Genomic DNA, 55,565 nt, shown 5'->3' with positions numbered 1-55,565 from the left:
CCGACGACGGCCAGGTCGACGTTGTCCACCCGACCACGCTGTCACACCCCCCGGCCCCCGCCGGGCGGAGCCCCCACGGCGCGCCGCCCGCCCGGTACGGTGCCACGGCATGAGCAGCACGCCCGCCAACGCCCTCACCGCCAACTGGGCCGCCCTGATCGACGACCGGCAGACCGTCCTGTCCGGCGCCGGCGCGTACCCGCTGCTGGCCCTGCTCGCCCGGCACGCGGCCGGTCCGGCCCGCGACGAGCTGTCCGCCGTCGCCCCCGACGCCACCCCCTACGACCTGGCCGCCTCCCCCACCACCCGGTTGGCGCTGGGCTTCTGGGCCCGACGCGAGCTGCGACTGAACCCGGCCTGGCTGCGCGCGGTCCCCGCGTCGATGCGGGGTGAGCTGACCGGCGACCGGGCCGTGGACCAGCCCGTGCTGGACCGCTGGGCGTCCACCCACACCGACGGGCAGATCCCGAAGATGCCGATCACGGTCACCCCGGACACGGCGCTGGTGCTGGCCAGCGCCCTGTCGGTGCTGACCGGCTGGGCGGCGCCCTTCCAGGAGGGCTGGTGCGAGCCCCGGCAGGGTCCCTGGCAGGGTCGGCGGCTGGTCGGTCTGCACCGGTACGGCGGCGACCCCCGGGCGCTGCGGGTGGCCGACACCCCGGCCGGACCGGTGAGTCTGCTGACCGTCGCCGGTGCGGCAGACGTCGACGTGGTGCTGGCCCTCGGCGCCCCCGGGCGCCCGGCCGGCGCCGTGCTGCCGGCCGCGATCCGCGCCCTCGCCGGCGGGCCGACGCTGCCCGACACCGCCGGGCCCGGCGTCACCGAGGAGACCGTCGAGGCGTTCGACGACCGGCCGCAACTGGCCGTGCACACCGTCGCGTTCCGCGTCGACGCCGACCACGACCTGCTCGACCGCGCCGAGCTGTACGGACTCGCCGCCGCCACCCGCCGCGACGCGGACAACTTCCCCGGCATCGCCCCGCTGCTCTACGTCTCCCAGGCCCGGCAGACCGTCACGGCCGAGTTCAGCGCCACCGGCTTCCGCGCCGCCGCGGTCACCGCCGTCGCCATCGCACCCGGCTCCGCGCCACCCCGGCACCGCGCACGGGCGCGACGGGTCAGCTTCGACGTCGACCGCCCGTTCGGCTTCCTGGCCGTGCACCGCCCCACCGGTCTGGTCCTCGTCGCCGGCTGGGTGACCGAGCCGACTCCCCGCTGACCGGGCGGCACACCGGTCCGGGCCGGCGCGTAGGTTCGTACCGGCACCACCTGGAACGACCAGGGCACGGACGGGAAACCGAGGGGACACCATGGCCAACACGCCGGCACCACTGCGGGTCGGACTGCTCGGATACGGGCTGGCGGGCCAGGTGTTCCACGCCCCGCTGGTCGCCGCGACCCCCGGGCTGCGGCTGGACGCCGTCGTCACCGGCAACCCGCAGCGGCAGGAGCAGGCCCGCAAGGACCACCCGGACGCCCGCGTCCTCGACGACGCGGACCGGCTGTGGGAGTCCGCGGACAGCCTCGACCTGGTCGTGGTGGCGACGCCGAACCGCACGCACGTGCCGATGGCCCGGGCCGCCGTCACGGCCGGGCTGGCCGTCGTGGTGGACAAGCCGCTGGCCGCCACCGCGGCGGAGGGTCGCGCCCTCATCGACGAGGCCGACCGGCGCGGCGTGCCGCTGACGGTGTTCCAGAACCGCCGCTGGGACGGCGACTTCCTGACCGCCCGCCGGCTGATCGCCGAGGGTGAGCTGGGCCAGGTCCTCCGCTTCGAGTCCCGCTTCGAGCGGTGGCGGCCGGCCATCAAGGAGGGCTGGCGGGAGAGCGCGGCCCCCGGCGAGGCCGGCGGCGCCCTCTACGACCTCGGCGCCCACCTCGTCGACCAGGCGGTGCAGCTGTTCGGGCCGGTGCGCAGCGTGTACGCCGAGGTGGACCGGCGGCGGCCCGAGGCGCAGGTCGACGACGACGCCTTCGTGGCGCTCACCCACGCCGGCGGCGTCCACTCCCACCTCTGGATGAGCGCCGTGACCGCGCAGCTCGGGCCGCGAATGCGCGTCCTCGGCGACCGCGCCGGCTGGACCAGTTACGGCCTGGACGTGCAGGAGGAGGCGCTGCGCGCCGGGGCCCGCCCGGACGCGCCGGGCTGGGGCGAGGTCCCCGCCGAGCGGTACGGCCGGCTCGGTGTCGACGGCGACCTCCGCCCGGTGCCCACCGACCCGGGCCGCTACCAGGACTTCTACGCCCAGGTGGCGGCGGCGCTGCGGGCCGGCACCCCGATGCCGGTCGACCCGCGCGACGCCGTCGCCACGGTGGAGCTGATCGAGCTGGCGCACCGCTCCGCGCAGCGGGGCGAGGTGCTGCCCGTCCCGGCCCGCTGACCGCTCAACCGATCCGGACGACCGGCTGCCGGTCGTCCGGGTCGGCGTACGCGGCGGCGACCGTGGCCCGGTCGAACACCCGCCAGGTGGCCGCGGACACCGGCACCGCCACCACGAACCCCACCCAGTACGGCGCGGTCAGTCCGAACGTCGTGGCGATCACGCCGCCCAGCAGGGCACCCGCGCAGTTGCCGCCGGCGGCGATGAACAGCGTCGTGCCGCCGACCCGCCCCTGCAACGCCGCCGGGGTCAGCCGCTGGCGCAGCGAGTTCGAGACCATGTTCCACAGCGCGCCGTGCACCCCGAAGGCGAACAGCGCCCCGCCGATCAGCCAGGCGCTCGTCGACGCCGCCAGGGCCAGGTGCAGGCCCGCCTCGACCAGCAGCCCGACCCGGATGGTCCAGGTGGCGCCGATCGCCGCGACCAGCCGGTCGCCGACCACCGCGCCGAGCAGCCCGCCCACCGCTATGCAGGTGAACAGCAGCCCTTGACGTTCTCCCCGTCCTAAGGGACGGGGGTTCCCTCCGCGTTGCGCGTGGAACAGCGCGCAACGCGCGGGCGGATTCCTGCTTCTCGGCGCGGTGCCGGCATGGGTGCCGGTCTTACCTGCGCTCCACAGGCGTTTAGGCTCTCGGCGCGTCCCGCCGCGAGCACGTTGATGGCCGCGTTGACGTCCCGGTCGTGGACCGCACCGCATGGGCAGGTCCACGATCGGATGTTCAGCGGTTTGGGTCCGTCGAGCCGGCTGCACACCGAGCACGTCTGCGAGGTGGGCGCGAACCGGTGGATCTTTGCGAAGGTGCGCCCGTACCGGGCGGCCTTGTACTGCAGCATCGCGGTGAAGCCGGCCCAGCCGGCGTCGTGCACCGACTTCGCCAGGCGGGTCCGGGCAAGGCCGGTAACACACAGGTCCTCGACGTACACCGCTTGGTTGTCGCGGATGATCTGCATCGAGAGCTTGTGCTGCCAGTCTCGCCGGGTGTCAGCCACCCGGGCGTGCGCCTTCGCCACCTTGACGACGGCCTTCTTGCGGTTGTTGCTGCCCCGCTGCTTGCGGGACAGGTCCTGCTGGAGTCGACGCAGCTTGCGGGCGACTCGGCGCAGGAATCGCGGCGCCGCCACCTTCGTGCCGTCGGACAGGACCGCGAAGTGGGTCAGACCCAGGTCGATGCCCACCTCGGCGTCGGCCGGCGGCAGCGCCTCGTCGGCCGCCTGGACGACGAACGAGGCGAAGTACCGGCCCGCTGCGTCCATGACGACCGTCACCGAACTCGGCGCAGCGGGCAACGCCCGCGACCACCGCACCGCCAGATCACCGATCTTCGGCAGCCGCAGCCGACCGTTGTCCAGCACCTTGAATCGGGCGTTGGCGGTGAACCGGATGGCCTGCCGGTTGTCCTTGCGCGACCGGAACCGCGGCGGGGCCACCTTGCGACCCTTCCGCTTCCCGGACAGGGATGCGAAGAAGTTGCGGTACGCGAGGTGCAGATCGGCGAGGGCCTGCTGCAACACCACCGCCGACACCTCGCCCAACCACGCCCGCTGCGGCGTCGTCTTCGCCTCGGTAATCACCCGCTTGGACAGGTCCCCGTCGGAGATGTAGGGCAGGCCCTGCTCCCGGGCTTCCTGTCGTGCGCGCAGCGCGTCGTTGAACACCACCCGCGCGCACCCGAACGCCCGCGCCAACGCTTCCCGCTGACCCGACGTCGGATAGACGCGATAGTTGTACCGAAGCTGCACACCGGACAGTCTCGCAGCGGCCTATGACAGAGAATGCAACGTCCGCACCGGCACGCACTGCCTTTCCGCCTGCACGCCCACTTGGACTTCGCGACAAAGTTCCGGCACCGCGTATGTGGCGACCGGCACCTGGCGCGGCTGGAGGAAATCATGCAGTCGCTCCGCCATCACGGCGAGGCAGACCAGCCCCGCGGGCGGCGACGAATCCCCGTTGAGCGGCGCCGGTGGGATGTGCGACGGTTCGCCGGTGACCGACTACCGCACCCTCAACCGGGCCAACTGGGACGAGCGCGCCCCCGCCCACGCCGCGTCGCCGGACTACGCGGTGGAGCGCTTCGCCACCGACCCGGCGTACCTGAGCGAGGTGGTCCGCTTCGACCTGCCCCGCCTCGGCGACGTGACCGGCCTGCGCGGCGTGCACCTGCAGTGCCACATCGGCACCGACACCGTCTCGCTGCACCGGCTCGGGGCGCGGATGACCGGGCTGGACTTCTCCGGCGCCTCGCTGGCCCAGGCCCGGGCCCTGGCCGAGCGGGCCGGCGCCGCCGTCGACTTCGTCGAGGCCGACGTCTACGACGCCCCCGAGGTGCTCGGCGTGGGCGGCTTCGACCTGGTCTACACCGGCGTCGGCGCGCTGTGCTGGCTGCCCGACATCCGCCGCTGGGCGGGCGTGGTCGCCGCGCTGCTACGCCCCGGCGGCCGGCTCTTCCTGCGCGAGGGCCACCCGATGCTGTGGGCGCTGGACGAGACCCACCCGGACGGGCTGCTGGTGGTGGAGCACCCGTACTTCGAGCGGCCGGAACCGCTGGTCTGGGAGGAGCCCGGCACCTACGTCAGCACCGACACCACGTTCCGGCACAACACCACCCACGAGTGGAACCACGGCCTCGGCGAGGTGGTCACCGCCCTGCTCGACGCCGGCCTCGACCTCACCATGCTCCAGGAGCACGACAGCGCGCCCTGGGACGCGCTGCCCGGCCGGCAGGTCAAGGACGCCGACGGCGAGTGGCGGCTGGCCGAGCGGCCGTGGCGGCTGGCGCAGACGTACACGCTCCAGGCGCGCAAGCGGTGATTCGCCCCGCATCGGGGTCGGTCGGCGACCGGCTCTGAGGACCCAGGACGGGCATGGGACGATCCACCATGCCCGTCACGAACCCCTGGCTCGCCGGCCCCGCCCCCGCCGCCCGCCTGGACCCGGAACGCCTCGGCGAGCGGATCCTCAACCTGCTGTCGTCGCAGAACATGTGCGTGCTCGCCACCGCCGGCCCGGACGGCCCGCTGGCCACCCCGGTCCGCTACTTCCACCTCGACTTCGCGGTCATGTTCACCGCCGCGGCCACCTCGCCGAAGATGCGCAACATCGCGGCCGACCCACGGGTGTCGGTCGGGGTGTTCGCACCGCTCGTCGGGCAGGCCAGCAGCCGCGGCGCGCAACTGTTCGGCCGGGCCCGGGTGCTGCACGAGGGCGACGCCGACTTCGACCACTGGTGGCCGGCGGTGCGCTGGCAGTCCGACCACGCGGAGCGGGGACGGTCGTTGGACGAGCCACCGAGCGGACCGCTGGTCGTCATCGAGGCCGAACGGATCGTCTACACGGAACACTGGCTGCGCCGCGACGGGTACGCGCCGCGCCAGTTCTGGCGACGCGCACCTCGGTAGCTCCCGCAACGCCGGGCCGTGCGGCTCGACCCGCCATCTCCCTCCGGCGCACTGTCGGGTATCCGGCTGCGCCACAACCCGTAGGGCATCCTAGGAGGCTAGCTGGATGCTGGGTCCCGGTCGAGGCTGACGGAATGGACAGATGCCGGGACCTCGGCAGCCACCCTCGCCGGCATGGAAATCCACACCGGAGTGTCACCCGATGGGAAGCTCGAGTCTCGTCCACCAGGTACGTCCGCACCCCCCCGCAGCGGCCGGTGGCAGGCGCTGCCCGAGCGAGCCACTGGCCGCCCCTTGGTGCCGCCGGGCCCGACCGCGCACACCGTCCGCCCTCGAACTCGGCCGCGCCGAACCTCCCGCCCCCTCGACCACAGTGGAGCAACATGAGCCTGGACGCCCGCAACAGGGCCGCGCCCGTCGGAAACACCTTGACCCCGTCGTGACCCGACGGCCGGGTGTACTTTCCGAGAATCAGTGGCCTCAGCGCCCGGAATGGCCACTCTTTCTCTGAAACTGCGCGCATCTGAGGTGGGGGTGGGGGGTTAGGAGGCGCAGGACTGCTTCCCGCGCCGCGCCGGCCGCCCGCCGAGAGACCGGCCGATCCGGACAGCTCTTCCCACAAGGGGACGGGCCAGCGCGGAAGCGCGGTTCTCGCCGCAAGGGGACGACTGGCGCGAGCAGGTACGACCGGCCGGGCGTTGTGGGCGGTCCTGTGCGGGCATATCCGCACCTCCCCGGCGCGAGGGAAAACTCGTGACGGCAACGAAGATTTCTCATTTACGTCGGGCGCGACGCCCAACCCTCCTAGTGTTGGCCACACCGGTGCTTGTTACGGAGTTGGCCACCCGAACGACGTCCCACGCAGACAGCGGACGAAAAGTGAGGGAAGACGCGTATGAAGGCACAGTCAGTTCTCGTATCGACGGCGCTCGGCGTGGGACTCGGCACGCTTCTGCTCCCGGCCGCCGCGCTCGCGCAGACCGTCGTGTCACCGGCCACCACACCGGTCGGCGGGACGGTCGTACTCACCGCCACCAGCTGCAACCCGAGGGCGGGCGACGCGATCTTCCGTGTCACCGGCCCGAACCGGGACCAGAACGTCCGCTCGACCACCGCCGCGGCCGGCGGCGGGCTGAGCGCGGAACTCTTCACCGCCGGCTTCACCCTCGGCACCTACACGGTGACCACCACGTGCGGTGACGGCAGCTCCGGCGGCAGCGCCACCTTCACCGTCACCCCGATCGGCGCGGCGCCGGCCGGTGGTGGCGGCGGTGACGGCACCACCGGCCTGCTGGCCGCGGGCGGCGCGCTCGCCGGAGCCGCCGCGATCGGGGCGACCGTCATGGTCCGCCGCCGACGCCGAGCGGCCGCGCCCGTCGCCTGACCCGTACCTCACACCATCCCTAGGACGGGGTGCCCGCACCGGCGCGACCGGGACGGGCACCCCGACCGCATCGCCGTGTCGCGGGAGGTGAGGCGATGGCCCTCGGCAGGTGGTTCACGCGTACCCGGGCGTCGGTGGCGGCGGTGACGGTGGCCGGCGCCGCCGGACTCAGCCTGATCACGGTGGGCCTCACCGCGTCGCCGGCGGGGCCGCCGCAGCCCGGGGCGGGCGCGCGCGGCGCCGACCGCAGCGGATCCCCCGGGCCGGTGCTGCCCCGCTCGGAACCGGTCCGCATCGACATCCCGGCCATCGGCGTCCACGCCGACCTGGTGTCCGTCGCCGGCGACCCGAACGGCACCCTGGAGGTGCCGCCGCTGGACCGCCCGACCGTCGCCGGCTGGTACCGGCCGGGCGTCAGCCCCGGCGAGGCCGGCAACGCCGTGATCGTCGGCCACGTCGACACCCGCGACGGTCCGGCGGTCTTCTTCAAACTGGGGCGGCTGCGGCCCGGCGACACCGTACGGGTCACCCGCGCCGACGGCCGGGCCGTGACGTTCGCGGTGGACGGCGTCGGCGCGTACCCGAAGCGGAGCTTTCCCACCGCGCTGGTCTACGGTCCGGGCGGGCCGGGCGCGGGGCTGCGCCTGGTGACCTGCGGCGGACGCTTCGACGAGCGCTCCCGCGACTACTCCGACAACATCGTCGTGCGGGCCACCGCCGTGGCCTGACCCACCACCACCGGCGGGAGCGGCGCCGTACTACGGTGGGCCCCCGGATCGAGGGCGGCGGAGGTGGACGGTGGCGGCACGGCTCATTCCGCGACTGGGGTCGTTGGTCGACCGGGTGCTCGGCCGCCAGGCCGAGGCCTCCGCGCCGGCCCCGCGGCGGTCCAATCCGGACGCCGTGGTCGACTGCGCGGTGTACGTCAACGGCCGCCGGGAAACCGGCCGCCCGCACTACGCCGACGCGTACGCCCGCTCCCGCCGCGGCCGCAACGCCTTCGTCTGGTTGGGGCTGCACGACCCGGGCGCGGCGGTGATGGCGGCGGTGGGGCGCACCTTCGGCCTCGACGAACTCGTCGTGGAGCAGGCGCTCGCCGACGGGCACCGGCCCACCGTGCAGCGGCACGACGGGGTGACCCTGCTGGTGCTGCGCACCGCCAGCTACGTCGAGCACGCCGAGCTGACCGCCACCTCCGAGGTGATCGACACCGGGGACGTGATGGTCTTCCTGGGCGACCGGTTCGTCATCACCGTCCGGCACGGCGCCTCCGGCGCCCTGACCCCGGTCCGGCACGACATCGAGAGCCGCCCGGCGGTGCTGGCCGAGGGACCGTGGGCGGTGGCGTACGCGGTCGCCGCCCGGATGGTCGACCTGTACCTGGAGGTCGCCGCCCACCTGGAGAAGGACCTGGAACGCGTCGAGGAGAGCGTCTTCGCCCCCGACCGGGGCGCCGACATCCAGCACATCTACCAGCTCAAGCGGGAGGTGGTGGAGTTCAAGCGGGCGGTGCTGCCGTTGCAGGAGCCGGTGCGCGCGCTGGTCGCCGACCGGGCCGGCGAGCCGCCCCCGGGGCTGCGCCGCTGGTTCCTCGACGTCGAGAGCCGGCTGAGCCGCGCGGTCGAGCGGGTCGCCGCGTACGACGAGCTGCTCAACTCGGTGCTCCAGTCCCGGCTCGCGCAGCTCGCCGTCGACCAGAACAACGACATGCGCAAGATCGCCGCGTGGGCCGCGATCGCCGCCACCCAGACCGCCGTGGCCGGCGTGTACGGCATGAACTTCACGCACATGCCGGAGCTGACCTGGCGGTACGGCTACGCCGGCGCCCTGCTGCTGATGGCGACCGCCGCGGTGGTCCTGCACCGGCTCTTCCGCCGCTCCGGCTGGCTCTGAGCCCGTCCGCCCGATCCGGCGCGGACGGAACGAGCCGGATCGGGGCCGGCTCACGGGCCCGATCAGGGGCCGGATCAGGGGCCGGCTCACGGCTCGGCGAGCGCGGCCAGCTCCCGGTCCAGCAGCTCGGCGAGCCGGGCGACGCGGCCCGGGTCGTTGTCGGCGGTGATGCCCCGGCTGGGCATCTCGACGGTCATCAGCAGGTACAGGTGCAGCCGGTAGAGCCCGAGCCGGCGGCGCACGCCCGCCTCGTCGAGCGGCACCGGGCCGCCAGCCGCCTGGTAGCCGCGCAGGAACGCGTCGTCCGGCTCGTCCTCGGCCCGGCGGAAGATCAGCGGTGAAACCAGGTCCAGCAACGGATCGCCGTAGAGGTGCCGCTCGCCGTCGACCAGACCGTTGAGCCGCGGCATCCCGTCCGGCCCGGCGACGGCCAGCACGTTGCCGGCCCAGCCGTCGAAGTGCAGCAGCGCCGGACGGCGGACCGCGTCGAGGGCAGCGGCGTGCCGGTGGACCAGTTCCCGCATCCGTCCCGCCGGCACGGGCAGCGGCACCGCCCAGTCGGTGGCGTCGGCGAGCAGATCGTCCACCATGGCGGTGAAGGCCTCCCGCCAGGTCGCCCCGGCGGCCCGGCCGCCGTCGTAGCCGTACCGGTCGCCGTCGACCCGGTGCAGCGCGGCGAGCGCCGCCCCGAGCCCGGCGCGGACCGCGTCGACCGGCGCGCCGTCGACCGTGAGCTGGTGCAGGGTACGCCCGGCGAGCAGGCCGGTCAGCAGCCAGTCGCCGAGGACGGGGTCGCTGCCGTGGTGCAGCAGCGGCGGGACGGGCACCTCCGGGGCCCGCGCGGCGACGAGCCGCAGGTAGCGCGCCTCGGCGGCGACCATCCCCCGCTCGTAGCGCAGCAGCGGTACCTCGGGCGGCGGGCCGACCTTCAGCACCACGCCGCGGCCGTCGTCGAGGGTGGCCGACCAGACCGCGGCGAAACCGCCCCCGGTCAGCGGCGCGCAGCCGGTCACCGTGACGTCGGGGCCGAGAGAGGCCGCGACGTACCGGCGGACCTGGTCGGGGTCGAGGAGGCGCTGGGTGGGGCTGCTCATCCGGCGCTCCCGCCGTCGTCGGCGGCCGGGAGCGGGACCACGCCGTGGGCGGGTCGCCGGCGGTCGCGGAAACGGTCGGTGCGGCTCACCTGCGCACCGTATCGGGGCGGTCGCGGGCACGTCGCCCCGTACCGGCCGCGCCCGACGGACGGCGGCGGCACCGCCGCCCATAGGCTGTTCGACGTGATGTGGCAGCGGTACGTCGCGATCGGCGACAGCACGACCGAAGGGCTCGACGACCCGGACGGCACCGGCGGCTACCGGGGCTGGGCGGACCGGTTCGCCGAGGCGGTGGCCCGGGAGCAGGGCGGCCTGGAGTACGCCAACCTGGCGGTCCGGGGGCGGACCACCGCCCGCATCCTCGCCGAGCAACTGCCGGTGGCTCTCGACCTGGCGCCGGACCTCTGCACGGTGGTGGCCGGCGTGAACGACGTGCTGCGTCCCTCGTTCGACGCGCGGCGGATCGCCGCGGACGTGGCGACGATGCAGCGGGCGCTGGTCGGCCAGGGCGCCACCGTGCTGACCTTCACGCTGCCCGATCCGGTGCCGGTGATGCCGCTGGCCCGCCCGCTGCGCGGCCGGGTGGTCATGCTCAACGCGGCGCTGCGGCGGGTCACCGCCGAGACCGGGGCCACCCTGCTGGACTTCGCCGCGCACCCGGTCGCCTCCGACCCCCGGCTGTGGAGCGAGGACCGGCTGCACGCCAACAGCGCCGGCCACGAGCGGATCGCCGCGGCGCTCGCGTACACCGCCGGCCTGCCCGGGTACGACGACTCGTGGACCCGACCCCTGGCGGTCGCGCCCCGGCGACGGGGGCACGAGGTGCTCCGCGCCGAGCTGGCCTGGACCCGGCGGCACCTGCTGCCGTGGCTGGCCCGGCACCTGCGCGGCCGCTCCTCGGGCGACGACCGGGTGGCGAAGCGCCCGGTGCCGCTGCCGGTCGAGCTGACCTGAGCGGACAGTCGGGGCGGCCGGGGGCGGCCCGCGCCGGCATGATGTGCCGGTGGACCGTACCGAACGGGCGGCGCTCGCCGCCGAGACCGACCGGCTCGTCGCCGAGGGCCGGTACGGGCCGGTGCCGACCGCCACCCTGCACCTGCCCGACGAACCGCTGCCCGAGCCCGGCCCGGCGGGGCCGTCCACGGTGGAGGTGACCGACGAGACGAGCCTCGCCGCCACCCGCCGGCTCGCCGGCACCGCCGACGGCCGGGTCGCCTGCCTCAACTTCGCCTCCGCGAAGAAGCCCGGTGGTGGGTACGCCACCGGCGCGCACGCCCAGGAGGAGAGCCTGGCCCGGTCCTCCGCCCTGGCCGCCAGCCTGCGGACGGCACCGGAGTTCTACGCGTACCACCGGGCCCGGCCGGACCCGGTCTACTCCGACCGGGTCATCCACTCCCCCGACGTTCCGGTGTTCCGGGACGACTCGGGGCGGCTGATCCCCCCGTACCGGGTGGCCTTCCTGACTGCGGCGGCGCCGAACGCCGGGGCGCTGCGCGAGCCGGTCGACCTGCCCGGGCTGCTGCGACGCCGCGCCGGCCGGGTGCTCGGGGTGGCGCTGGCGCACGGACACCGGCGGCTGGTGCTCGGCGCCTGGGGCTGCGGGGTGTTCCGCAACGACCCGCGCCAGGTGGCCGCCGCCTTCGCCGACCTGCTCGGGCCCGGCCGCCCGTACGCGGGCCGGTTCGACCTGGTGGTGTTCGCGGTGCCGGATCCGACGAACCGGGGGCCCTTCGCCGCGGCGTTCGGCTGACCGGTCAGCGGTCGATCGGCGGCCGGGTCCGGGCCCGCTTCAGTTCGAAGAACCCGTCGGTGCCGGCGACCAGCACCACCCCGTCCCAGAGCCGGCCGGCGTCCTCGCCACGCGGGATAGGCGCGACCACCGGCCCGAAGAATGCGGTGCGCCGGCCGGCGTCGTCGGTGACGTGGATGGTCGGGGTGCCGAGGTCCTCGCCGACCGGTTCCAGGCCGGCGTGGTGGCTGGCCAGCAGCGTCTCGTCGTACGCGGTGGAGTCGGCCGCGTCGGCCAGCTCGACGGGCAGCCCCACCTCGGCCAGCGCCGCCCGGTAGAGGTCGGGCCCGATCGGCGCCCGGTCGTGGTGGATCCGGTTGCCCAGCGCGGTGTAGAGGTCCCGCAGCACCTCCGGGCCGGCCTTCATCTCCGCCGCCACCGCCACCCGCACCGGGCCCAGGCCGGGCTTCAACCACTCCCGGTACCACTCCTCCAACCCCTCGCGGCCCTCGTTGAGCACGCTGAGGCTCATCACGTGGAAGCGCACCTCGACCGCGCGGACCCGTTCCACCTCCAGCAGCCAGCGGGAGGCGTTCCAGGCCCAGGGGCAGCGCGGGTCGAACCACATGTCGGCCGTCGTCATCGTCGTTCCGGTCCTTCCAGGAATGTCGTTGGCCCTTAATCCTGGTCGGTGGGGTGGACCACCGTGAGGGCCGATTTCCGGGTGATCTGCTGGGCCAATCAGCGACCGGCACGCCGAATGCCGCCGACCGGCTACGGCAACACGGCCGAATGAGCGCGGGGTGTCGGTCGCAGCCGGAGTGCCCGAGCTGAGGTTGTCACCCGGTCGTCCGCTCGGGTGCCGGATGTCCGGTTCGAGCTCGGGTGGGTCGCTGCCGGGATGTCCGGTCTGGGCGGCGGCGTCGGCTGGTCGGGGCCGGTCGGGGGGTGGAATGGCCGGCGGGGCGGGGTCGTTGTACATGGGCAGACCGCGGTGGCCCCGGCCCGGACGGTGAACCGGAGGGTCAGGCCCGGCGGAATGCCGGCCCACCCCGGTTGGTTACATCCCCCGGCACCATGGCCCCACCCCGGGCCTGTGGAATGCGCAGCCCGCCGGGCTGGTTACATCCCCCCGGACACCCGAGCAGAGCCCCTTGTGCGGCCGCCGGGATCCCCCTTCTTTGACTTCCTCGCAACGCGCCCTGCCGTCCCCCGGCGGTGTGCGTGTGTCCCCCGATCGAAAGGTGCACCCTCATGCGTACCGATCTGATCCGCAAGACCGCCCTGACCTTCGCTGGTGTTGCCGCCACCGCCGGTGGGATCGCCGGCCCGGCCCTCGCCGCGCACGCCGCCCCCACCCAGGCCACCACCACCGTGCAGACCGACCGCAAGTCGCAGCACGGTGAGCGGGAGCTCAACGTGCGCTACCAGGCCCAGCCGAACTTCTACTACTGCGGCCCCGCCGCCACCCGCAACGCCCTCTCCGTACAGGGCAAGGACATCGACGTCGACGCCATGGCCAAGGAGATGGGCACCACCGAAGACGGCACCAACAGCATCAACGACATCACCCCGGTACTGAACAAGGAAACCGGCAAGAAGAACGCCTACCGCTCGGTGGAGATCCGCGACAGCAAGGCCGACCGCAAGCAGACCGACAAGCTGCGCACCGACATCGTCCGCACCATCGACGACGGCCGCGCCGTGGTCGCCAACATCGCCGGCACCACCACCGACACCGACGGCACCACCCACTCCTTCGAAGGCGGGCACTACATCAGCGTCATCGGCTACCGCGACGGCGGCAACACCGTCACCATCGCCGACTCCGCCAACCCCGAGCAGGCCTCCTACCGGATCACCGTCGACAACCTCGCCGACTGGATCGCCACCCGCGGCTACTCCGCCGCCTCCTGACCCACCGACGACAAGGGCCGGCCCCACCCGGGGCCGGCCCTTTCGTCGTCCGCGAAACGGTGCTCCGGCAGCCGTCGACTGCGTGCAACGACTGCCGCTCTGCGCGCCCGACCGGTGCGGCAGGATGGGTGCCGTGGCGAAACGTGGGGCCCGCCGGAGCGCGGCCGACGACCAGGACCGGCCGTGCCCGTGTGGGTCCGGCCTGCCGTACGCCGACTGCTGCGGCCCGGTGCACCGCGGCCAGGGCACGGCCGGGACGGCCGAGGCGCTGATGCGCTCCCGGTTCAGTGCCTTCGCCGTCGGTGACGCCGGGTACCTGCTGCGCAGCTGGCACTCCTCCACCCGGCCGGCCCGGCTGCGGCTGGACCCGGGCGAGCAGTGGACCCGCCTGGAGATCGTCGACACCGACCGGGGCGGCCTGTTCGACAGCACCGGCACCGTCGAGTTCCGCGCCCACTACCGCGGGGCCGGCCGGCCGGGGACGCTGCACGAGCGCAGCCGCTTCGTCCGGGAGAACGGTGGCTGGGTCTACCTCGACGCCCTGCCCGACTGAGCCGGCGCCACCTGCTCGCCCCGCCGTGGCCCGGCGGGTTAACCTGGCGTCGGCGCCGTCCCGCGCCTCACCTCCTTACCGGTGCTCACGCCACCGGCGTCGCGGAGGCAAAGGAGACCTCGAGTCTTCGGGGCGCCGTGCCACATGCCCAGGCAACGGCGGGTCGACAGGAGCGTGAGTCCCCACGACCGCGCCGTCGACAGGGAGCATGTGATGACGCGCCAGAAATCCTTCAAGTCCCGGGTCCGCACCCGGATGGACAAGACCGGCGAAAGCTACACGGCGGCCCGCCGGCACCTGCTGACCGGCGCCGTCGCGGCTGAACCGCCGACCGCGGCACCCGCCGAATCCACTCCCCCGGCCCCCGGATCGGGGGCCGCACAGGCCGACCGGATCTCCGACGCGTTGCTCCGTGAGCGCACCGGCCGTGGCTGGGACGAGTGGTTCGCCCTGCTGGACGAGTGGGGCGCGGTGCAGCGTACGCACACCGAGACGGCTCGCTGGCTGGTGACCGCCCACGAGGTGCCGGGCTGGTGGGCGCAGACCGTCACCGTCGGGTACGAGCAGGCGCGTGGCCTGCGCGCCCCCGGGCAGCGGCGCGGCGGCGGCTGGGAGGCGGGCGGCAGCCGTACGGTCGCCGTGCCGGTGGACCGGCTGTTCGAGGCGTTCAGCGACGACGGGCTGCGCCGGCGGTGGCTGCCCGACGTGGCGATCCGGGTACGCACGGCCACCCGGCCGAAGACCTTCCGCGCCGACTGGGAGGGCGGCCCGACCCGGATCGTGGTCGGCTTCGCGCCCAAGGGCGACACGAAGGCCACCGTGGCCGTGGTACACGAGAAGCTCACCGACGCCGAGCAGGCAGCGGCGCTCAAGGCGTACTGGCGGGAACGGCTGGCCGCGCTCAAGCAGTTGCTGGAGTCCGGCGAGGCGGGGCGCTGAGCAGCACGACCTCCGTGCACCTGCCGGGCTGACCGCCGGCCCGGTGGCGGTCGTCCACGTCACCGGGCCGGCCCGGTCAGCCGAAGGCCACCCGTTCCAGCCAGAAGTCGAGCAGCTTCGCGTCCCCGAGCACCTCGACGCCCGCTGTGTCGACGGAGAGCCGGCCGTAGACCAGCAGCAGCAGGTTGGTCAGCGGCCCGCGTACGGCCACGGCGGCCTTCTCGTGCGCCCGCCGCCAGGCGATCAGGTCGCCGGTGAGGTCCACCACCCACTCGGCGCCCAGCTCGGCCGGCGTGTCGGTGGCGTGCAGGTGCAGCGTCCGGCCCGGGCCGAGCAGCTCCCGGCGGTGCGGGTGGAAGTCGAACATCTGCGGCAGCGCGCCCAGCTCCATCCACTCGTCGAGGGCGTCGACGGCGACCTCCGGCGGGACCGCCACGTCGACGCCGAGAGCGAGCGCCGCGTCGGCCCGGTGCACGAGTGTCTCGTGGGCGAACCGGCGCGCGAAGAACGCCGGGCTGCTCGGCCCGAGCGGGGTCCACACCCGCGCCGCCGGGCCGGCGTCGCCCAGCACCCCGGCCAGCTCGGCGGCGCCCTCGACCAGCCACGGCCCGACCACCGCCGGGTCCTCGTCGGCGTACGGCGACAGGTCACGGAAGTGGGTGTCCGACGGTGGCGTGGCCGGGTGCGGACGATCTCCGCGGCCCACCGCTGCCCGCCACCGAGGTGCCGCACCAGCTGGCCCACGTTCCACCCGGGGCAGGACGGGACGGCGACGGTCAGGTCCGCGCCGTCGAGATGCGACCGGAGCAGGTCGCTCTGCTGCACGATCTCAGCGCACCAACGGTCGTAGCTCACACCGGTCATCCGGCCACGCTAACCGCCGGCACCGACACGAGCCGCCCGCCGGGCCGTGCACCCCGCCCGCTTTCCCGCCTGGCCGAAGGCACCCGCCAGGCGGGCGACCCCGCCTCCTTTCCCGCCTGGCCCAAGCCACCCGCCGGACGGTGGGCACCGCCCGCTTTCCCGACGGCCGAAGGCGCCCGCGAACCACCGGGGCGGCTGAGGTGCAGGCGAATTCACGTCGGCCCGCTGCTGCGGCCGGCCACCGGCTCCCGCGGAGCACCGCCACGGCGACCGTCGCGGGAGGCCAGCAGCACGACGGCCACCAGCAGGTACGGCACGGCCGCCACCACGAACGCGGCCCGGTTGCCGCCCACCGCGGCGACCAGGGCGTACCCGCCGTAGACGGCGATGATGGTCAGGTCGGTGGCCATGCCGGCGACCGAGGTGACGGTGGCCCGTCCCGGCCCGGTGATGCGCGCCTGGAGCCGGGCGTCGGCCAGCACCGTGGCCAGTTGGAACGCACAGAACGCGACACCGACCAGCACGAACCCCGCCGGGTGGCGCAGTCCCGCCCCGGCGGCGAGCGCGACGGCGGCCACGGTCAGCAGCGCGGCGTAGCCCCGGGTGCCCAGCCGTTCGGCGGGCGCCGCGAGCAGGCCACCCACGGTCACCCCGGCGGAGACGAGCAGGAGCAGCAGCGGCACGGTCGGCTCGGCGACGCCGGTGTCCCGGGCCAGCAGCGGCGTGTACTCCTCGAGGGCGCCCCACACGGCGGCCACCGCCGGGACCAGCAGCAGCGCCCCGCGTACCCGTGGGTCGGCCCGGGCCTCGGCGAGGCCGGCCCGCAGGGTCGCCGCCCAGCCCAGGTCGTCACCTTCCTCCGCCGGTTCCGACGCGGCCGCCGGGTCCGGACGGTGTTCGGGGAAGCGGGTGGCGACGGCGGCGGCGAGCAGGGTGGCCAGCACGCTGGCCGCGCCGACGGCCGGGTAGCCGCCGACGGCGAGCACCGGGCCGGCCAGGACGATCGAGGCGAGCACGCCGAGCACCGCCGCGGTGCGCGCCCGGCCCATGGTGCGGGCGTAGCGGCCGGCGGCGCCGAGGCGGTCGAGTTCGGTGAAGACCAGCGCCTCCAGGGTGCCGGAGCCGAGCGCGCCGCCGGCTCCCCAGAGGACGAAGCCGAGGGCGAACGCCGGGTAGGACGGGGCCAGCACCCACAGGGCGTAGCCGGCGCCGGCGAGCAGCGGCGCGAGGCAGAGCAGCAGCCGGCGGGAGACCGCGTCGGCCCAGGCGCCGGAGGGCACCTCGAGCAGGATGCTGGTCGCCGACCAGACGACGAAGAGCGAGGAGATCTGGCCGATCGACAGGCCGGTGTCGCTGAACAGCAGCGCGTACACCGGGTAGAACAGGACGAGGTCCTGGAGGAACGCGTACCCGTAGAGGGTGGCCGCCAGGCGGCGGACGCCGGGCGGTGCTGCGGTGGTGACGATCATGAGGGCCTTTCCACGGGACCGGACGGACGCGGGACGAGCGGCGTCCGGGGTGGTCCGCGGTTGCGGCCCTCAGTTACGGATCAACATCGCCAGGTCATGGGCCGATGCTAGCGGCCGTCGGCGGGCCTGGCGATCCCGTTTCGCGGTGGGGCGGACACGGACCGGGGTGGGACCCTGCGGGTCCCACCCCGGTCGGTGGTCGTGCGGTCAGCGGCGCGTCGGGCCGCCGTCGACCGGCGGGATGGTCATGGTGGCCTCGCTGTCGGCCGGCGCCGGCTCGTCGTGGGTGGCCGTCGCCTGCCGGGGCGGGGTGACCTGGGTGGCCGGCCGGGTGGCCTCCGACCCGCGGTACGGGCCGACCGGCTGGGTCAGGTCCGACTCGTCGTAGCGGGACACCACCTGGGTCCGGTCCGCGTCGTCGTCCCGGGGCACCACCTGGGTCCGGTCCGCGTCGGCGTCCCGGGGCACCGGCTGGGTCTGCTCCGACTCGCCGTACGGGGTGACCGGCGTGGCGACGTGAGCCTGCACGTCCCGCTTGCCGGCCTGGTACGCCCGGGCGTGCGTGGCGATGAGCCGCGACTCCTCCTCCGCGCGGCTGAGCCAGGACTCCCAGCGGCTCTGCATCGGCCGGACCAGTCCACCGCCGACCCCGACGACCAGGATGCCGCCGACGGTGGCGAGAACGGCGATCAGGACCGGGGTGGTGACGGCGGTGGCGACACCGATCTGGTTGAGCGCGGCGATGATGCCCAGGCCGAGGATGAAGACCGAGGCGATGTTGGCCAGCACCCGGCCGTAGGACAGGCCGCCGAGGGCGCTGCTGATGATGTCCTTGACGGCGTTGGCGATGGCCGCGGCGACCACCACGATGACGATCGCGACGAAAGCGCGCGGCAGCCAGGCGATGACGCCGGCGATCAGGTCGGAGATCGGGTTCGGGCCCCAGATGCCGAAGGCCAGTTGCAGGGTGACCAGCAGGATCCCGTAGTAGGCGAGCTTGGCGACGATGTCGCTGGCGTCGTACCTGGACCGGGCGAGCGCGGTCTTGATGCCACCCCGCTCGACGGCCCTGTCGAAGTGCACCCGCTCCAGGACCTTGTCCACGATCTTCAGTGCGGCCTTGGCGATCAGCCAGCCCACCACGAGGATCGCCACGAAGGCGACCGCCTTGGGCAGGAAGAGCATCACCGCGCGGAGGGCGTCACCCACCGCGTCGCCGAAGTTGTCTTTCATAGCTGCCCTCCACACGGAACGTCAGGTCGTCGGCCCCGACCTACCCGAACCCGCCCGTGCGGAAACTCTCACGCACCGCCGCAGGCGTAGCTCACCTCCGTGCGGGCCTGGTGCGGCGACGGGGAGACGATGTTGACGGTGGCCGTCTCGGTGGTGCCGCCGACCCCGTTGAACGCCCATTTCAACGAGAGCGTGACGGTGCGCTGGCCCCAGCCGACCCGCTCGCTGAGCAGGGCACCGGGCGGGGAGCCGGAGCGCAGCCACTGGTACTCGATCACGCCGCTGCGGCCGTTCGTCAGCACGGTGGCGACCACGTCGACGGTGACGTCGCACCGGTCCCCGGCCGGCTGCGGCACCGCCACGGTCACCTCGCCGATCTCCAACGGGTCGAGCCGCTGCCACAGGTAGAAGCCGACGACGGCGACCAGCACCACGGTGAGCAGGCCGGAGAGCACCGCCACCACCCGCCGCCAGAGGGGCCGTCGGCGGCGCGGCGGGGACGCCGACGGCCAGGCCGGCGCGGCGGCCGGCGTCGTGGGCACGCCGGGCCCGAACCGCACCTCACCGCCGGCCCCGGTCGGTCCGGCCGGCGAGGGTACGCCCCGACCCGTGGCCAGCGTGGCCGCGCTGGCCGGGGCGGTGCTGGCGTACGTCGCCTCGGTCGCGCCGAGCCGCACGGTCGAGTCGAGCGCGCCGGCATCGACCAACGGCCCGGTCGCGCCGAGGTGCGCGGTCCGGCCGGCGGCGCCGAGGTGCACGGTGGCATCCGGGGCGCCGAGGCGCGTGGTCTGGTCAGCGGCGCCGAGGTGCACGGTGGCGTCCGGGACGCCGAGGTGCACTGTCCGGTCGGCGGCTCCCAGGTGGACGGTCTGGTCCACGGCGCCGGGCAGGGCCGCCTGGTCTCCGGCTCCCAGGTGCACGGTCCGGTCCACCGATCCGAGCTGGACCGTCTCGTCGGCGGCCCCGAGCTGCACCGTCCGGTCCAGGCTCACCGTCCGGTCCAGGCTCACGGTCCCGTCCAGGTTCACGGTGCCGTCCAGGTCGACGGTCCGGTCGGCCGGGCCGGGACGCCCGGTCGCGGCCAGGTGGACGGTGGGCTCGTCGTCGCCGGGCGGCGTCGCGCCCCGCTCCCCCGGCCTGGTCATCGGAGGTCACCTTTCGTCGGGAACTGTCGCACCGGCCGGCTCCTAGCCGGGGGTGCAGTACGAGGAGAGCGACACGTACACCGGCCCGGCCGGGTCAGCGGCGTTGCCGGCGACGTCGACGGCGACCACCTGGATCGGGATGCGGGTGCTGGACTTGGGCGCCGGCAGGTCACCGAGGGTGCCCCGATAGACGCCCCGCCCGACGTGGGTCATGCCGATGGCGCGGGTGACGCCGCCGAGGGTGTAGCGGAAGCTCACCCGCAGGTCCTCGGCGCTGGTCCGGTCGTCGCTGGCGGTCGCGGTGACCGTGCTCGACCGGTTGCCGTAGGGACAGGTTCCGGGTTCGAGGAGGGTGGGGCTGGCGTCGAGCTTTCCGACGACGGGTGCCGTGCCGTCCGGTGGCGGCGGCGGGCTGGTCGACGCGCTGGGCGTCGGGCTCGCGCTGCGGGACCGGGTGGGCGTCGCGGTGGCCGACCGGGTCGGCGACGCCGTGGCGGTGGCCGACACCGAGGCCGTCGGGGTGGGGCTGGGCGAGACGGCGTCGATGGCGGGCGCGGCGGCCAACGGGCTGGGGCCGAGCGAGGTGAGTGCGGAGGCGCGCGGCGCGGCGGGGCCGTCGGCGAGGGTCAGCGCCGGCGCGTGCCGGGCGGCGTAGCTCAGGCCGGCGCCGCCGAGCAGCAGGGCGGCGACGAGGCCGGCACCGAGCAGCACGGCACGGCCGGTCCCGCGCCGGGCGGCCGGAGCCGTCTCGCCGAACGTGGTGCTGGCCAGGCTGGTGGCGCCGGCGGTGCCGTCGGGGAAGGGGAAGAGCGCGGCGAGCAGCGCGGCCCGGCGGGCCAGCCCGGCCAGGCCCCGCTCCTCCCAGTCCGCGCCGTAGGCGTCCGCGGCGCTGCGTTCGAGCTCGGCGAGGAAGACCTCCGCCGGCTGCGGCCGGTCGGCGGGCTGCTTGGCCATGCCGTGGCGGAGCAGGTCGTGCACGGGCGGCGGGGCCGCTTCGGTGGGGATCGGTGCCTGGGCGTGCTGGGTCCGCAGGGTGATCAGGTCCCGCCCGTCGTACGGGGGGCGGCCGGTGAGGCACTCGTAGAAGGTGGCGGTGGCGGCGTAGATGTCACAGGCCGGGCTGGCCGGCGCGCCGGTCCACTGTTCCGGGGCCATGTAGCGGGGGGTGCCGCTGACCGAGCCGCCGCCGTCCCGGCCGACCGGTACGGCGATGCCGAAGTCGGCCAGTTTGCTCTGCCCGTCGATGCCGACCAGCACGTTCTCGGGCTTGTAGTCGCGGTGCACGACGCCCCGGGCGTGCGCGGCGGCCAGCCCGGCGAGGGAGCCCTTGAGCACGCAGAGGGCCGCCTCGGGCTCGGTGGGGCCGTGGGCACGCAGCATCTGCCGCAGGGACACCCCGTTGACCAGCTCCATCACGATGGCGGCGCCGTGCGGGGACTCGACGTACTCGTAGAGCCGGGAGATGTGCGGGTCGTCCACCTCGACGAGCAGTTGGGCCTCGTCGCGGAACGCGGTGCGGGTCGGGTCGTCGTCCACCGCCCTGGTCAGGTACTTGATGGCGACGGGGGTGCCGCTGGCGTCGTGGGTGGCCAGCAGGACGCGGCCGGACGCGCCGGCGCCGAGCTGCCGTACCGGCGTGTAGCCGGACAGCTGCCAGTCGGCGGCCTCGCCGGCCTTCGGGGAGCGGTCAGGGGTCAGGGCCACGCTGATCATTCTCGTCGCGGGAGGCGTCCGGTCCATCGGCGCAACGGTTGCTCCACCGCGTCCGGACGTCCGTGATGATGGATGGGTTTCGGTCAGAGGACTTGACGCGGGCCGTTCAGCGGTGGCCTTCCCGGCGGTGGCCGTCGCCGGGGACGCTCGGCACCGCCTCCGGCGCGTCGATCTGCTCCCCGGCGCCATGGGCCAGCTTGTCGAAGAACCGGAGCAGTTCCACCGGGAACGGCATGACCAGGGTGCTGTTCTTCTCGGCCGCCACGTCCACCACGGTCTGCAACAGTCGCAGCTGGTAGGCGCCCGGCGTGTCGGCCATCGCCCGGGAGGCGTCGGCGAGCCGGCGGGACGCCTGGAACTCGCCGTCGGCGGCGATCACCCGGGCCCGGCGTTCGCGTTCCGCCTCGGCCTGCCGCGACATGGACCGCTTCATCCCCTCGGGCAGGGAGACGTCCTTGACCTCGACCCGTTCGATGAGGAGCCCCCACGGCTTCTCGGTCGGCGCGTCGATGACCGCCTTCAACTCGGCGTTGATCCGGTCCCGGTCCCGCAGCAGGGTGTCGAGGTCGGCCTTGCCGATCACCGACCGCAGCGCGGTCTGGGCCACCTGGAGCACCGCCGATGGGTAGTCCCGCACGTTGACCAGCACCTTCACCGGGTCGACCACCCGGTAGTAGACGACCGCGTCGACCGTGAGGGTGACGTTGTCCCGGGTGATGACGCCCTGCGCGGGCACCCCGATCACCGTGGTCTGCATGCTGACCCGGACCATCCGGTCGGCGACCGGGATGATCAGGTGGAGACCGGGCTGCCGGATGCGGTCCAGCACCCGGCCGAAGCGGAAGACGACACCGCGCTGGTACTGCTGCACCATTCGTACGCTGAGCGCGAGCAGCAGCACGACGAGCGCGATGACGATGACCAGAGCGACGAACCCGGCGGCGGCTCCCATGACCCCTCGTTCCCGGAGGCGCCCGCCTCCGGCGCCGCGCATACCCGATTCGGCGGGCGGCAGTCCTGCGCCGCGACGGTCGACCACCGGCGGGCCGCACCCGCCCGGTGGCGGGTGCGGCCCGGTCGATGTGGAGTACCCCGAGCCCGCCCTCGTCGTCGTGGATCTGCACGTGGTGGTGACCTGTGCGCCGTGCGCCGTGCCCGGTGCCCGGGTGCGGGGCTGCCTGGTGATCCGGGGAGTCGAACCCCCGCGCTGCCCTCCGCGCGCCAGAAGGGGTGACCGGCTTGCAGCCGGCCGGGTGTGCACGCCTCCGCGACGACTACCTGCTCCACATCGTCCGGCCTAGTCGCGCAGGTCGGCCTCCCAGTTGGTGCGCTGGATCAGCACGTCCAGCTCGCGCAGCTCCCGCGCCAGGCCGTCGGCGCGGCCACGCAGGTCGCCCACCGGCAGCGCGGCGAGCATCTTCAGCTCCGAGCGGAGCTGGCGTACCGCGTGGCCGCGCCCGCTGCCGGCGGCGGCGTCGGCAGCGGTGGTGACGGCGGCGTGCCGCATCCGGAGTACGTCCCGGCGCGCCAGCGCGTCGGTCAGGGTGCCCACCCCGGGCACCTCGACAACGGCGTTGGTGCGGTTGATCCGGCGGATCAGCGTCTCCAGCCGGCCGAGCACCTCGTCCAGTTCGTCGAGGAGCGCCCCGGCGTCCTCGGCGGGCGTCTCACCCTCCTGGAACCGGGCGTTGGCCGTGATCCGGCCGCGCAGCTGCTCGACCCGGCGGGTCGCGTCGGCGCGGTCCGCCAGCGCCTCACCGAGCTTCACGTCGTACCTCCCCGTCGACCGGACCAGCAGGATAGATGATCTAGCCAGCCTCCGCGGACCGGTTTTCCGGCGGTGGGCGAACGATCCCCGGCCGGGCCGCCGACGGCCGACCGATTGGCGGAACGGGCGCTGGGCTGCGGGGACGGGCACTAGCGTGAGGGCGAAGGGGAGCTACAGGCTGGTGGCCGTCGAGCGACCGCCAGGACATCTGGGAGTTGATGTCGAGGTGGCCAAATTCCTGTTGAAGTCGACCTACTCCGCCGCGGGGCTCAAGGGGCTGGTCGACGACGGTGGCACCAAGCGCGCCGAGGTGGTCCAGAAGATGATCGAGGAGGCTGGCGGGCGGATGGAGTCGATGCACTTCGCCTTCGCCGAGGACGACACCTACGTGTTGTGTGAGCTGCCGGACCACAAGACGGTGGCCGGCCTGGCGATCGCCATCGGCGCGACGGGCGGCCTGAGCGTCCAGATCACCCCGGTGCTGACGCCCGCCGAGGTCGACGAGGTGACCCGGATGAAGACCACGTACACGCCCCCCGGTCAGTGAGCGGCACATGAGCTAGTCCGCGGACCGCTTCTCCGGTGGTACCAGGTCGGGCGCGACATCGTCGATCCGCTGCCGCATCGACCGGCGGCCCAGCGCGGCCAGCGCCTCGTCGACGAGCCGGCTCAGCGGGTACGACAGCTCGGCCTCGAACCGGCGGGCGGCGGCCGTGGTGGCGGCCGATTCGGCGTTCAGCACGGGCAGCAGCGACTCGGCCCTCGGGGTGAGGTGGACGATGCGCTGCCGGGCGTCTTCGCCGGGGCTGAGCGTGACCAGGCCCGCCTTCGCCAGCTGCGCGACGGTCTGGCTGGCGGCGGAGTGGGTCACCCCGGTCGCCTCGGCCAGCGCGCGGATCGACGCGGGGCCGCCCGCCGCCAACGCCCGGATCACGGGGGTGAACCGCGGCCGGAACCCGGGCAGCCCGAGGTCGGCATAGACGGCGGCGACCTCGCCGTCGAGCAGGTCGAGCAGATGGCGCAGCCGGGTGCCGAGGAGTTCCGGGCCGGGTGGGCGGTCGGGCATGTGGGCTAATGTAACAGCGCTGTTGCATCTAGTCCCTGGGGAGGGCCCACGCATGGACGAGCGCTATCCGCCGATCGAGCCGTACGACCACGGCATGCTCGACGTCGGCGACGGCAACGCCGTGTACTGGGAGGTCTGCGGCAATCCCGACGGCAGGCCCGCGCTCGTCGTGCACGGCGGACCGGGCTCGGGGTGCGGCACCGCCGTCCGCCGGTTCTTCGACCCGGCGCGGTACCGGATCGTGCTGTTCGACCAGCGCGGGTGCGGCCGCAGCACCCCGCACGCCAGCGACCCGGCCACCGACCTGCGGCACAACACCACCCACCACCTGGTCGCCGACATGGAACGCCTGCGCGAGCACCTGGGCGTGCGGCGCTGGCTGCTGTACGGCGGGTCGTGGGGTTCGACCCTCATCCTGGCGTACGCGCAGCGGCACCCCGAGCGGGTGTCCGAGATCGTCATCAGCGCGGTCACCAGCACCCGCCGCTCGGAGATCGACTGGCTCTACCGGGGCGTCGGCCGGTTCTTCCCGCAGCAGTGGGACCGCTTCCTGGCCGGCGCGCCCGGCACGCCACGCGACGGCGACGTCGTCGGCGCGTACGCCCGGCTGGTGGCCGACCCGGACCCGGCGGTACGCGAGCGCGCCACCGTCGACTGGTGCGCCTGGGAGGATGCGGTCGTCTCCGGAGAGACGGCCGTGACCAACCCGTACAGCGACCGCCCCTCGGCGGCCCGGACGGCCATGGTCCGGATCTGCTCGCACTACTTCGCCCACGGCGCCTGGCTGGAGGAGGGCGTCCTGCTGCGCGACGCGCACCGGCTCGCCGGCATTCCCGGGGTGCTGATCCACGGCCGGCTCGATCTGGGCAGCCCGCTGGACACCGCCTGGCAGCTGCACCGGGCCTGGCCGGACTCCGAGCTGATCGTCGTCGAGCAGGCGGGGCACTTCGGCACCGACGAGACCCGGGGCCACGTCGTGCGTACCCTCGACCGCTTCGCCGCGGCCGGCTGACGCCGCGGCGCCACCCGCCGACGGCCTCCGGCCGGCGGGCCACCTCGGGCCCGCGGCGCGCCGCACCGGTCGGGCGGCCCACCGCAACGCCACGTCCGATCACCGCCAGCGATCGGCGCCGCCCGCGCGCAGAGTCGGGTACGGCCGGGTGGACCGCACCGGCCGTGGGCGTTCGCGAAGGGCAGGACCATGCACGTCGTACCCGATCTGAAGGTGCTCTACTTCGGTACTCCGGTGGTGTTGATCAGCTCCCGGAACCCGGACGGGAGCGCCAACCTCGCGCCGATGTCGTCGGCGTGGTGGCTGGGCCGGTCGGCCATGCTCGGCCTGGGCGACAGCGCCCAGACGACGGCCAACCTGCGGCGCGAGGGCGAGTGCGTGCTGAACCTGCCGTCCTCGGCGATGGTCGACGCGGTGGACCGGATCGCGCTGACCACCGGCCGGCCGACCGTGCCGGAGCACAAGGCCGCCCAGGGCTACCGGTACGAGCCGGACAAGTTCGCCCTCGCCGGGCTGACCCGCCAGCCGTCGGACCTGGTCTCGCCGCCCCGGGTGGCGCAGTGCCCGATCCAGTTGGAGTGCCGGGTGGTCGCCTCGTACCCGTTCGGCGGGACGCCGTCGCACGCCACCGCCTTCCAGGTGGAGGTGCTGCGCGCGCACGTCGAGCAGGACCTGGTCATCCCGGGCACGTCGTACGTGGACCCGCTGGGCTGGGATCCGCTGATCATGAAGTTCTGCGAGTTCTTCGGCGGTGGGCGCAACGTGCACCCGTCCCGGCTGGCCGAGGGCTGGCGGATGCCGCACGGGCGCCGGGCAGTGGCCCCGACGTCCTGACCTCGCGTCGTGACGCGCTCCGGCCCGACGAACGGGCCTGGAGCCCGATGCCGGTCCGACCCCACCGCCGACCCTCCGGCACCCTCCTCGGCCTGCTCGGCGTCGGGTCGATCCTGTGTTGCCTGCCGGTCGCCCTCGGCGTGTCGATCCGGCTCGCCTCGCACGAGGTCGCCCGGCGGATCGGCGTCGTCCCGATGCTGGTGCTGATCTTCGCGGCGCTCTGGGCCGGTGGGGTGGCGTACCGGCGGTGGCGGGCGTGGACGCGCCACCGGGTGCTGCGCTGGGGTGCGGGGGCCGGCTGGCCGCCGGTGCTCGGGCGGACGGTCTGGCCGGCGCGGACCGGGTCGAGGGCAGGGGCCACTGCGCGATCCTGCGACTGCTGCGCCCCTACCCCACCACCGCCGTGCAGCGCCGCCGGACGATCGCCGCGGCCCGGGCGGGCGAGGACGAGTTCGCCCGCCGGTACCGGATCCTCCCGCGCGACATGGACCTCGCCGACCGGCTCGTCGCCCCGGAGCTGCACGCCGCGCACGTGACCGGGCTGGTGCCACCCTGGACGGTGATCGGCGACGAGCTGTACACCGTGGTCACCGACCGCCGTCCACTGACGCCGAGGCGGGTGGCGAAGCGGGTCGACGAACTACTGCGGATCGCCGACCTGCTGGGCCCGGGCGAGCGCGCCTGACGCCGCAGGCGCGGCCGTCCGGGCACATCGGATCGACGCGCGCCTCTAGCGCCCGGGCCGGTCATGGCAATATCCTCCACTTCACGCGCGCACCTTGGAGTTCTCTTTCATCGCTGCCCTGGGCCGCCACCGGCCCGCCGAGGAGATGCCATGCACTTCGACCACCCTGAACTCGACCGTCGTACCCTGCTGCGGGCCGGCCTGGGCGCGGCGGCCGTCGCGGTCGTCGGGTCCGAACTGGCCTTTCCGGCCGCCGCGCAGGCCGATCCCGGCGCGGACCTCGACTGGATCTACAGCTGCGACGAGTGGGGCGCCCGCCCGCCGGCCGATCCGCTGGTGATCAGCGCGATCCCCACCAACAAGATCATCGTGCACCACATGGCGTTCCCCAACGTCACGGACTACTCCGAGGCGCAGGCGATCAAGCTGGCCCGGGACTGCCAGAACCTGCACATGGACGTCAACCACTGGTCCGACACCGGCCAGCACTTCACCATCAGCCGCGGCGGCTACGTGATGGAGGGGCGGCACGGCAGCCTGGAGCGGCTCCAGGCCGGCGACCGGCAGATGGTCTCGGCGCACTGCCCCGGCGAGAACGGCCGGGCGATCGGCATCGAGAACGAGGGCACCTACGTCACCGACACTCCGCCGGACGAGCTGCTCGACTCGCTGGTGAAGCTCTGCACCACCATCTGCCGCCAGTACGGCCTGCACGCCCACGACATCTTCGGCCACTGGGACTTCCGCACCACCCTCTGCCCGGGCGCGACGTTCTACCGGCTCTTCCCCGACGTGCGCCGCCGGGTGTTCAGGAAGCTCGGCACCGACCTCGCCGACGTGCCGGCCCGCCGCTGGCCCGACCTGTGGCGCTTCGTCGGCTCGCCGTCCGTCCGGGTCGCGCAGTACCTGTTGGCGTACCGCGGCTACGCCGTCACGCCGAACAGCGCCTTCGACGCCGCCACCGTGGCGGCCGTGCAGGACTGGCAGGCCCGCAACGGCATCCCGGTCGACATCGACGCCACCATCACCGGCCCCACCTGGGAGACCCTGGCGCCGGAGCTGGAGAAGGACGCGACCGGCCTGCCGGTCCAGGCGGTGCAGTTCATCCTCAACTGGAAGGGCTACGCCGACGTCGCCGTCACCGGCGAGTACGACCACGCGACGAAGCTGGCCGTCCAGGACATCCAGCAGCTGCACGGGCTGCCGGACAGCGGGAAGGTCAGCACCAGCACGTGGTGCGCGCTGGTCGGCGGGGTGGTGCGCCAGTCGTTCCGCCAGGAGTGAGGACGCGACGGGGCCCGGTGGAGCGGTCGGCGAGACGCCTCACCGGTCCCCGTCGGCGGGCCCGGTGACGACGGCCGGCCGCGTCCGCCCTGACTCCCGCCGAGTTCGATCCGCCACTCTTGCGCAGGCCGGGCGCCGGAGCCCTCACAGTCCGCTCGGCGTGCCGCCGTCAGTGCCGAAGGCGGCGTCCGACGCCAGGCCCTGGCTTCCCCCGGCGCCCTGGCCGCGCAGGGTTCCCCGACCGGTCCGCCGCCGCTCGCGCGAAATCTGGCGGGTCGCCCGGCGAGCCTCGCGGAGCGCCTGCTCGCGGCCGCTCGCTCGCGCCCGCCGCCGGCCCCGGCGCAGCAGACCACCGACAACCGCCACCGACAGCAGCACCACCACGGCCGTCCCGGCCCACCACAGGGTCACCCCCGCACGGTACGACGCAGGGTCGCCGCCGGTCATCCTCCGTCAGCACCGCCCGCCCGCCGGACCGGACAGTCCGCGTACCCGGATTCATCCGGCGGCGACGGCAGGCCGCCCTAGTCTTGCTCGGTGACCGCCGCCGCCCTGCACCGCGCTCTCACCGACCCCGGCCCACCACCGCTGCGGGCCCTGCCCGCCCCGGTCGCCGAACTCCTGTCCACCCTCGACGCGCCGCCGCGGCTCGCCGCGCACCTGCGCGCCGTGCACGATGTCGCCTGGCACCTGACCGCCGCCCTGGCAGACTGGTCCCCCCTGCTCGAGTTCGACCGGGCAGCCGTCCTCTTCGGCGCGGCCACCCACGACATCGGCAAGGTGGTCCACCCCGAGGAACTCCGCGGGCCCGGGTCGGCCCACGAGCCCGCCGGTCGGGAACTGCTGCTGCGCCACGGTGTCGACGCCGCGCTGGCCCGGTTCGCCGCGACCCACGCCGGCTGGCGGGGCGGCGCGGTCGACCTCGACGACCTGCTGGTCAGCCTCGCCGACAAGGTCTGGAAGGGCAAGCGGGTGGCCGAGCTGGAACAGCTGGTGGTCAACCGGCTGGCCCGGGCCACCGGCAGTGAGCCGTGGCAGGCTTTCATGGACCTCGACGACATCCTGACCGGCCTCGCCGCCGACGCGGACCGACGGCTCGCCTTCCAGGCAGATCACCCGGTGTAGGTAGGGGCCCCCGCGTCCAGGCCGGTCAGTATCCCGATCGGCGTGTACGGCGCCATCGCACCCCGGACGGGTGGGACGATGCGCTGGTCACCAAGTCACGGAGGGGTGCCATGGCTACCCAGCTCAACCCGTACCTCAACTTCGCCGGCAACGCCCGCGAGGCGATGGAGTTCTACAAGCAGGTTTTCGGTGGGGACCTGTCGCTGACCACGTTCCGCGAGTTCGGCACCGAGGACCCGGCGATCGCCGACCAGATCATGCACGGCCTGCTCCGGACGGCCCACGGCCACGTGCTGATGGCCTCCGACATGCCACCCGGCATGGAGATCCGACGCGGCAACGCCAACACGGTCAGCCTCAGCGGCGACGACGCCGACGAGCTGCGCCGCTGGTGGGAGCAGCTCTCCTCCGGCGGCGTGGTGAGCGTGCCCCTGGAGAAGCAGATGTGGGGCGACGAGTTCGGTCAGTGCGAGGACCGGTTCGGCACCCCGTGGATGGTCAACATCACGCAGGCGCAGGCCTGACCCGCAGCGCCGGGCCGAGGTAGCCCGCCCGCGGGCTGTTTGGGCGGCGGCGGGACCGGGGAGTGTGGCGGGCATGAAGTGGGCCAGTCGAGCCGTACCCGTCGTCGCCGCCGCTCTCGCGGGCCTCGCCGCACGCGACGTCCTGCAGCGCGACCACGCGCTGCTGCGCAACTTCCCGGTCGTCGGCCGGGCGCGCTACCTGCTGGAGTCGATCGGGCCGGAGCTGCGGCAGTACATCGTCGCCGGCAACAACGAGGAGCGGCCGTTCACCCGCGACCAGCGGCGCTGGATCTACGCCTCGGCAAAGCAGGAGAACAACTACTTCGGCTTCGGCACGGACAACGACATCGAGTACACCCCCGGCTATCCGATCATCAAGCACCGCACCTTCGGGCGGGCCGTGCCGCCGTCGTCGCCGACGGCCGGGCACGACGTGCGGCTGCCGGCGGCGAAGGTGCTCGGCGGGGCGCGGGGGCGGGCCCGGTCGTTCCGCCCGGAGTCGGTCGTCAACATCTCCGGGATGAGCTTCGGCTCGCTCTCCGGCAACGCGGTCACCGCGCTGAACAAGGGCGCGGCCCTGGCCGGTTGCCTGCAGAACACCGGCGAGGGTGGGCTGTCGCCGTACCACCGCAACGGCGGCGACCTGGTGTTCCAGATCGGCACGGCGTACTTCGGCTGCCGCGACGAGCGCGGCCGGTTCAGCCTCGACCGGCTCAGGGACCTGGTGGCCGGCGCCCCCGTCCGGGCGTTGGAGGTCAAGCTCAGCCAGGGCGCCAAGCCCAGCCTGGGCGGGCTGCTGCCCGGGGCGAAGGTGTCCGCCGAGATCGCCGCGACCCGGGGCATCCCGCAGGGGCGGGACTGCGTCAGCCCGTCCCGGCACGCCGAGTTCTCCGACTGTGACAGCCTGCTGGACTGGGTGGAGCTGCTCGCCGCCGAGACCGGCCTGCCGGTGGGCATCAAGTCCGCCGTCGGTGACCTCGGCTTCTGGAAGGAGCTGACCACGCTGATGCGCGACACCGGGCGCGGCGTGGACTTCGTGACCGTGGACGGCGGCGAGGGCGGCACCGGCGCCGCGCCGCTGATCTTCACCGACTCGGTGTCGCTGCCGTTCCAGCAGGGCTTCGCCCGCGTCTACCGCACCTTCGCCGAGAAGGACCTGCACGAGCAGACGGTCTTCGTCGGGGCCGGCAAGCTGGGCCTGCCGGACAACGCCGTCGTCGCGTTCGCGCTCGGCTGCGACATGGTCAACGTCGGCCGGGAGGCGATGCTGGCGATCGGCTGCATCCAGGCGCAGAAGTGCCACACCGACACCTGCCCGACCGGCGTCGCCACCCAGAACCCGTGGCTCGCCCGGGGCCTGGACCCCACCCTTAAGTCGGTCCGGGTCGCCAACTACCTGCGTACGCTGCGGCGGGACCTGGTGAAGGTGGCCGAGGCGTGCGGTGTCGAGCACCCCGGCCTGATCGACACCGACGCGGTGGAGATCCTGGACGGCCGGACCTCCTCCACCCCGCTGCGCGAGGTGTACGGCTACCGGCCCGAATGGGGGCGGCCCTCGGCGGCCGACCGGGCGGAGATCGTCGCGCTGATGACCGGGGAGGCACCGCAGGGTGGCAGCGCCCCGCCCTCGGCGACCGCGATGGGCTGACCGCTCACTCCTCGATCGCGCCGCCCACCGCCCGCAGGTGCTCGCGGAAGGTCAGCGACGGGTCCTGCGCCCGCCGGGCCAGGTACGCGCCGAAGCCCACCTGCGCGCGCAACGGCACGCCGGCGCGGATCAGGTCGGCCTGCCGCCGCTCGGTGTCCCGGATCGACTCGGCCAGGTCGAACAGCTCCGAGGCCCGCTCGGCCGGCACGAACAGCACCCCGTCGTCGTCGCCGAGGACGACGTCGTCGGCGTCCACCGTCCACTGCCCGACCTCGGCGGACGCCAGCGCCGCCGGCGGCCGGGCGTCGAGGCGCTGCGGGCCGGTGGGGATCGCGCCGAGGCTGAACACCGGCAGCCCGACCGCGCGGATGTCGGCGCTGTCCCGGTGCAGGCCCCAGAGCACCACGCCGGCCAGGCCCGCGGCCTGCGCCTCCAGCACCACCAGGTCGCCGACGCAGCTCTCGTCGGTGCGCCCGCCGTTGTCGACGACGAGCACGTCGCCGGGCGACGCCCGGTCGATCGCCTCGAGGAACATGTCCACGCTGCCGACGTGCCGGGCGGGCGTCACCCGGCCGGCGAGCCGCGCGCCGGGCAGGACGGGTCGCACGGCGGCCGGCGCGCAGCGTACCGGCACCCCGGCGCGCAGGCAGGCGTCGGCGACGTGGGCGGTGGTCAGCGCCGTGAACCGCCGGCGCAGGTCTGGGGCATCGACGTCCATTCCCCGACCGTAGTGCGCCCGGCCCGGCCCGGTGGCCGGCCACTTCCGTACTCGTGGCCTGCTCCCGGCGACCCGGGGGTCAGCGGCGGAAGGTCCGGTCGAGCAGGTCGAACAGGGCGGCCCAGTGCCGCTCGGTGGCCCGCTCGTCGTACGCCGGGGTGTCAGCCATGGTGTAGCCGTGGTGCGCGCCGGGGTAGACCTCGGAGCGGTGGCGGACGCCCGCCGCTTCCAGGGCCTTCTCCAGTGTCTCGATCTGCTCCGCGGTCATCGACTGGTCGTTGTCGGCGTGCCCGAAGTACAGCTCGCCGGTGACCGCGTCGACGGCCAGGTGCGGGCTGTCGGTCGCGTCGGTGACGATCCGGCCCCCGTGGAAACTGGCCGCGGCGGCGAGCCGGTCCGGGTGCGCCTCGATCGCGCGCAGCGCGTTCGTGCCCCCCATGCAGTAGCCGGTGACGGCGGCCGGGCCGGGCGTCACGCCCGGCTGGGCGGCCAGGAAGTCGAGGTAGGCGGCGGTGTCCCGGGCCACCACGTCCGGGGTCAACGCCGTGATCAGCGGCATCAGCCGGCCGAAGAGCGCGCCGCGCTGCTCCGGGTCGCCGAGGCCGGTCAGGTCGACCAGGGGTGCCCGGCCGGCGCGGTGGAACAGGTTCGGCACCAGCACCACGTACCCCTCGGCGGCGATCCGCTGCGCCATCTCGGCCAGCCGGGGCCGCAGCCCGAACGCGTCCATGAAGAGCAGGACCGGCGGGAACGGCCCGTCCCCGTCCGGCCGGACCAGGTACGCGTCGGCGCCGCCGCCGCTGGTCGGAACGTCCACGGTCGTCGTCCGCACGGGCAGCCGGTTCGTCGTCACGTCCCGACGCTACCCAAGGTGGCGCGTCGCGTGACGAAATGGGGTGGCCCGTCCCGCCCGACTCCGGCAGGATCCGGACCGATGCTGATCAGACGTGAGACCCCCGCCGACATCGCCGCCATTCGCGCCGTGCACACCGCCGCGTTCGCCTCGGCGGACGCCCCGGACGCCGTACCCGTCGAGGCCCCGCTGGTCGACGCGCTGCGCGCCGACGACGGTTGGCTGCCCGCCCTCTCGCTGGTCGCCACCGACACCGACGGGCAGGTCGTCGGGCACGTCGTCTGCACCCGGGGCACGGTGGCCGGCGCGCCGGTGGCGCTCGGCCTGGGCCCGCTCGGGGTGCTGCCCGCCTGGCAGCGCCGGGGGGTGGGGTCGGCGCTGATGCACGCGGTGCTCGGCGCGGCCGACGCGCTGGACGAGCCGCTGGTCGTGCTGCTCGGGCACCCGGAGTACTACCCGCGGTTCGGGTTCCGGCCGGCGGTCGACCTGGGCGTGACACCGCCCGGCCCGTGGGGTCCGCGGTACTTCATGGCCCGGCCGATGAGCGCCTGGCGACCCGACATCCAGGGCCCCTTCGCGTACCCGAAGCCCTTCGCCGACCTTTAGCGGCCTTCCCGCCCGCCCGCTGCTCAGGCATGCTGGGGTGATGGGAGAGGTGCTACCGATGCCCAGCTTCGGTGACCTGTTCACCGACACGCGGGGCGACGAGCGGACGATGCGGGTCAGCTACCACCCGGAACGCGGTGCCGTGGTGCTCTCACTGTGGAGCGGGCCCGTCTGCCGAGGCTCCTTCCGACTGGCCGCCGACGACCTGGGGCGGCTGCGGGCCCTGCTCACCGCCATCGACGCGGACGCCGCGCGCCCGGCCGACGGGTCGAGCGGCGCGACGGCCACCGCCGGGGGCGAGATCGCGGCGGAGGCCACGGAGGTCATCCAGACCGGCGACGTCTCGGGTACGGCTCACCGGGCGGCGCTGCCGATCCTGCCCGCACCGCGGGTCGCCTAGCCCGGGGACAGGGGCGGTGTCCTCGACGTGCGGTGACTAGCATCCCCGAAATGTCGATCACGCCCAGGACCGTCCGGCTGCTCATGCCGGTGGCGGCGGCGCTCTTCCTCGGCGTGGCCCTGGCCATCCGCGCCGTCGACGACGGCGCGTTGCGGCAGTACTCCGGCACCGCCCTGTACGCCTCGATGGTGTGGGCGGGGGTGTTGTTCCTCTGGCCGCGGCTGGCGCCGGCGCCGGTCGGGGTGATCGCGGTGCTGTTCTGCTGGGTGGTGGAATGCGCGCAGCTGACCGGGGTCCCGGCGGAGTTGTCGGCGCGGAGTCTGGTCGCGCGGCTGGCGCTCGGAGTCCAGTTCGATCCGGTCGATCTGCTCTGGTACCCGGTCGGGGTGATCCCGCTGGCGGCACTGCACCGACTGGTGGCCGGTGGCCTGCCGGTCACGTCTCGCGGGCAGCGGCGGCGGGAGCGCTCCGCTCAAGCCGGTGGCAGGTCTGACTGATCGCCTGCCGGGACCGCGCATCGGATCGCGGGGCAGGTTCGTCGTCGTCCAGCGCCGTCGCGCGGCGACGCCTCAGCCGGTGAGCCAGGCTCGGATGTCGTCGCCGTGCTCGTCGAGGCCGGGCGGCGGCAGGTCGTAGCGCGGCGGGGTTTCGGAGAAGGCGATCGGGTGTCGGACGCCGGGCACGCCGCCGGCCGCCACCACCGGGTCGAGCCCGAGCTCCTGGGCCAGCGCCACCCCGCCGTCGACGGTGGTGATCGGGGCGCACGGCACGCCGGCGGCGGTGAGGTCGCGGAACCACTCGTCCCGGGTCCGCCGGGCCAACCGCGCCACCAGGATCGGGCGCAGGGCGTCCCGGTGCACGGTGCGGTCCTGGTTGCGCCCGAACCGGGGGTCGTCAGCCAGCTCGGGCACGCCGAGCACCTGGCACAGCCGGCGGAACTGGCCGTCGTTCCCGGCGATGACGACGAGGTCGCCGTCGGCGGTGGGCAACGGCTCGTACGGGAACAGGCTCGGGTGGGCGTTGCCCATCCGGTACGGCGCCGCGCCGCCCGCGACGTACCCGCTGGTGTGGTTGACCAGACCGGACAGCGCCGAGGAGAGCAGGTTGACCTCGACGTGCTGGCCGACGCCGGTGCGGTCCCGGTGGTGCAGGGCGGCGAGGATGCCGACCGCCGCGTGCAGGCCGGCGATCACGTCGAACACGGCGACGCCGGCCTTGTACGGCGGACCGTCGGCGTCGCCGGTGAGGCTCATCAGGCCCGACGCCGCCTGGACCATCAGGTCGTAGCCGGGCAGGTGCGCTCCGCCGTGCGGGCCGAAGCCGCTGACGGAGGCGTAGACGATCCGGTCGTTGCCGGCCGCCACGCTGTCGTAGTCGAGGCCGAAGCGGCGCAGGCCGCCGGGGCGGAAGTTCTCGATCATGACGTCCGCGCGGCGGGCGAGTTCCCGGGCGACGGCCAGGTCGTCGGGGTCGGCGAGGTCGAGCGCGATCGAGCGCTTGTTGCGGTTCACGCCGAGGTAGTAGGTGGAGACACCCTCGCGCGCCGGCGGCGTCCAGGCCCGGGTGTCGTCCCCGCCAGGCCCCTCCACCTTGATCACGTCGGCGCCGAGGTCGGCCAGGAGCATCGTCGCGTACGGCCCGGCGAGGATGCGCGAGAAGTCCGCGACGAGGACGCCGGCGAGCGGTCCGGTCCGCTGCTCCCCCATCGCCACTCCCCTTCCCCGCCGTGGCTGCCGGTCCACGGCCTCGGTGCGCATCGGTGCCGCCCCACCGGTTGGAGGACACGATGGCACACCGGGAGTCCGTGCCGGCAGCCGAGCAGGACCAAGCGCAGTACGTCCACCTCAAGCCGCTCGGGTTGCGCGACGTCTTCGCCGGCGGACTGCTGGAACGCATCCCGGCCGCCTGGCCACCGGTACGTCCACCCGCGCCGACCGCCCCCGTGTCGCCGCCTTCGGCCTGACCCGGAAGCCGGTGCTGAGCGGCGTGGACGGCTGCGTCGGTGACAGCGTCGGGCGCGGGGCTGGTCTGGAGCGGCGGCGGCCGTCGGGGGGCCACGCCGACCCGGCAGCGTCAGGAGAGGGCGCGGGCCAGTTCGGTGCGGGAGCGGATGCCGAGCCGGTGGAAGATGTTGCGCAGGTGGTGGTCGACGGTGCGGGTGGAGAGGAACATCCGCGCCGCGATCTCCCGGTTCGTGGCGCCCTCGGCGACCAGTTGGGCGATCCGCAGTTGCTGTCCGGTGAGCAGTCGGGCCGCCGACCGGTCCGGCGCGCCGACCGACTCCCCGGCCGCCCGCAGTTCGGCGGCCGCCTGCTCCGCCCAGGTGGTCGCCCCGATCAGGGTGAACGCCTCCCGGGCGTCGTGCAGGTGTTCCCGCGCGTCCCGGGGTCGCCGGCTGCGCCGCAGCTCGCGGCCGAGCAGCAGCTCGGTGCGGGCCCGCTCGAACGCGTCGGCGTCGGCCGGGTGCAGCCGCACCGCGGCCCGGAACTCCCGCTCGGCCTCGGCGCTGCCCCGGGGCGCGAGCAGGGCGTGGCAGCGCGCGGAGAGGGCTCGGCGCGACGGGCTCGCCGTGCTGCTGGCCCACCGGTCGAAGACGGCGAGCGCGGCGCCGGCCGCCGCCCGGTCTCCGCCGGCGGCGGCCGCCTCGACCAGGTACGGGGTGGCCATCACCTGGACGAGCACCTGCCCCCGGCCGGTGCCGGGTCGGGCCAGGGCGGTCAGCCGCCCCGCGGCGGCGGCGTGCCGACCGGCGGCCAGATCGAGCACGGCCAGCGCCCACTGGGCGAAGGCGCGCGGCCGGCTGTGTCCGCCCGGGTTCTCGCCGATCTCGCGGACCCGGCGCAGGCTGGTGTCCCGGTCGGCGCGAACCGCGGCGAGCACCGCCAGCATGCCCAGGTGCACCCCGGCCCAGTTGTCCTGACCGGTGTCGCGGGCGATCCGCAGTCCCTCCCGCGAGGTGTCCGCCGCGGCGTCGTGCCGACCCAGCCAGTACTCGGCGGCCGCCCGCAGCTCCAGTGCGCGCGGCAGGGCGGACAGTTCCCCACGGTCGTGCGCCAGCTCGACGGCGCGCTCGGCGAGCCGGTGCGCCGCGCCGTCCACGGCCACCAGCAGGCCGGCCGCCGCCGCGCAGGTCAGCGCCGCCGGGGTGAGCGCTGGTCCGGCCAGGTGTCCACCGAGGACCACCGCGCGGCGCAGCGCCGGCCCGGCCCGCTCGTGATCGCCGCGCAGCGTCGCCGCCACCCCGGCGAGGTAGGCGCTCAGCAGCTCCGTCGCGGGCGGGTCCCCGGGGCGGCGCAGCGGCTCCGCCCGCCGGGCCACCTCGGCGTAGCGGTACTGGTCGCCGGAGAAGCAGACCGCCTCGCCGGCGCGGACCAGCGCGCCGAGGGCCAGCGCGCGGTCGGTGCCCGCCAGCGTGTCCGCGGCGGCCAGCAGCGCGGTCAGCGCGGACCGGGCGCGGCCGGCGCGCAGGTCCACTTCCCCGCGCAGCAGTGCGGCCCGCCCGGTCACGGTCGGCCCGGCGGCGGGAAGGTTTCCCAGCAGCAGGCGGGCGCGCTGGGACCGGCCGGCCGACCAGGCGTACCGAGCGGCGGCCACCAGCCGGGCGGCGGCGCGGGCCGGGTCGTCGGTGAGTTCGGCGGCGCGTTGCAGGGCCGCCGAGGCGGCGTCCCCGCCGACCCTGTCGTCGGCCGCGGCCTGCTCCAGCTCCGCGGCCAGGCCAGGGTCGTGGCCCTCCGCGGCGGCGGCGAGGTGCACGGCCCGGCGCAGCCGCTGACCGGGACCGTCGAGCGCCCCGGCGAGCAGCAGGTGCGCGGCGCGCCGCTCGGCCAGTGGCTCGGCGCCGCGCACCATGGCGCGGGCCAGGGGTTGCGGGAAGGTGACCCGGCCCGGTTCGACGCGGAGCAGGCCGGCGAGTTCGGCCGGGGCGAGCGCCTCGACGGTCGTGCCGGCGGCCCGCGCCGCCCGGAGCAGGGTGCCCGGCTCGCCCTCCTCGTCGAGCGCGGCGAGCAGCAGGACGCGCCGGGTCTCGGCCGGCAGCGGCTCCAGGCGGCTCCGGTAGCCGCGGCCCAGCCCGCCGTCGGTCGGCGGCGCCGCGGGCGCCGGCTCCTCGCCCCGGCACTGGCCGGGGGTGAGCACGGCGGCGAGGTCGACCAGGGCCTGCGGGTTGCCCCCGGCGACCGCGCCGAGCGCCGCCGCCACCGGCGGGGCCACCGGTTGTCCGGTCAGCCGGTCGGCGAGCAGCGCGGCACTGGCGCGGTCGTCCAGCGGGCGGAGCCGGTGACCGGGTATCCCCCCGACGACGGCGTCCGTGGCCGTGGTGAGCAGCACGGCCACCCGGAGGTGGTGCAGGCGTCGGGCGACGAACGCCAACACCTCCGCGGTCGGCTGGTCGCCCCGGTCGACGTCGTCCATCGTGCACAGTACGGGGCGGTCCCGGGCGGCGGCGGCGAGCAGCCCGAGCACGGCCATGGAGAGGGCCAGCCGCCGGTGGGCCGGGCAGCCCGCGCCGGCCAGCGCGCGCCGCAGCACCCGGCGTTGCTGCTCGGGGAGCGTGCGGGCCTGGTCCAGCACAGGCTCCAGCAGCCGTTGCAGTCCCGCGTACGGCAGCGCGGCCTCCTCGGCGAGCCCGACGCCGGCCAGGACGGTGCACCCGTCGGCGTGCCGGTGGGCGTGATCGACCAGTGCGGTCCGCCCGGAGCCGGGCTCGCCCTGCAGGAGCAGCGCTCCCCCGCCGCCGGGCAGGTCGGTCAGCAGCCGCCGGATCGCGGCGCACTCGTCGTCGCGGCCCCGCAGCACGGTTAGTTGCACTGTTGATGCAGTAACCATGCATCGAGTGTCACTTATCGGAAACCTGTTGGAAAGAGTTGACTGGTGCGCGCCGTCCGCTGGGCGGCGTCGTTCCCTTGGCCGGCAGGGAGGCGACCGTCGCGAAATCACGGCGGGCGGAGGCCCGCCCAGCGGCCGGGGCGAGTGAGGCGCACCTCCCGCCGGAATACCGGCGGATGTCGGCACTGCGAGTGCGGCTTTTGAGGTCTGCCGTCCACCGTCGAGCCGCTCCGCGGCACCGGGACGGCTGCCGGCCGGCGGGGAAGGTGGCCGTGTCGGCCCTGGGCGGGCAGGTCGGCCCGGGCCGGACACGGCGGGGCGGCCGCCGATCGGCGGCCGCCCCGGAGCGCGTCAGGCGCTCGGGCAGGTGTTGCGGTACTCCTCGATCGCCAGGCCGCTCGGTCCCGGGCAGAGGAACTGCTCGTAGCGGGTGTCGTTGTCGACGAACCGCTTCAACCAGGCCACCATCTGCCGGGCGGTGGGGGTGTTCACCGTCTGCGGGAAGAAGTGGCTAGCCCCGTTGAGCTCCAGGTAGGCCTTCTCCGACGAGGCCGGGATGCTGCTGTAGAACGGCTCCGAGTGCGACGAGACCGGCGCGACGGTGTCGCTCTCGCCGCCGACGATCAGCGTCGGCACCCGGACGTCGGACCAGGTCTTGTCCAGGTTCCACGGTGCGAGCGGCACGGCGGCCTGCAGCGACGGCCGGGAGACGGCGGCCTCCAGGCTGCCCCCGCCGCCCATCGAGTGGCCGGCGACGGCCAGCCGGGTGCCGTCGATCCGGCTCCGCACCGAACTGCGCTCCACCAGGTAGTCGAGCGCGGCGAGCAGTTGCCGGCCGCGGCTGTCCGGCTGGTCGAGGCGGCTGTTGGTCTCGATGCCGATCACCACGAAGCCGTGCGAGGCGATCCGCGGACCGAGCCAGCTGATGCTGGACCAGGCGGCGGTGTAGCCGGGCGAGATGGCGATGGCACCGAAAGTGCCCTCGCTGGTGCTGGTCGGGTAGTAGATGACTCCCCCACCGAAGCCGGTCACGCTGAGCGAGGAGACGCTCTGCGACGCGGTGGCGAAGGGACCGCGGCTGGCCTCCAGGAGGGCGACGGTCGGGGCGGGACCGCGCTCGTACGGGTTGTCGGCGGCCTGCGCAGCCGGCGCTGCGGCCAGGCCGCCCACGGCGGCCAGGACGGCCGCCACGGCCAGACCGGCGGCGCGGACGGCGGAACGGGGACGGGTGGTGGTTGGTGATGACACGTCGGGCACTCCCTGCAGTCGGGGCATATCGACGTGGATCAGTGTTCGGTGGAGCAGGTGGCCCCCGCATCGGTGAAATCACCAGTCCCCCGAGCGGCGGACACCCTCCGGCCGGCACACCCGGGGCAGCTCGCGCCCGGGCTGGCGGGCGGGCCGGCGACCCGGTTGGAGAGACGGCCGGTCCCGCCGGCGAGCCGGTCGGCCTAAGCGAGGAGCGGGACGCGGTCAGCGCTCCTCGGCGTGGTGGGAGTGGACCGCCGGCTGGCCGGTGTAGTTGGGGCCCGCGCGGTCGTCGGCGCCGAGGAGACGGTACGGGAGGCGGACCTCGCCGCGGCCGGTGCGGCTGATCCGGCGGCGGCGGGAGTCGTAGCCGAAGCCGGCGTCACGCAGCAGCGCGGTGAGGCGTCGCCCGGCGGGGCGCCCGTCGGCGAGCCGGATGCTGGACAGGTCCAAATCGGCCACGAACCGGCCCTCGGGCGTCAGCCAGTCGGCGGCGCTGGCCAGGACGGCGAGCTTGTCCCCGACGTAGTGCAGTCCGTGCAGGCAGGTGATCAGGTCGAACGGCCGGTCCGGTGCCCAGGTGGCGACGGAGGCGCAGACCAGTCGCAGGTTCGCCGGCGGTGTCGGCGCCGGGCCGAAGGCGTCCACCAGGTCGACCCCGACGAGAGTGGTGCGCTCGGTCAACCCGACCCGGCGCAGCTCCCCGGCCGCCTGGATCAGCGCCCGGCCCGTACCGCAGCAGAGGTCCAGCCAGCCGGCGGTGGCGGCGCCGGTGAGCCGGTCGGTGAGCACGTCGACGGGGTTGAAGCCCAGCTCCCTGGCGTAGCTGTTGACCCCGGCCAGCTGCCGTTCGCGGTTCATCGCGTTGTTGGCCACCACGGCAGACCGTTCCAGCGCCGCGGTGCCCAGCAGTGCGACACCCGGCCGGCGACCGACCGTCACGCGGTCATCCTCGGCTGGTCGGACCCCACCGGCGACCGGCGGGGATCGGCGGGCGGCGGCGGGAGTTCGCGGTCGTGCAGGCGGCTCAGCAGGGCCAGCGAGGTGATCGCGCCGACCAGCGCCAGGAACATGTCCCACTGGGTGTCCCAGACGTCGCCCTGGGTGGCGAGGAAGTCGTCCGCCGCCGAACCCGCCACCACCGCCGACCACCACTCGAACATCTCGAACACGGCGCTGAAGGCCAGGCAGGCGCAGACCACCAGCGGCGCGAGCCACCGGCTGCCCCGCAACGGCGAACGGCGGACCAGGATCTCGCGGATCAGGATGGCCGGCACGAAGCCCTGCGCGAAGTGGCCGAGCCGGTCGTACGGGTTGCGGGACAGGTCGAACAGGTCCCGCACCCAGTTGCCCACCGGGGTACGCGCGTAGGTGTGGTGACCGCCGACGATCAGGACGATCGCGTGCGCCGCGAGCAGGCAGCACAGCAGTGTGGTCAGTGGGAAGCGGCGCCAGGTGAGCAGCAGCACCGGGATCCCGACGATCACCCACACCGTCTCCAGCAGCCAGGTCAGCCGGTCGTACGGCCGGATGCCGGAGACGACCAGCGCGACCAGGACGACGCCCAGCAGCGCCGGCGGGAGGAGGACACGTGCTCGGGACACCGGCGACCGCCTGTTCGTGGCTGGCCGGGCCGGCCGGTCGCCGCCCGGGACGCCGACGATAGCAGCGGCCCGGCCGATCCGATCGGCCCCGAACCGCTCCCCGCCCGCACCTCCAACGGCCGGCCCGGGGCGCCGCTCGGTCGGCGGGGTGATGGCCAGCTCGGCGGCCACCGAGGTGACCACCACCCCGCGATCATCACCAGGTACCGCTCGGTTTCACGGCCGCGGCCTCACCGCCGGTCGTCGGCCGCCGGCTGGTGCCGGTGCGGCCGGTTGCGGACGACGGCGAGCGCCAGGACGGCGGCGGCGAGGAAGACGACGCCGTTGACCCGCAGCCCGGCCTGCACGCCGGCGTTCAGGGACTCGGCGAGCGCCTGCCGCACCGGCCCGGGCGTCGTCGCGGTGTCGCCGGTGCCGGCGCGCACGGCCGTTTGCACGGCCGTCCGCGTGGATTCGGGTACGCCGTGGGCGGCGAGCCGGCCCGGCAGGTCGGCGATCAGCGTGGTGCTCAGCAGGGTACCCAGCAGCGACGCGCCCATCACGGCGCCGAACTGGCGCGCGGTGTTGACCGCCGCGGCGGCCATGCTCGCCTGCGCGGGCGCGACGCTGGCCAGCGCCGCCGCGGTGGCCGGCGCGGCGACCAGGCCGCAGGCGGCGCCGAAGAGCGCGAGCAGCGGCCAGCTCTGGCTGAACGGGGTGCCCGGCGTGTGGGTGGACAGGCCCAGGCTGGCCAGGCCGCCGAGCAGCAGGCCGAGGGTGAGCGGCGCCTTGAAGCCGGTGCGGCGGATCGCCTGACCGGCGGCGAAGGCGGTGACCGCGTAGAGGCCGAACACCACGAGCATCCGCCAGCCGGTGTCGAGCGGGCTGAGCGCCTGGGCGCGCTCGTGGAAGAGCACCAGCAGGATCGACACGCCGGTGAAGCCGAACAGCGACACGGCGGCGACGAGCATGACGGCGCTGAAGGACGGCGACCGGAAGAGCCGGACGTCCAGCATCGGCGCGGCGGTACGCAGCTCGACCACGACGAAGGCGACGAGCGCGGCGCCGGCGGTGAGCCACGCGGCCGCCACCGTCGGGCTGGTGTAGCCGTTACGACCGCCCTCGATCAGCGCGTAGACGGCGGCGGCGACGGCGAGCGTGCCCAGCAGCAGGCCGGGCAGGTCGACCCGGCTGGTGGGCTGGCGCGACTCGGCCACCCAGCGGGTGGTGACGGCGAGGGTGACCAGGCCGAGCACCACGGTGGACAGGAAGACGCCGTGCCAGTGGACGTGCGCCAGCAGCGCCCCGGCGATGAGCGGGCCCACCGACAGCCCGACGCCGGACGCCGCCGCCCAGGCGGTGATGACCTCGGTACGGCGGTGCGGGTCGGTGAACGTCACGCCGAGGATCGCCAGGCTGTTCGACAGGATCAGCGCCCCGCCCGCACCGGCCACGAGCTGTCCCGCGACGACCCAGCCGGGGGCGGTGGCCAGGGCGAGCAGGCCGGCTCCGGCCATCATGGCGCCGACGCCGACACTGAACATCCGCTTGCGGCCGTACCGGCTGCCGAGCGTGGCGGCGGAGAGTATGAGGCCGGCCAGCATGAGGGTGTAGGCGCTGGGGATCCAGACCAGGCTGGTCGGGTCGATCCGCAGGTCCCGCTGGATCGTGGTCAGCGCGGAGACGGTCGCGGTGAGGTGCAGGAACGTGACCATCGCACCCAGGCACATGGCGACGAGGGTCGCCGCGTGCGAGCCGCGGACGGTCGTCCGCCCGGTGGGCGCGGGGGCGGCCGGGGTGGGCGGGGTGGGCGCCCGCCAACCCGTCGTGGCGGTCTGCTGTTCGGGCACAGCTACTCCTTGCAGAGGTGATGGGGTCGGCCGGACGGTGCCCGCCGGCGCGGGGTGGAGGGCGGTGTCCGGCTACGGCAGCTGCGGGTAGAGGGCCGCCACCCCGCCGGAGAGCCGGGCGAGCACGTCGCGGCTGACGCCGTCGGCGACGATCTCGTACGCGTCCGCGGCCAGTTGGTCGACGGCGTACGCCGCCACGTCGGCCGGGTCGGCCTTCGGGGCGGTGACCGCCCGGGTCATGTCGGTGTCCATGAACCCCACGTGCAGGCCTGCGACGCGGATCTTCGCCGGGGCGAGCGTGAGGCGCAGCGAGTTGGTCAGGCCCCATTCGGCGGCCTTCGCCGCGACGTAGGCGCCGTCGGTGGGCAGGGCGAACCAGGACAGCGCGGACAACACGTTGAGGATCGTGCCGCCGCCGTTGCGCTCGATGACGGGGGCGAAGGCCCGCACCACCGAGAGGGTGCCGAGGTAGTGCGTCTCCATCTCCAGGCGGATCTGGTCCAGGTCCCCGGTGAGCAGGTCGGCGCCGGTCGACGAGCCGGCGTTGTTCACCAGCAGGGTGACGTCGCCGGCGGTCGCCGCGGCCGCTGCCACGGACGCGGGGTCGGTGATGTCCAGTGCCAGCGGCCGGGCGCCCGGGAGGTCGATCAGGGCCGGGTTGCGGGCCGCGGCGTACACGGTGGCGCCCCGGGCGAGCAGCTCGCGGGCGAGGGCGCGGCCGAAGCCCCGGTTGGCGCCGGTGACCAGTGCGGTAGTGGCCGAGATGTCCATGACGATCCTGTCTGTGAGGTTCACTGCGCGAGTCTGGCTTCACTTGGGAAAAGTCAGCTCACCCAGTGAAGCACTCTGACTAGCGTCAACGCAAGTCAGCCCGTACGCTGGGGCCATGCAGGATCTGCGGGACGATCGGGAAGCGTGGTCAATGACGAACTGCTCGATCGCGCGGGCCATGGACATCGTGGGCAGCAGGTCGGCGATGCTGATCATGCGGGACGCGCTGCTCGGCACGCGCCGTTTCGACGACTTTGTCCGCCGGGTGGGCATCGGCGAGCCGGCGATGGCCGCCCGCCTACGGGAACTGGTCGGCGCCGGCCTGCTGGAACGGACGCCCTACCGCGAGCAGGGGCAGCGCACCCGGTACGAGTACCAGCTCACCCGCAAGGGGCGCGAGCTGCTGCCGGTGATCACCGCGCTCCGTCAGTGGGGGGACAGCTGGGCAGCCGACGAGACCGGCCCGCCGGTGCTGGCCACCCACCGCGACTGCGGCTGCCGGGTCCGCGCCGTGCTCCGCTGCGAGCAGGGTCACGAGGTCGACCACAGCGACATCGCCCTCCTCGCCGGGCCGGGCCTGATCGCCCGGGACTAGACCGGCGCGGCGGGTGCGCCCCGTAGCCGGGTGCGACCCGGGTCAGCCCTGGTCGTCGGTGAGGCGACGCTCGATGGTCACCGTCGTGCCGGAGGCGCTCGACATCAGCCGCACGTCGCCGAAGGCGTTCATCAGGGTGGCGCCGCGGCCGCGGTCCATCGCCGACCGCCGGTCCCGCCAGGTGCCGAAGTCGCGGACGGTGAGCCGGGCCGCGCCGGCGTTGACCTGGAGCCGGACCCGCACCTCGGGTCGGGTCGGCTGCTGCGCGTGCTCGACGGCGTTGTTGAACGCCTCGGACGCGGCCACCAGGAGGTCCTGCACGACGTCGGGGTGCACCTGCAGCGCCTCCAGCGAGGTCCGCACGTCCCGCCGCATCACCGAGGCGGAGGCGGCCGCCGAGGGGTAGCTCCAGTCGGTGTCCACCACGGACGCCGTCCGGTGGCCGTTCGGCACCCGCACGGTGGTCGGCGCTCCGGCGGGGGCGGCGGCCCGCCGGGGGCCCGCAACCGGCTGGCCGGGGGCGGCCGGGGCCACGTCGGACAAGGCCGCGTCCATCGTCCGGGCCGCCGCGGGCGCAGGATCCGCGGCCGCCCCGGCGGAGCCGGCTTCGACGGTACGGGCCGACGGCGCAAGGTCCGGAGCCGGCGGGACGGAGCTGCCCTCGGCGGTACCGGTCGACGACCGCACAGAGTCCGGGGCCGTCCCGGCGGAGGCCGCCTCGACCGGGCCGGTGGCCGGCGGAGCTGGACTCGGGGCGGCACCGGCGGGACGGGTCGACCGCGGCGGCTCCGGACGATCGTCCTCGGCATCCGGTGTCGGCAGGCGCCGTCGCGCACCCTCGAGGGTGGCCCGTACCCGGGCGACGAGGTCGGCCGCGGTGAAGGGCTTGACCACGTAGTCGTCGGCGCCGAGGTCGAGGCCCTCGACGGCGGCGTCCGCGCCGGCGCGGGCGGAGAGCACCACCACCGGCAGCGCCCGGGTGTCCGGCTGTCCCCGCAGGGTGCGCACCAGGGCGAAGCCGTCGACCTCCGGCATCATCACGTCGGTCAGCAACAGGTCCGGCGGGTCCCGCCGGATCGCGTCGAGCGCCTGCCGACCGTTGCCGACCACGTCCACCCGCCAGCCCTGCGCGGTCAGCAACCGGGCCAGGTACGCGCGCATGTCGGCGTTGTCGTCGGCCACCAGGATCCGCACCCGCCGCCCGTCGTCGGGCAGCGTCCCGGCCGACCCCTCCTCGCCCGGCTCGGGCCGGACGGGGTCGACCAGCCAACCGCTCGCCTCCTGCACCACGGCGCGCGTGGTGTCACCGAGGTCGCTCGCCGGCACCGTGTCGTCCGTGCCGCGGTGCAGCGCCGACCAGGGCAGTGCGACGGTGAAGGTGCTGCCGCGCCTGACCTGGCTGTCCACCCGGACGTCGCCGCCCTCGAGCCGGGCCAGCTCGCCCACCAGGGCCAGCCCGATGCCGGTGCCCTCGTGGCTGCGGGAGCGGGCCCCGTCCACCCGGTGGAAGCGCTCGAAGAGCCGGGGCATCTCCTCCTCGGCGATGCCGATGCCGGTGTCGGCGACGGTCAGCCGCAGCTCCGTGGGGTGGGCGTGCAGCCCGACGCTGATCCGCCCCACGAACGTGTGCTTCAGCGCGTTGGACAGCAGGTTGGTGACGATGCGCTCCCAGTTGGCCGGGTCGAGCGCCACCGGCCGGGGCAGCGGCGGGCAGTCCACCTCCAGGCGCAGCCCGGCGCGCTCCACCGCCGAGCGGAACACGCCGGCCAACTCGGCGGTCAGCTTCGGCAGGTCCACCTGCCGCGCCCGGCTGCGGGCGCGCCCGGCCTCCAGGCTGGAGAAGGTCAGCAGGCTGTTGACGAGGGTGAGCAGCCGGGTGGCGTTGCGCCGGGCGGTGTCCACCCGGTCCCGCTGTTCCGGTGGCAGCGGGTGCCGCTCGTCGGCGAGGGCGTCGGTCAGCGGGCCGAGCATCAGCGTCAGCGGCGTACGGAACTCGTGGCTGACGTTGGTGAAGAAGCTGGTCTTGACGCGGTCGAGCTCGGCCAGGGCCTCGGCCCGACGACGTTCCTCCTCGTACGCCCGGGCGTTGCGCACCGCGACGGCCACCTGCTGCGCCAGCAGGTGGACGAACGACCGGTACGCCTCGTCCAGGGCGCGGCTGGGGCTCACCCCGGCCAGCAGCACCCCGAGGGGCTGGTCGGCCTCCGCGGAGGGCAACGGCAGCGCCACGGCGCTGGCCGCCGGCTCGTCGAACGCCCCGGCCGGCAACGTCATCCGCTCGGCGACCCCGTGGACCTCGGTGGTCGCTCCCCCGCCGGCGGCCCACAGTCCCCAGGCCGGGTCGCCGTCGACCACGACGTCGGGCAGCACCGCCGCCACCGGGCCGTCACCGGTACAGGCCACCCGGCGCAGCGCCGCACCCTCCCGGAGGTAGATCGCGGCGAACGGCACGTCCAGCCGGTGCCCGCCGATCGCCTCGACCAGCCGGGCGCAGGTGCTGTCGACGTCCACCGTGCGCCCGTCGCCGCGCACCGAGAGGTCCCGCAGCAGTCCCAGCCGCCGTTCCCCGACCACCTGCTCGGTGACCTCGCTGCACACGGTGAACACGCCGACGGTACGGCCGTCGTCGTCGCGGGCCGGGGCGTGGGAGACGCTGAAGTAGGCCTCCTCCCGGTAGCCGGACCGGTCGAGGAGCAGTTGGAGGGCGGGCACCCAGCTGGCCACGCCGGTCGCCATCGCGTCGTGGATCAGCGGCGCGAGCACGTCCCAGCCCTCGGCCAGGGTGGTCCGGACGTCGTCCCCGAGCGCCCCCGGATGCTTGTCGCCGATCAGGGCCGAGTACGCGTCGTTGTACAGCTGGGTGAACTGTCCGCCCCAGAGCAGCAGCATCGGGTACCGGGAGGACAGGACGATCCGCACGGCGGCGCGCAGGCTCTGCGGCCAGGACTGGACGGGGCCGAGCGGGGTGGCGGCCCAGTCGAGCCGGGCCATCAACCGTCCGGTGGCGCTGCCGCCGCCGAACAGCTCCTCGGTGGGGCTGGTCACGTTCGAATACACCTCATCGCCGTGCCCGTACCCCGTCGCCGGGCCCGCCGAACCTCGGTGCCCGGGACGAGGGTCGCGCGCCCGGTCGGAGCGCGGCGCCCGAGGTGGGGCGGCGCGCCGCCCGGCCGGTCGCCGCCGACCGCCAACCGCCCCGCTCCGGCACCCGCGCCCCCTCGATCGCCCGACCCTGATGCCACCGCGCGAGCAGGGAAAACGACCCCCCAGGCCGGAGTAAAGCCCCAGGTTACCGCCGCCCCGGGTCCCCGGCGAGCGGCCGGCCGGGTGCCGCGACGGCGGCCTGGGGACGCGGGCGCGCTTCGGGGACCGAGTGACGAAAGCCACTTCCTCGGGGTGATCGACTTCCTCGGCGTGATCGACCGACGGCACCTGCCGGCGGACGATGAACGAGCCGGCGATGGACTACTACGCCGTGGTGCTGGGCGATCCCGAGGGCAACGAGTTCTGCGTCGTCTGACGGGTGTCGCGGCGGGCGGGTCGCCGGCTGGCCACCGTCGCGGCCCATCCGCCTGGCGGGGCGGGCGCCGCGGGTCAGGGCCGGCGGAGTTGGCGGAAGGTGATGGAATACCGCAGCTCCGGGACCGGCGGAATGCTGTGCTGCCACGTCGACCGGGCGGCACCGGCCAGCACGTACGCCGAGCGGGGCGCCAACTCCACCTCGTACACCCGGCGCTGTCCCGCGGTGTCCCGCCGCAGGCGCAACAGGCAGGCGGCGCCCAGCGACACACCGGCCACGGTCGGGCCGAACGCGGGAGCGTCCCGGTGCCAGCCGATCACCGCACCGGGCGGATAGCGGGTGACCAGCGCCTGCGCGAAGCTGGCCGGCGCCACGCCGGCGAGGTCGGCGCAGCGCCGGCGGACCTCGTGCAGCTCCACCGGCAGCGCCTCGGCCTCGGTGAGCTGGAACGATCCGTAGTCGTAGTCGACACCGAAGTGCCGGACGGTGCGCCGGGCGACCTGGCCGTGCATCCGGATCTCGCGGTAGTTCATCGCCCCGAGCACCGTCAGCAGCAAACGTTCCTCGTCGGGGCTGACCAGCTCAGGCTGGTACGTGAGCCCCGCCGGTCGCTCCTGGACGCCGCGCATCCGTCCCATCAGATCGACGGTAGCGGTGGCGGCGACGCGGTGGCGGGCCATGACCGATCCCGCTTGCCGGGGGACGCCGCGTACCCGGTGCGCGGGAAGCGGTCGCTTCGCCGGCGAGAGCCGGCGGAGCCCACGGATCAGCCCGCCCGGCCGCGTCCGGGGGATGCGGCGGGAGCCAAATCGTGTTGCCGGGCCCGACGGGCCGCCACTAGCTTGGGCGTGCGCTTCCCGGTGCGGGGGTGACGGCTACTTCTCTGACAATTGGCCCGTCGCCAAGGGTGATCTCGGGCGGCGCGCACGCCGCATGCCGGTGCGCAGACAGCGGATACTTCTCATCCATGGGTCGGGGGTTCGAATCCCCTCCGGCGTTGCCGCCGGTAGCTCAGTCGGCAGAGCAATGGCCTTCCGCCGTCGACCCTCGATCTCGGCATGCGGCATGACCGTACCCCCGGTCCATGATCACGAGATGGCAAATCCCGTTGTCCGCCGCCGCGGCCGCCGCTACGGTCGGCAGGCACTTCCCGGTGCGCAGGTGACGGTTACATCTCAAGGGGCCCCGGCCCCGGTGAAGGTCCGTCCGTCACCGGCTCCGATCTCGGGAGGCGCGACCACACGCGTACCCGGTGCGCAGGCGACGGTTACTTCCCGGATCCGCGGGTTGGAGGTTCGAGTCCTCCGTCACCTCCGGGTGGCTGGCTCAATCGGACAGAGCAGCGGACACAGTCCGTCGCCGACCTCTGGTCTCGGGTACGCGTCGTGGTGGCGTCCTCCTGCTCGACTTCCACGGGGGACGCGATGGCCAAGTTCAACCTCAAGCTGCGCCGGAACCGGCACGAGGACGACTACGAGTACGTCACCGCCGAGGGCGCGCCCGGTTTCCTGCGCGGGCCGCGCGCCGAACTGTTCCTGCTGGGCGTGTCGAACATGGTCGGCGAGGACACCTTCTACGAGGGCGGGGCCGACCGGGACGCCCGGTTCCGTGAACTGGTCGCCGCCGTCGCCGTCGCCGACCGGGACTGGTTCGCGCGTTTCGTGCCGTGGCTGCGTACCGGGGCGATGCTGCGCTCGGCGTCCATCGTGGCCGCCCTGGACGGCGCCCGGGCACAGGTCGCCGCGGGCATCCCGGGTTCCCGGGCGATCGTGGACGCCGCGTTGCAGCGCGCGGACGAGCCGGGTGAGGCGCTGGCGTACTGGCTCGGCCGGCACGGCCGGTCGCTGCCGAAGCCGGTCAAGCGCGGCATCGCCGACGCGGCGGTGCGGCTGTACCACGAGCGGAGCCTGCTCAAGTACGACTCCGAGGGCAGCGCCGTGCGCTTCGGTGACGTCATCGACCTGACCCACCCGACAGCGAAGGACGAGCGGCAGGGCGACCTGTTCCGGCACGCGCTGGACCGGCGGCACCGGCGGGACAACCCGCTGCCCGCGTCGTTGACGGTGCTGGCGGCCCGGGCCGAGCTGATGGCGATGCCGGTGCAGCGGCGTGCCGAGGTCACCGACCCGGCCGTGCTGGGCGCGGCCGGGATGACCTGGGAGGCGCTCGCCGGCTGGCGGCAGAGCGCGATGGACGCCGCGGCCTGGGAGGCGATCATCCCCACCATGGGTTACCTGGCGCTGCTGCGCAACCTGCGCAACTTCGACCAGGCCGGGGTCAGCGACGCGGTGGCCGAGACGGTGGCGGCGCGGCTGTCCGACCCGGGCGAGGTGGCCAGGTCGCGCGTGCTGCCGATGCGGTTCCTGTCGGCGTACAACGCGGCGCCGAGCCTGCGGTGGGCGTACCCGTTGGAGAAGGCGTTGCAGCACGCGCTGGCGAACGTGCCCGCGCTGGCCGGCCGGACCCTGATCCTGATCGACACCTCCGGGTCGATGACCAGCCCGTTCAGCAAGGACGGCTCGCTGCGCTGCTGGGACGCGGCGACCGTCTTCGGCCTGGCGCTGGCCGCCCGCGCGCAGGACGCGACGGTGGTGTCCTTCTCCGACCACAGCCAGGTGTTCCCCGCCGTGGCGGGCGAGTCGGTGCTGGCGGCGGTGCGCCGGTTCAAGGACGGCGGCTGGTTCTACGGCTGCGGCACGGAGACCGCGAAGGCGGTGCGGAAGCACTACGACCGGCACGACCGGGTGGTGATCCTCACCGACGAGCAGGCGCACTGGCACCGCTCGGCGGACGTCACGGCCGCGGTGCCCGCGCCGGTCCCGGTGTACACCTGGAACCTGGCCGGCTACCGGGTCGGGCACGCGCCGACGTACGGGAACCGGCAGACGTTCGGCGGTCTGTCCGACGCCGCGTTCGCGATGATCCCGCTCGTCGAGGCGGGGTCCCGGGAGCAGTGGCCGTTCTGATCCACCCCGTCGGGCCGGCCGGCGCGGCAGGCGGACCGGACGCGGGCGGCGCCACCCGCGTCCGGTCCGCCGGGCAGGTCAGCCCCAGGCCTGCGGGGCGGGCTGGCGGGTGGTGGCGTTGAGCCGGTTGAACAGGTTGCTGGTGGCGATCCAGAGCACGATCCCGGCGAGTTCCCGCTCGCCGAAGTGCCGGGCCGCCTCCTGCCAGACGTCGTCGGGTACGGCGTCGGCCCGGTCGGCCAGCCGGGTGGCGGCCTCCGCGAGCGCGAGCGCGGCCCGCTCGGCGTCGGTGAAGTACGGGGTCTCCCGCCACGCGGCCAGCGCGAACAGCCGCTCCTCGGTCTCACCGGCCTTGCGGGCGGTCCGGGCGCCGGAGTCGACACAGGCGCTGCACCCGTTGATCTGGCTGACCCGCAGGTGCACCAACTCCAGCGTGCCGTCGGGCACCCCGGCGGAGTGCGCGGCCTTGTAGAGCTGGTTGATCCCCTTGACGGCGTCCGGCAGCACGGCGGCGGGGTTGGTCATGCGCGGCTCGTTGATCATGTGATCCGTCCCGTCCTGTTAGGCTGCCCGGCGTGCGCCGCGAGGCGGCGTCCCGGTTCGTCACAGGGATGTCGGCGGCGGGCCCGGCGGCGTGACAGATGTGGCGGCGGTCACGGTCATCCCCGGCGGCGGACGGGTGGAGAGAGCATGCGCGACACGGACCTGCTGGCCCGACGCTTCGAGGAGAACCGGTCGCGGTTGGGAGCGGTGGCCCAACGGATGCTCGGCTCGGACGCCGAGGCAGAGGACGCCGTTCAGGACACCTGGCTGCGACTGAGCCGGGCGGACGTCGACGCCATCGACAACCTGCCCGGCTGGTTGACGACCACTGTCGGCCGGGTCTGCCTGGACCGGCTGCGGGCGCGGGCCGTCCGACCCGAACAGCCGTGGGACACCGCCGGGCCGGAGCCCGCCGGGGCGGGCGGCGGCGACCCGGCCGAGTCGGTCGACCCGGAGCGGGAGGCCGTGCTGACCGAGTCGGTCGGCCGGGCGTTGCTGGTGGTCCTGGACACCCTCGCGCCGACCGAACGGTTCGTCTTCGTGCTGCACGACATGTTCGCCGTCTCCTTCGACGAGATCGCCGCCGTGGTCGACCGCAGCCCCGCCGCCGTGCGGCAGATCGCCAGCCGGGCCCGTCGCCGGGTGCAGCGGGACTCCGCCGCCCCCGAGACGGACCGGACCCGCCAGCGGCAGGTGGTCGAGGCGTTCCTCGCCGCCTCCCGGGAGGGGCGGTTCGACGATCTGGTCAGCCTCCTCGACCCGCACGTGGTGATGCACGCCGATCCGGTCGCCGCCACCATGGGCTCGACCCCCGAGGCGCGCGGCTCGGCGGTCATCGCCGGCTTCTTCAACGGCCGGGCACAGGGGGCCACGCCCGCGTACGTCGACGGGGCGCCGGGAGCGCTGGTGGTGGTCGACGGGCAGGTCCGGCTCGCGCTCAGCTTCATCGTCACCGACCGGATCATCGGCATCGAGGTGGTGGCCGACCCGACGCAGCTGGCCGCGCTGGACCTCGTTCCCGGGGCGGCGGAGTCCCGCTGACCGCGACGATCGACCCCGCCGCCACCGGCTCAGGCAGGGCTGGGCCACCCCGAGGTGGCGGCGGCGTTCGGCCCGCCCCTGTCCCCTCGGCGGCCGCACCGCCGGGCCTGGGGGTGCCGGCCGGATCAGTCCCGGCGGTCCTCGTCGCCCGGCCCGACCACCTGACGCTGCTCCAGGGCGTCCGCGGCGGTGGCGTCCTCCGGCAGCGACGTCGACGGCAGCGCGTGCTCCCCGGGCACTGAGGCGCCCTGCTCGGCCAGGTCGGCCTCGGTGGCGTCCGGTTGCGGTTCCGGCGGCTCGTCGGGCTGCCCCTCGTCGAGCAGCGGCTGGCGCTGCTCGACCGCGTCGGCCTCCGGCGGCACGTCCAGCGGTCCATCGGTCATGCCGACGCTCCTCTCCCCCGCCGGCCCCGCACGGGGCCGGCCTCGTGACGGCGGGTCAGTCCGGCAACAGCCGCCGGAGGACACCCTTTCCGGTGGCCCCCATCCGGTAGGACTGCACGAGGTACGAGCCGCAGACGATGTTCGCGCCGGCCAGCGCCGGCACGGCGAACTGCGCCAGGCGCTGGCGCCGCTGCCACGTCGCGATCTCGGCCGGCGTCCCCGCGGCCGGCACCGTGGCGTCGTGCACCTCGAGGTGGTCGCCCCGCTGGTGCGCCGCCTCGGCCAGCTGACCGATCCGGTTGCCGCAGTAGGCCGCGTAGGCGGTGGCCACGGCACCGGCGACGGTGATCCCCGCCTTCAGCGCCCCCACCGTGCCGAATCCCTTCTGCAGGGCGATGCGGCGTCCGCCGACCTGGGTCAACCGCAGCCCGGCGAGCATGGTCGCGCCGATGCCGAGCCACTGCACCGGGCTGAACCGGTTCCAGGCGGACTCGGCGACCCGGATCCGGTCGATGCCCTGCTGCAGGTCGCTGCCGGACTTGTTGACGCCGGCCACGCCCATGACGGTGCCGCCGAACCACAGCGCGGAGCCGACGTCGTGGACGGCCTGCGCGACGGCGTGGTTGTCGGTCGCGGTCATCTGCATCCCGCACTCCTCCGCTCAGCGGGCCCGTTGCCCTTCGTCCCGATTGAAGCACTTTCGCGGGGGTCGCCAGGTGGTGTTCCCCGACCCACCTACCTCCGGGACAACTCGCCCTGCGCGGGGCTGCCGCCGATCGGTCAGCGCCCGGCCAGGCGGCGGGCCAGCGTGCGGCGCAGCTCGTCGATGCCGGCGCCGGTCAGCGCGGACACCGGCACCGCGTCCGGGTACGCGCGGCACAGCGCGTCGACCCACTCCGGCGGCGCAATGTCGATCTTGTTGAGCACCAGCAGTTCCGGCACCTGGCCCGCGCCGATCTCGTGCAGCACGCCGTGCACCGTGGTGATCTGGCCGAACGCGTCCGGCGCGGACGCGTCCACCACGTGCATCGCCAGGTCGCTGCGGGTGACCTCGTCCAACGTCGAGCGGAACGCGTCGACCAGTTGGTGCGGCAGGTGCCGGACGAATCCCACGGTGTCGGTGACGGTGTAGGTCAGCTCGCCGGTGCTGATCCGCCTTACGGTCGGGTCGAGGGTGGCGAAGAGGACGTCCTGCACCTGGGCGTCCGCGCCGGTGAGGCGGTTGAGCAGGGCGGACTTCCCGGCGTTGGTGTACCCGGTGATCGACACCGAGGAGATCTGGTTGCGGGCCCGCCGGCCCCGGGTGCGTTCCCGCCGCCGGGCCAGCTCGCCGGCGTTGCGCCGCAGCCGGGTGGCCCGCTGGCGCAACGTCCGACGCTGGGTCTCCAGCCGCATCTCACCCGGTCCCCGCACACCGATGCCGGCGCCGCCGGCGACCCGGCCACCACCGACGCGGGACATCGACCGGCCGTCGCCGCGCAGCCGGGGCAACTGGTACGCGATCTGCGCCAGCTCCACCTGCACCCGCCCCTCGCTGGTGCGGGCGTGCTCGGCGAAGATGTCCAGGATCAGCGCGGTGCGGTCCACCACCCGCACCCCGACCCGTTCCTCCAGGTTCCGCACCTGGCCCGGGCTCAGCTCACCGTCGGCGATGACCAGCTCGGCCCCGGCGCGTTCGGTGGCGGCGGCCAGCTCGTCGACCTTGCCCGAGCCCAGGAAGGTGGCCGGATCCGGCTTCGGGCGGTGCTGCACCACCGCGTCGGCGACGTTGAGGCCGTCGGTGTCGGCGAGCCGTCGCAGCTCCTCCAGGGACACCTCACTGCCGGGGCCGTTGCCGCCCGCGCCGTCGTCCTCGCGCACCGCGACCAGCACCGCCGTCGGCCGCTGCCGGGCGGTCTCGGCTCCCGCACCGAGCAACCAGGTACCCGCCATCGTCCACCTCACCTCGCCTCGCCTCTCCCCGGACTTACGGCCTACCCTGGCCACCGCCGACCATGCCGCCGAC

General features: G+C 74.6%; 56 protein-coding genes and 1 pseudogene (1 of these 57 running past the window's edge). 27 read left to right on the top strand and 30 right to left on the bottom strand.

Annotated elements, in window-relative coordinates:
* Nucleotides 1-29 carry the 5' portion of a lycopene cyclase family protein gene (locus GA0074696_RS17445; protein WP_088962081.1) on the bottom strand. The gene continues 1,198 nt to the left of window position 1, outside the view, so only the first 29 of its 1,227 coding nucleotides appear in the window; it begins with the start codon at nt 27-29; its stop codon lies off the left edge, out of view.
* Between the two features lie 80 nt (nt 30-109).
* Between GA0074696_RS17445 and GA0074696_RS17440 the strand changes: the two genes are divergently transcribed.
* On the top strand, nt 110-1,219 hold the full coding sequence (locus GA0074696_RS17440; protein WP_088962080.1) for a serpin family protein: 1,110 nt from the start codon (nt 110-112) through the stop codon (nt 1,217-1,219).
* A gap of 91 nt (nt 1,220-1,310) precedes the next feature.
* The gene (locus GA0074696_RS17435; RefSeq protein WP_088962079.1) at nt 1,311-2,381 is read left to right on the top strand and encodes a Gfo/Idh/MocA family protein; all 1,071 of its coding nucleotides are present in this window, start codon (nt 1,311-1,313) and stop codon (nt 2,379-2,381) included.
* A gap of 4 nt (nt 2,382-2,385) precedes the next feature.
* Here GA0074696_RS17435 and GA0074696_RS17430 read toward each other — a convergent pair whose 3' ends face one another.
* Both GA0074696_RS17430 and GA0074696_RS17425 read right to left on the bottom strand, forming a co-directional pair.
* Entirely contained in the window at nt 2,386-2,844 is a 459-nt protein-coding gene (locus GA0074696_RS17430; RefSeq protein ID WP_231925053.1) for an MFS transporter, read from the bottom strand.
* A 41-nt stretch (nt 2,845-2,885) separates the two neighbouring features.
* Entirely contained in the window at nt 2,886-4,121 is a 1,236-nt protein-coding gene (locus GA0074696_RS17425) for an RNA-guided endonuclease InsQ/TnpB family protein (protein WP_088962078.1), read from the bottom strand.
* Between the two features lie 247 nt (nt 4,122-4,368).
* Here GA0074696_RS17425 and GA0074696_RS17420 point away from each other — a divergent pair, with 247 nt between their 5' ends.
* From GA0074696_RS17420 to GA0074696_RS17400, 5 genes are all read left to right on the top strand, one after another.
* Nucleotides 4,369-5,193 (top strand): class I SAM-dependent methyltransferase, encoded by an 825-nt coding sequence (locus tag GA0074696_RS17420; protein ID WP_088964641.1) that lies wholly within the window; start codon nt 4,369-4,371, stop codon nt 5,191-5,193.
* A gap of 68 nt (nt 5,194-5,261) precedes the next feature.
* Nucleotides 5,262-5,780 carry a pyridoxamine 5'-phosphate oxidase family protein gene (locus GA0074696_RS17415; RefSeq protein WP_088962077.1) on the top strand — a complete coding sequence of 173 codons (519 nt, stop codon included), beginning with the start codon at nt 5,262-5,264 and terminating at the stop codon, nt 5,778-5,780.
* A gap of 895 nt (nt 5,781-6,675) precedes the next feature.
* A complete protein-coding gene (locus GA0074696_RS17410) occupies nt 6,676-7,164 on the top strand; it encodes a hypothetical protein (protein ID WP_088962076.1) in 489 nt (162 codons plus the stop codon).
* A gap of 95 nt (nt 7,165-7,259) precedes the next feature.
* On the top strand, nt 7,260-7,892 hold the full coding sequence (locus tag GA0074696_RS17405) for a class F sortase (protein ID WP_088962075.1): 633 nt from the start codon (nt 7,260-7,262) through the stop codon (nt 7,890-7,892).
* 70 nt (nt 7,893-7,962) lie between these two features.
* A complete protein-coding gene (locus GA0074696_RS17400; RefSeq protein ID WP_088962074.1) occupies nt 7,963-9,057 on the top strand; it encodes a magnesium and cobalt transport protein CorA in 1,095 nt (364 codons plus the stop codon).
* Between the two features lie 86 nt (nt 9,058-9,143).
* Here GA0074696_RS17400 and GA0074696_RS17395 read toward each other — a convergent pair whose 3' ends face one another.
* Entirely contained in the window at nt 9,144-10,151 is a 1,008-nt protein-coding gene (locus GA0074696_RS17395) for a phosphotransferase family protein (protein ID WP_088962073.1), read from the bottom strand.
* Between the two features lie 186 nt (nt 10,152-10,337).
* Between GA0074696_RS17395 and GA0074696_RS17390 the strand changes: the two genes are divergently transcribed.
* Both GA0074696_RS17390 and GA0074696_RS17385 read left to right on the top strand, forming a co-directional pair.
* Nucleotides 10,338-11,105 (top strand): SGNH/GDSL hydrolase family protein, encoded by a 768-nt coding sequence (locus tag GA0074696_RS17390; RefSeq protein WP_172894660.1) that lies wholly within the window; start codon nt 10,338-10,340, stop codon nt 11,103-11,105.
* A 49-nt stretch (nt 11,106-11,154) separates the two neighbouring features.
* Complete coding sequence (locus GA0074696_RS17385; RefSeq protein ID WP_231925052.1) at nt 11,155-11,901, top strand: TIGR02452 family protein; 747 nt, start codon at nt 11,155-11,157, stop codon at nt 11,899-11,901.
* A gap of 4 nt (nt 11,902-11,905) precedes the next feature.
* Here GA0074696_RS17385 and GA0074696_RS17380 read toward each other — a convergent pair whose 3' ends face one another.
* The gene (locus GA0074696_RS17380) at nt 11,906-12,523 is read right to left on the bottom strand and encodes a mycothiol-dependent nitroreductase Rv2466c family protein (protein ID WP_088962071.1); all 618 of its coding nucleotides are present in this window, start codon (nt 12,521-12,523) and stop codon (nt 11,906-11,908) included.
* Nucleotides 12,524-13,134: 611 nt separating this feature from the next.
* Here GA0074696_RS17380 and GA0074696_RS17375 point away from each other — a divergent pair.
* The 3 genes from GA0074696_RS17375 (at nt 13,135) to GA0074696_RS17365 (ending at nt 15,289) form a co-directional block, all read left to right on the top strand.
* Nucleotides 13,135-13,797, top strand: a complete 663-nt coding sequence (locus tag GA0074696_RS17375; RefSeq protein ID WP_088962070.1) for a C39 family peptidase — start codon at nt 13,135-13,137, stop codon at nt 13,795-13,797.
* Nucleotides 13,798-13,930: 133 nt separating this feature from the next.
* Nucleotides 13,931-14,350, top strand: a complete 420-nt coding sequence (locus GA0074696_RS17370) for a YchJ family protein (RefSeq protein WP_231925051.1) — start codon at nt 13,931-13,933, stop codon at nt 14,348-14,350.
* Nucleotides 14,351-14,563: 213 nt separating this feature from the next.
* Nucleotides 14,564-15,289: a hypothetical protein gene (locus GA0074696_RS17365; protein ID WP_172894312.1), complete on the top strand. Its 726-nt coding sequence runs from the start codon at nt 14,564-14,566 to the stop codon at nt 15,287-15,289.
* A gap of 76 nt (nt 15,290-15,365) precedes the next feature.
* Here the strand turns inward: GA0074696_RS17365 and GA0074696_RS17360 are convergent, their stop codons facing one another.
* From GA0074696_RS17360 to GA0074696_RS17330, 8 genes and pseudogenes are all read right to left on the bottom strand, one after another.
* Nucleotides 15,366-16,040: a maleylpyruvate isomerase family mycothiol-dependent enzyme gene (locus GA0074696_RS17360; RefSeq protein ID WP_331716497.1), complete on the bottom strand. Its 675-nt coding sequence runs from the start codon at nt 16,038-16,040 to the stop codon at nt 15,366-15,368.
* Nucleotides 16,041-16,048: 8 nt separating this feature from the next.
* A pseudogene (locus GA0074696_RS32615) lies at nt 16,049-16,153 on the bottom strand (hypothetical protein); the annotation flags it as partial.
* Between the two features lie 212 nt (nt 16,154-16,365).
* Nucleotides 16,366-17,622: an MFS transporter gene (locus tag GA0074696_RS17355; protein WP_088962068.1), complete on the bottom strand. Its 1,257-nt coding sequence runs from the start codon at nt 17,620-17,622 to the stop codon at nt 16,366-16,368.
* Between the two features lie 207 nt (nt 17,623-17,829).
* The gene (locus GA0074696_RS17350) at nt 17,830-18,855 is read right to left on the bottom strand and encodes a mechanosensitive ion channel family protein (protein WP_088962067.1); all 1,026 of its coding nucleotides are present in this window, start codon (nt 18,853-18,855) and stop codon (nt 17,830-17,832) included.
* A gap of 68 nt (nt 18,856-18,923) precedes the next feature.
* Nucleotides 18,924-20,000 carry a hypothetical protein gene (locus tag GA0074696_RS17345; protein ID WP_231925050.1) on the bottom strand — a complete coding sequence of 359 codons (1,077 nt, stop codon included), beginning with the start codon at nt 19,998-20,000 and terminating at the stop codon, nt 18,924-18,926.
* 42 nt (nt 20,001-20,042) lie between these two features.
* Nucleotides 20,043-21,704, bottom strand: coding sequence for a serine/threonine-protein kinase (locus GA0074696_RS17340; protein WP_231925049.1), 1,662 nt, complete (start codon nt 21,702-21,704; stop codon nt 20,043-20,045).
* 115 nt (nt 21,705-21,819) lie between these two features.
* Nucleotides 21,820-22,665, bottom strand: a complete 846-nt coding sequence (locus GA0074696_RS17335) for an SPFH domain-containing protein (RefSeq protein WP_088962065.1) — start codon at nt 22,663-22,665, stop codon at nt 21,820-21,822.
* A gap of 345 nt (nt 22,666-23,010) precedes the next feature.
* The gene (locus GA0074696_RS17330; RefSeq protein WP_088962064.1) at nt 23,011-23,481 is read right to left on the bottom strand and encodes a DIP1984 family protein; all 471 of its coding nucleotides are present in this window, start codon (nt 23,479-23,481) and stop codon (nt 23,011-23,013) included.
* 226 nt (nt 23,482-23,707) lie between these two features.
* On the opposite strand from GA0074696_RS17330, the gene GA0074696_RS17325 reads away from it, so the two are divergent.
* The gene (locus GA0074696_RS17325; RefSeq protein WP_088962063.1) at nt 23,708-24,028 is read left to right on the top strand and encodes a GYD domain-containing protein; all 321 of its coding nucleotides are present in this window, start codon (nt 23,708-23,710) and stop codon (nt 24,026-24,028) included.
* Nucleotides 24,029-24,040: 12 nt separating this feature from the next.
* Here GA0074696_RS17325 and GA0074696_RS17320 read toward each other — a convergent pair whose 3' ends face one another.
* A complete protein-coding gene (locus GA0074696_RS17320) occupies nt 24,041-24,547 on the bottom strand; it encodes a MarR family winged helix-turn-helix transcriptional regulator (protein WP_088962062.1) in 507 nt (168 codons plus the stop codon).
* A 52-nt stretch (nt 24,548-24,599) separates the two neighbouring features.
* Between GA0074696_RS17320 and pip the strand changes: the two genes are divergently transcribed.
* The 4 genes from pip to GA0074696_RS17300 all read left to right on the top strand — a co-directional run bounded on the left by pip (nt 24,600) and on the right by GA0074696_RS17300 (nt 28,362).
* Entirely contained in the window at nt 24,600-25,559 is a 960-nt protein-coding gene (pip, locus tag GA0074696_RS17315) for a prolyl aminopeptidase (RefSeq protein ID WP_088962061.1), read from the top strand.
* A gap of 189 nt (nt 25,560-25,748) precedes the next feature.
* Nucleotides 25,749-26,393, top strand: a complete 645-nt coding sequence (locus GA0074696_RS17310; RefSeq protein WP_088962060.1) for a flavin reductase family protein — start codon at nt 25,749-25,751, stop codon at nt 26,391-26,393.
* Between the two features lie 256 nt (nt 26,394-26,649).
* On the top strand, nt 26,650-27,078 hold the full coding sequence (locus GA0074696_RS17305) for a hypothetical protein (protein ID WP_088962059.1): 429 nt from the start codon (nt 26,650-26,652) through the stop codon (nt 27,076-27,078).
* Between the two features lie 150 nt (nt 27,079-27,228).
* Nucleotides 27,229-28,362 carry a peptidoglycan recognition protein family protein gene (locus tag GA0074696_RS17300; protein ID WP_088962058.1) on the top strand — a complete coding sequence of 378 codons (1,134 nt, stop codon included), beginning with the start codon at nt 27,229-27,231 and terminating at the stop codon, nt 28,360-28,362.
* Nucleotides 28,363-28,506: 144 nt separating this feature from the next.
* Here the strand turns inward: GA0074696_RS17300 and GA0074696_RS17295 are convergent, their stop codons facing one another.
* Complete coding sequence (locus GA0074696_RS17295) at nt 28,507-28,773, bottom strand: hypothetical protein (protein ID WP_088962057.1); 267 nt, start codon at nt 28,771-28,773, stop codon at nt 28,507-28,509.
* Nucleotides 28,774-28,899: 126 nt separating this feature from the next.
* On the opposite strand from GA0074696_RS17295, the gene GA0074696_RS17290 reads away from it, so the two are divergent.
* From GA0074696_RS17290 to GA0074696_RS17280, 3 genes are all read left to right on the top strand, one after another.
* On the top strand, nt 28,900-29,487 hold the full coding sequence (locus GA0074696_RS17290) for an HD domain-containing protein (RefSeq protein WP_088962056.1): 588 nt from the start codon (nt 28,900-28,902) through the stop codon (nt 29,485-29,487).
* Nucleotides 29,488-29,597: 110 nt separating this feature from the next.
* A complete protein-coding gene (locus GA0074696_RS17285; protein ID WP_088962055.1) occupies nt 29,598-30,011 on the top strand; it encodes a VOC family protein in 414 nt (137 codons plus the stop codon).
* Nucleotides 30,012-30,084: 73 nt separating this feature from the next.
* A complete protein-coding gene (locus GA0074696_RS17280) occupies nt 30,085-31,659 on the top strand; it encodes an FMN-binding glutamate synthase family protein (protein WP_088962054.1) in 1,575 nt (524 codons plus the stop codon).
* Nucleotides 31,660-31,663: 4 nt separating this feature from the next.
* Here GA0074696_RS17280 and GA0074696_RS17275 read toward each other — a convergent pair whose 3' ends face one another.
* Together GA0074696_RS17275 and GA0074696_RS17270 are read right to left on the bottom strand one after the other, a co-directional pair.
* Entirely contained in the window at nt 31,664-32,377 is a 714-nt protein-coding gene (locus GA0074696_RS17275; protein WP_088962053.1) for an RraA family protein, read from the bottom strand.
* Nucleotides 32,378-32,456: 79 nt separating this feature from the next.
* On the bottom strand, nt 32,457-33,209 hold the full coding sequence (locus tag GA0074696_RS17270; RefSeq protein WP_088964637.1) for a dienelactone hydrolase family protein: 753 nt from the start codon (nt 33,207-33,209) through the stop codon (nt 32,457-32,459).
* A gap of 102 nt (nt 33,210-33,311) precedes the next feature.
* Between GA0074696_RS17270 and GA0074696_RS17265 the strand changes: the two genes are divergently transcribed.
* Genes GA0074696_RS17265 through GA0074696_RS17255 form a run of 3 tightly spaced genes read left to right on the top strand, consistent with a single transcriptional unit; the run spans nt 33,312 to nt 34,733 of the window.
* A complete protein-coding gene (locus tag GA0074696_RS17265) occupies nt 33,312-33,836 on the top strand; it encodes a GNAT family N-acetyltransferase (RefSeq protein ID WP_088962052.1) in 525 nt (174 codons plus the stop codon).
* A 58-nt stretch (nt 33,837-33,894) separates the two neighbouring features.
* A complete protein-coding gene (locus GA0074696_RS17260; protein ID WP_088962051.1) occupies nt 33,895-34,236 on the top strand; it encodes a hypothetical protein in 342 nt (113 codons plus the stop codon).
* Nucleotides 34,237-34,286: 50 nt separating this feature from the next.
* A complete protein-coding gene (locus tag GA0074696_RS17255) occupies nt 34,287-34,733 on the top strand; it encodes a ribosomal maturation YjgA family protein (RefSeq protein WP_088962050.1) in 447 nt (148 codons plus the stop codon).
* A gap of 72 nt (nt 34,734-34,805) precedes the next feature.
* Here the strand turns inward: GA0074696_RS17255 and GA0074696_RS17250 are convergent, their stop codons facing one another.
* The gene (locus GA0074696_RS17250) at nt 34,806-35,942 is read right to left on the bottom strand and encodes a CaiB/BaiF CoA transferase family protein (RefSeq protein WP_088962049.1); all 1,137 of its coding nucleotides are present in this window, start codon (nt 35,940-35,942) and stop codon (nt 34,806-34,808) included.
* 80 nt (nt 35,943-36,022) lie between these two features.
* Between GA0074696_RS17250 and GA0074696_RS30825 the strand changes: the two genes are divergently transcribed.
* The gene (locus tag GA0074696_RS30825) at nt 36,023-36,199 is read left to right on the top strand and encodes a hypothetical protein (RefSeq protein WP_197700914.1); all 177 of its coding nucleotides are present in this window, start codon (nt 36,023-36,025) and stop codon (nt 36,197-36,199) included.
* Nucleotides 36,200-36,309: 110 nt separating this feature from the next.
* Here GA0074696_RS30825 and GA0074696_RS17245 read toward each other — a convergent pair whose 3' ends face one another.
* The 6 genes from GA0074696_RS17245 to GA0074696_RS17220 form a co-directional block, all read right to left on the bottom strand.
* The gene (locus GA0074696_RS17245; protein WP_231925048.1) at nt 36,310-39,042 is read right to left on the bottom strand and encodes a LuxR family transcriptional regulator; all 2,733 of its coding nucleotides are present in this window, start codon (nt 39,040-39,042) and stop codon (nt 36,310-36,312) included.
* Nucleotides 39,043-39,411: 369 nt separating this feature from the next.
* A complete protein-coding gene (locus tag GA0074696_RS17240) occupies nt 39,412-40,335 on the bottom strand; it encodes an alpha/beta hydrolase family protein (RefSeq protein WP_088962047.1) in 924 nt (307 codons plus the stop codon).
* A 198-nt stretch (nt 40,336-40,533) separates the two neighbouring features.
* On the bottom strand, nt 40,534-41,250 hold the full coding sequence (locus GA0074696_RS17235; protein WP_231925047.1) for a class I SAM-dependent methyltransferase: 717 nt from the start codon (nt 41,248-41,250) through the stop codon (nt 40,534-40,536).
* Complete coding sequence (locus tag GA0074696_RS17230; RefSeq protein ID WP_231925046.1) at nt 41,247-42,098, bottom strand: DUF2238 domain-containing protein; 852 nt, start codon at nt 42,096-42,098, stop codon at nt 41,247-41,249. Before GA0074696_RS17230 ends, GA0074696_RS17235 begins: the two co-directional genes overlap by 4 nt.
* Before the next feature lie 44 nt (nt 42,099-42,142).
* Nucleotides 42,143-43,741 (bottom strand): MFS transporter, encoded by a 1,599-nt coding sequence (locus tag GA0074696_RS17225; RefSeq protein ID WP_231925045.1) that lies wholly within the window; start codon nt 43,739-43,741, stop codon nt 42,143-42,145.
* 72 nt (nt 43,742-43,813) lie between these two features.
* Nucleotides 43,814-44,512, bottom strand: a complete 699-nt coding sequence (locus tag GA0074696_RS17220; protein WP_088962046.1) for an SDR family oxidoreductase — start codon at nt 44,510-44,512, stop codon at nt 43,814-43,816.
* A 115-nt stretch (nt 44,513-44,627) separates the two neighbouring features.
* On the opposite strand from GA0074696_RS17220, the gene GA0074696_RS17215 reads away from it, so the two are divergent.
* Nucleotides 44,628-45,107 carry a winged helix-turn-helix transcriptional regulator gene (locus GA0074696_RS17215; RefSeq protein ID WP_088962045.1) on the top strand — a complete coding sequence of 160 codons (480 nt, stop codon included), beginning with the start codon at nt 44,628-44,630 and terminating at the stop codon, nt 45,105-45,107.
* A 42-nt stretch (nt 45,108-45,149) separates the two neighbouring features.
* Here GA0074696_RS17215 and GA0074696_RS17210 read toward each other — a convergent pair whose 3' ends face one another.
* Nucleotides 45,150-48,152: an ATP-binding protein gene (locus GA0074696_RS17210; RefSeq protein ID WP_231925044.1), complete on the bottom strand. Its 3,003-nt coding sequence runs from the start codon at nt 48,150-48,152 to the stop codon at nt 45,150-45,152.
* Between the two features lie 549 nt (nt 48,153-48,701).
* Nucleotides 48,702-49,265, bottom strand: a complete 564-nt coding sequence (locus GA0074696_RS17200) for an alpha-ketoglutarate-dependent dioxygenase AlkB (RefSeq protein WP_088964632.1) — start codon at nt 49,263-49,265, stop codon at nt 48,702-48,704.
* A 786-nt stretch (nt 49,266-50,051) separates the two neighbouring features.
* Here GA0074696_RS17200 and GA0074696_RS17195 point away from each other — a divergent pair.
* On the top strand, nt 50,052-51,593 hold the full coding sequence (locus GA0074696_RS17195) for a TROVE domain-containing protein (RefSeq protein ID WP_088962044.1): 1,542 nt from the start codon (nt 50,052-50,054) through the stop codon (nt 51,591-51,593).
* A 78-nt stretch (nt 51,594-51,671) separates the two neighbouring features.
* On the opposite strand, the gene GA0074696_RS17190 is transcribed toward GA0074696_RS17195, so the two are convergent.
* Nucleotides 51,672-52,118, bottom strand: coding sequence for a carboxymuconolactone decarboxylase family protein (locus GA0074696_RS17190; RefSeq protein ID WP_088964631.1), 447 nt, complete (start codon nt 52,116-52,118; stop codon nt 51,672-51,674).
* A gap of 165 nt (nt 52,119-52,283) precedes the next feature.
* On the opposite strand from GA0074696_RS17190, the gene GA0074696_RS17185 reads away from it, so the two are divergent.
* Nucleotides 52,284-53,177, top strand: coding sequence for a sigma-70 family RNA polymerase sigma factor (locus tag GA0074696_RS17185; protein ID WP_088962043.1), 894 nt, complete (start codon nt 52,284-52,286; stop codon nt 53,175-53,177).
* A gap of 125 nt (nt 53,178-53,302) precedes the next feature.
* On the opposite strand, the gene GA0074696_RS17180 is transcribed toward GA0074696_RS17185, so the two are convergent.
* The 3 genes from GA0074696_RS17180 to hflX form a co-directional block, all read right to left on the bottom strand.
* Nucleotides 53,303-53,560: a hypothetical protein gene (locus GA0074696_RS17180; RefSeq protein ID WP_088962042.1), complete on the bottom strand. Its 258-nt coding sequence runs from the start codon at nt 53,558-53,560 to the stop codon at nt 53,303-53,305.
* Between the two features lie 55 nt (nt 53,561-53,615).
* On the bottom strand, nt 53,616-54,206 hold the full coding sequence (locus GA0074696_RS17175) for a hypothetical protein (RefSeq protein WP_197700732.1): 591 nt from the start codon (nt 54,204-54,206) through the stop codon (nt 53,616-53,618).
* A 134-nt stretch (nt 54,207-54,340) separates the two neighbouring features.
* On the bottom strand, nt 54,341-55,492 hold the full coding sequence (hflX, locus tag GA0074696_RS17170; protein WP_088962041.1) for a GTPase HflX: 1,152 nt from the start codon (nt 55,490-55,492) through the stop codon (nt 54,341-54,343).
* Nucleotides 55,493-55,565: the final 73 nt, after the last annotated feature.

Origin of the sequence: Micromonospora purpureochromogenes (genome assembly GCF_900091515.1) — a bacterium.
Taxonomy (GTDB): domain Bacteria; phylum Actinomycetota; class Actinomycetes; order Mycobacteriales; family Micromonosporaceae; genus Micromonospora; species Micromonospora purpureochromogenes.
This window is presented reverse-complemented; position numbering and strand designations above follow the sequence as displayed.

Coding starts and splice junctions, on each gene's coding strand:
- GA0074696_RS17310 (WP_088962060.1), top strand. CDS start 25,749: ATGCACGTCGTACCCGATCTGAAGGTGCTCTACTTCGGTACTCCGGTG.
- GA0074696_RS17435 (WP_088962079.1), top strand. CDS start 1,311: ATGGCCAACACGCCGGCACCACTGCGGGTCGGACTGCTCGGATACGGG.
- GA0074696_RS17410 (WP_088962076.1), top strand. CDS start 6,676: ATGAAGGCACAGTCAGTTCTCGTATCGACGGCGCTCGGCGTGGGACTC.
- GA0074696_RS17365 (WP_172894312.1), top strand. CDS start 14,564: ATGACGCGCCAGAAATCCTTCAAGTCCCGGGTCCGCACCCGGATGGAC.
- GA0074696_RS17240 (WP_088962047.1), bottom strand. CDS start 40,335: ATGCCCCGACTGCAGGGAGTGCCCGACGTGTCATCACCAACCACCACC.
- GA0074696_RS17220 (WP_088962046.1), bottom strand. CDS start 44,512: ATGGACATCTCGGCCACTACCGCACTGGTCACCGGCGCCAACCGGGGC.
- GA0074696_RS17320 (WP_088962062.1), bottom strand. CDS start 24,547: ATGCCCGACCGCCCACCCGGCCCGGAACTCCTCGGCACCCGGCTGCGC.
- GA0074696_RS17350 (WP_088962067.1), bottom strand. CDS start 18,855: ATGAAAGACAACTTCGGCGACGCGGTGGGTGACGCCCTCCGCGCGGTG.
- GA0074696_RS17200 (WP_088964632.1), bottom strand. CDS start 49,265: ATGGGACGGATGCGCGGCGTCCAGGAGCGACCGGCGGGGCTCACGTAC.
- GA0074696_RS30825 (WP_197700914.1), top strand. CDS start 36,023: ATGGCACACCGGGAGTCCGTGCCGGCAGCCGAGCAGGACCAAGCGCAG.
- GA0074696_RS17260 (WP_088962051.1), top strand. CDS start 33,895: ATGCCCAGCTTCGGTGACCTGTTCACCGACACGCGGGGCGACGAGCGG.
- GA0074696_RS17265 (WP_088962052.1), top strand. CDS start 33,312: ATGCTGATCAGACGTGAGACCCCCGCCGACATCGCCGCCATTCGCGCC.
- GA0074696_RS17405 (WP_088962075.1), top strand. CDS start 7,260: ATGGCCCTCGGCAGGTGGTTCACGCGTACCCGGGCGTCGGTGGCGGCG.
- GA0074696_RS17415 (WP_088962077.1), top strand. CDS start 5,262: ATGCCCGTCACGAACCCCTGGCTCGCCGGCCCCGCCCCCGCCGCCCGC.
- GA0074696_RS17285 (WP_088962055.1), top strand. CDS start 29,598: ATGGCTACCCAGCTCAACCCGTACCTCAACTTCGCCGGCAACGCCCGC.
- GA0074696_RS17375 (WP_088962070.1), top strand. CDS start 13,135: ATGCGTACCGATCTGATCCGCAAGACCGCCCTGACCTTCGCTGGTGTT.
- GA0074696_RS17440 (WP_088962080.1), top strand. CDS start 110: ATGAGCAGCACGCCCGCCAACGCCCTCACCGCCAACTGGGCCGCCCTG.
- GA0074696_RS17195 (WP_088962044.1), top strand. CDS start 50,052: ATGGCCAAGTTCAACCTCAAGCTGCGCCGGAACCGGCACGAGGACGAC.
- GA0074696_RS17215 (WP_088962045.1), top strand. CDS start 44,628: ATGCAGGATCTGCGGGACGATCGGGAAGCGTGGTCAATGACGAACTGC.
- GA0074696_RS17180 (WP_088962042.1), bottom strand. CDS start 53,560: ATGACCGATGGACCGCTGGACGTGCCGCCGGAGGCCGACGCGGTCGAG.
- GA0074696_RS17280 (WP_088962054.1), top strand. CDS start 30,085: ATGAAGTGGGCCAGTCGAGCCGTACCCGTCGTCGCCGCCGCTCTCGCG.
- GA0074696_RS17380 (WP_088962071.1), bottom strand. CDS start 12,523: ATGACGACGGCCGACATGTGGTTCGACCCGCGCTGCCCCTGGGCCTGG.
- GA0074696_RS17395 (WP_088962073.1), bottom strand. CDS start 10,151: ATGAGCAGCCCCACCCAGCGCCTCCTCGACCCCGACCAGGTCCGCCGG.
- GA0074696_RS17185 (WP_088962043.1), top strand. CDS start 52,284: ATGCGCGACACGGACCTGCTGGCCCGACGCTTCGAGGAGAACCGGTCG.
- GA0074696_RS17355 (WP_088962068.1), bottom strand. CDS start 17,622: ATGATCGTCACCACCGCAGCACCGCCCGGCGTCCGCCGCCTGGCGGCC.
- GA0074696_RS17275 (WP_088962053.1), bottom strand. CDS start 32,377: ATGGACGTCGATGCCCCAGACCTGCGCCGGCGGTTCACGGCGCTGACC.
- GA0074696_RS17250 (WP_088962049.1), bottom strand. CDS start 35,942: ATGGGGGAGCAGCGGACCGGACCGCTCGCCGGCGTCCTCGTCGCGGAC.
- hflX (WP_088962041.1), bottom strand. CDS start 55,492: ATGGCGGGTACCTGGTTGCTCGGTGCGGGAGCCGAGACCGCCCGGCAG.
- GA0074696_RS17190 (WP_088964631.1), bottom strand. CDS start 52,118: ATGACCAACCCCGCCGCCGTGCTGCCGGACGCCGTCAAGGGGATCAAC.
- GA0074696_RS17300 (WP_088962058.1), top strand. CDS start 27,229: ATGCACTTCGACCACCCTGAACTCGACCGTCGTACCCTGCTGCGGGCC.
- GA0074696_RS17390 (WP_172894660.1), top strand. CDS start 10,338: ATGTGGCAGCGGTACGTCGCGATCGGCGACAGCACGACCGAAGGGCTC.
- GA0074696_RS17255 (WP_088962050.1), top strand. CDS start 34,287: ATGTCGATCACGCCCAGGACCGTCCGGCTGCTCATGCCGGTGGCGGCG.
- GA0074696_RS17335 (WP_088962065.1), bottom strand. CDS start 22,665: ATGGGAGCCGCCGCCGGGTTCGTCGCTCTGGTCATCGTCATCGCGCTC.
- GA0074696_RS17345 (WP_231925050.1), bottom strand. CDS start 20,000: ATGACCAGGCCGGGGGAGCGGGGCGCGACGCCGCCCGGCGACGACGAG.
- pip (WP_088962061.1), top strand. CDS start 24,600: ATGGACGAGCGCTATCCGCCGATCGAGCCGTACGACCACGGCATGCTC.
- GA0074696_RS17175 (WP_197700732.1), bottom strand. CDS start 54,206: ATGCAGATGACCGCGACCGACAACCACGCCGTCGCGCAGGCCGTCCAC.